This window comes from Corynebacterium sp. KPL2850 (assembly GCF_040225855.1).
In the GTDB taxonomy this organism is placed as follows: domain Bacteria; phylum Actinomycetota; class Actinomycetes; order Mycobacteriales; family Mycobacteriaceae; genus Corynebacterium.
The window spans coordinates 1-57,077 of sequence record NZ_JBEHFV010000010.1; the positions used below are offsets into that span (position 1 = coordinate 1).

Annotated in this window: 54 protein-coding genes (1 of these 54 running past the window's edge); 31 read left to right on the forward strand and 23 right to left on the reverse strand. The window is 59.3% G+C overall.

Going from position 1 to position 57,077, the window contains the following annotated elements:
* Positions 1-266: 266 nt before the first annotated feature.
* A complete protein-coding gene (locus ABRP93_RS04825) occupies positions 267-1,541 on the reverse strand; it encodes an SLC13 family permease (RefSeq protein WP_349887090.1) in 1,275 nt (424 codons plus the stop codon).
* Between the two features lie 352 nt (positions 1,542-1,893).
* Here ABRP93_RS04825 and ABRP93_RS04830 point away from each other — a divergent pair, with 352 nt between their 5' ends.
* The 3 genes from ABRP93_RS04830 to ABRP93_RS04840 are packed head-to-tail and all read left to right on the forward strand — an operon-like array spanning position 1,894 to position 6,033.
* Positions 1,894-2,655 (forward strand): LamB/YcsF family protein, encoded by a 762-nt coding sequence (locus tag ABRP93_RS04830; RefSeq protein WP_349887091.1) that lies wholly within the window; start codon positions 1,894-1,896, stop codon positions 2,653-2,655.
* Positions 2,655-4,256, forward strand: a complete 1,602-nt coding sequence (locus tag ABRP93_RS04835) for a 5-oxoprolinase subunit B/C family protein (protein WP_349887092.1) — start codon at positions 2,655-2,657, stop codon at positions 4,254-4,256. Before ABRP93_RS04830 ends, ABRP93_RS04835 begins: the two co-directional genes overlap by 1 nt.
* The gene (locus tag ABRP93_RS04840; protein ID WP_349887093.1) at positions 4,246-6,033 is read left to right on the forward strand and encodes an acetyl/propionyl/methylcrotonyl-CoA carboxylase subunit alpha; all 1,788 of its coding nucleotides are present in this window, start codon (positions 4,246-4,248) and stop codon (positions 6,031-6,033) included. Before ABRP93_RS04835 ends, ABRP93_RS04840 begins: the two co-directional genes overlap by 11 nt.
* Before the next feature lie 10 nt (positions 6,034-6,043).
* Here the strand turns inward: ABRP93_RS04840 and ABRP93_RS04845 are convergent, their stop codons facing one another.
* Entirely contained in the window at positions 6,044-7,177 is a 1,134-nt protein-coding gene (locus tag ABRP93_RS04845) for an ATP-binding protein (protein ID WP_349887095.1), read from the reverse strand.
* A gap of 144 nt (positions 7,178-7,321) precedes the next feature.
* Here ABRP93_RS04845 and ABRP93_RS04850 point away from each other — a divergent pair, with 144 nt between their 5' ends.
* Positions 7,322-7,939, forward strand: a complete 618-nt coding sequence (locus tag ABRP93_RS04850) for a GntR family transcriptional regulator (RefSeq protein ID WP_349887096.1) — start codon at positions 7,322-7,324, stop codon at positions 7,937-7,939.
* A gap of 20 nt (positions 7,940-7,959) precedes the next feature.
* On the opposite strand, the gene ABRP93_RS04855 is transcribed toward ABRP93_RS04850, so the two are convergent.
* The 3 genes from ABRP93_RS04855 to ABRP93_RS04865 form a co-directional block, all read right to left on the reverse strand.
* Complete coding sequence (locus tag ABRP93_RS04855; protein WP_349887097.1) at positions 7,960-8,739, reverse strand: putative hydro-lyase; 780 nt, start codon at positions 8,737-8,739, stop codon at positions 7,960-7,962.
* Positions 8,730-9,893 (reverse strand): NRAMP family divalent metal transporter, encoded by a 1,164-nt coding sequence (locus ABRP93_RS04860; protein WP_034659630.1) that lies wholly within the window; start codon positions 9,891-9,893, stop codon positions 8,730-8,732. The genes ABRP93_RS04855 and ABRP93_RS04860 overlap by 10 nt, the downstream gene beginning before the upstream one ends.
* Positions 9,894-10,089: 196 nt before the next feature.
* The gene (locus ABRP93_RS04865; RefSeq protein WP_284849745.1) at positions 10,090-10,488 is read right to left on the reverse strand and encodes an endonuclease domain-containing protein; all 399 of its coding nucleotides are present in this window, start codon (positions 10,486-10,488) and stop codon (positions 10,090-10,092) included.
* A 1,042-nt stretch (positions 10,489-11,530) separates the two neighbouring features.
* On the opposite strand from ABRP93_RS04865, the gene ABRP93_RS04870 reads away from it, so the two are divergent.
* Positions 11,531-12,574: a ribonuclease HI gene (locus ABRP93_RS04870; RefSeq protein ID WP_349887099.1), complete on the forward strand. Its 1,044-nt coding sequence runs from the start codon at positions 11,531-11,533 to the stop codon at positions 12,572-12,574.
* A 6-nt stretch (positions 12,575-12,580) separates the two neighbouring features.
* Here ABRP93_RS04870 and ABRP93_RS04875 read toward each other — a convergent pair whose 3' ends face one another.
* Positions 12,581-13,042 carry a YdcF family protein gene (locus ABRP93_RS04875; RefSeq protein ID WP_023025471.1) on the reverse strand — a complete coding sequence of 154 codons (462 nt, stop codon included), beginning with the start codon at positions 13,040-13,042 and terminating at the stop codon, positions 12,581-12,583.
* Between the two features lie 115 nt (positions 13,043-13,157).
* On the opposite strand from ABRP93_RS04875, the gene ABRP93_RS04880 reads away from it, so the two are divergent.
* Genes ABRP93_RS04880 through ABRP93_RS04890 form a run of 3 tightly spaced genes read left to right on the forward strand, consistent with a single transcriptional unit; the run spans position 13,158 to position 15,397 of the window.
* Positions 13,158-14,144, forward strand: a complete 987-nt coding sequence (locus tag ABRP93_RS04880; RefSeq protein WP_349887100.1) for a LacI family DNA-binding transcriptional regulator — start codon at positions 13,158-13,160, stop codon at positions 14,142-14,144.
* Between the two features lie 11 nt (positions 14,145-14,155).
* Complete coding sequence (locus ABRP93_RS04885; protein ID WP_349887102.1) at positions 14,156-15,064, forward strand: ribokinase; 909 nt, start codon at positions 14,156-14,158, stop codon at positions 15,062-15,064.
* A gap of 48 nt (positions 15,065-15,112) precedes the next feature.
* Positions 15,113-15,397, forward strand: a complete 285-nt coding sequence (locus ABRP93_RS04890) for a hypothetical protein (protein WP_349887103.1) — start codon at positions 15,113-15,115, stop codon at positions 15,395-15,397.
* Between the two features lie 51 nt (positions 15,398-15,448).
* Here the strand turns inward: ABRP93_RS04890 and purE are convergent, their stop codons facing one another.
* Positions 15,449-15,949: a 5-(carboxyamino)imidazole ribonucleotide mutase gene (gene purE / locus ABRP93_RS04895; protein ID WP_349887104.1), complete on the reverse strand. Its 501-nt coding sequence runs from the start codon at positions 15,947-15,949 to the stop codon at positions 15,449-15,451.
* A 24-nt stretch (positions 15,950-15,973) separates the two neighbouring features.
* Positions 15,974-17,182, reverse strand: coding sequence for a 5-(carboxyamino)imidazole ribonucleotide synthase (locus tag ABRP93_RS04900; RefSeq protein ID WP_349887105.1), 1,209 nt, complete (start codon positions 17,180-17,182; stop codon positions 15,974-15,976).
* On the opposite strand from ABRP93_RS04900, the gene budA reads away from it, so the two are divergent.
* Complete coding sequence (budA, locus tag ABRP93_RS04905) at positions 17,168-17,899, forward strand: acetolactate decarboxylase (protein ID WP_284770073.1); 732 nt, start codon at positions 17,168-17,170, stop codon at positions 17,897-17,899. The two genes, ABRP93_RS04900 and budA, sit on opposite strands and share 15 nt — an antisense overlap.
* Here the strand turns inward: budA and ABRP93_RS04910 are convergent.
* Together ABRP93_RS04910 and ABRP93_RS04915 are read right to left on the reverse strand one after the other, a co-directional pair.
* A complete protein-coding gene (locus ABRP93_RS04910) occupies positions 17,877-18,317 on the reverse strand; it encodes a YdbT family protein (protein WP_284770074.1) in 441 nt (146 codons plus the stop codon). The two genes, budA and ABRP93_RS04910, sit on opposite strands and share 23 nt — an antisense overlap.
* Positions 18,318-18,460: 143 nt before the next feature.
* Positions 18,461-19,330: a biotin--[acetyl-CoA-carboxylase] ligase gene (locus ABRP93_RS04915; protein WP_349887106.1), complete on the reverse strand. Its 870-nt coding sequence runs from the start codon at positions 19,328-19,330 to the stop codon at positions 18,461-18,463.
* Between the two features lie 43 nt (positions 19,331-19,373).
* Here ABRP93_RS04915 and ABRP93_RS04920 point away from each other — a divergent pair, with 43 nt between their 5' ends.
* The 6 genes from ABRP93_RS04920 (at position 19,374) to ABRP93_RS04945 (ending at position 25,441) form a co-directional block, all read left to right on the forward strand.
* Positions 19,374-20,366 carry an ABC transporter ATP-binding protein gene (locus ABRP93_RS04920; RefSeq protein ID WP_349887108.1) on the forward strand — a complete coding sequence of 331 codons (993 nt, stop codon included), beginning with the start codon at positions 19,374-19,376 and terminating at the stop codon, positions 20,364-20,366.
* Between the two features lie 101 nt (positions 20,367-20,467).
* A complete protein-coding gene (locus ABRP93_RS04925; protein ID WP_349887109.1) occupies positions 20,468-21,730 on the forward strand; it encodes an ABC transporter substrate-binding protein in 1,263 nt (420 codons plus the stop codon).
* A 195-nt stretch (positions 21,731-21,925) separates the two neighbouring features.
* Positions 21,926-22,933 (forward strand): carbohydrate ABC transporter permease, encoded by a 1,008-nt coding sequence (locus ABRP93_RS04930; protein WP_284608956.1) that lies wholly within the window; start codon positions 21,926-21,928, stop codon positions 22,931-22,933.
* On the forward strand, positions 22,933-23,754 hold the full coding sequence (locus ABRP93_RS04935) for a carbohydrate ABC transporter permease (protein WP_023016855.1): 822 nt from the start codon (positions 22,933-22,935) through the stop codon (positions 23,752-23,754). Before ABRP93_RS04930 ends, ABRP93_RS04935 begins: the two co-directional genes overlap by 1 nt.
* On the forward strand, positions 23,754-23,939 hold the full coding sequence (locus ABRP93_RS04940; protein ID WP_023028381.1) for a hypothetical protein: 186 nt from the start codon (positions 23,754-23,756) through the stop codon (positions 23,937-23,939). Before ABRP93_RS04935 ends, ABRP93_RS04940 begins: the two co-directional genes overlap by 1 nt.
* On the forward strand, positions 23,936-25,441 hold the full coding sequence (locus ABRP93_RS04945; protein WP_349887110.1) for an alpha-amylase family protein: 1,506 nt from the start codon (positions 23,936-23,938) through the stop codon (positions 25,439-25,441). The genes ABRP93_RS04940 and ABRP93_RS04945 overlap by 4 nt, the downstream gene beginning before the upstream one ends.
* A 268-nt stretch (positions 25,442-25,709) precedes the next feature.
* Here ABRP93_RS04945 and ABRP93_RS04950 read toward each other — a convergent pair whose 3' ends face one another.
* The 3 genes from ABRP93_RS04950 to ABRP93_RS04960 are packed head-to-tail and all read right to left on the reverse strand — an operon-like array spanning position 25,710 to position 28,155.
* Positions 25,710-26,288 (reverse strand): hypothetical protein, encoded by a 579-nt coding sequence (locus ABRP93_RS04950; RefSeq protein ID WP_034659616.1) that lies wholly within the window; start codon positions 26,286-26,288, stop codon positions 25,710-25,712.
* A 3-nt stretch (positions 26,289-26,291) separates the two neighbouring features.
* Complete coding sequence (locus ABRP93_RS04955) at positions 26,292-26,864, reverse strand: hypothetical protein (protein ID WP_023025440.1); 573 nt, start codon at positions 26,862-26,864, stop codon at positions 26,292-26,294.
* Positions 26,865-26,886: 22 nt separating this feature from the next.
* Positions 26,887-28,155, reverse strand: coding sequence for a hypothetical protein (locus tag ABRP93_RS04960; RefSeq protein ID WP_349887111.1), 1,269 nt, complete (start codon positions 28,153-28,155; stop codon positions 26,887-26,889).
* A gap of 340 nt (positions 28,156-28,495) precedes the next feature.
* Here ABRP93_RS04960 and ABRP93_RS04965 point away from each other — a divergent pair, with 340 nt between their 5' ends.
* From ABRP93_RS04965 to ABRP93_RS04985, 5 genes are read left to right on the forward strand one after another with little or no spacing between them, the layout of a single operon-like run.
* Positions 28,496-29,956 carry an acyl-CoA carboxylase subunit beta gene (locus ABRP93_RS04965; protein WP_349887112.1) on the forward strand — a complete coding sequence of 487 codons (1,461 nt, stop codon included), beginning with the start codon at positions 28,496-28,498 and terminating at the stop codon, positions 29,954-29,956.
* Between the two features lie 6 nt (positions 29,957-29,962).
* Entirely contained in the window at positions 29,963-30,172 is a 210-nt protein-coding gene (locus ABRP93_RS04970; RefSeq protein WP_349887114.1) for an acyl-CoA carboxylase subunit epsilon, read from the forward strand.
* A complete protein-coding gene (locus ABRP93_RS04975) occupies positions 30,172-30,759 on the forward strand; it encodes a Maf family protein (protein ID WP_349887115.1) in 588 nt (195 codons plus the stop codon). Before ABRP93_RS04970 ends, ABRP93_RS04975 begins: the two co-directional genes overlap by 1 nt.
* Before the next feature lie 30 nt (positions 30,760-30,789).
* Complete coding sequence (locus tag ABRP93_RS04980; RefSeq protein WP_349887117.1) at positions 30,790-31,206, forward strand: DUF3151 domain-containing protein; 417 nt, start codon at positions 30,790-30,792, stop codon at positions 31,204-31,206.
* 2 nt (positions 31,207-31,208) lie between these two features.
* A complete protein-coding gene (locus tag ABRP93_RS04985) occupies positions 31,209-31,937 on the forward strand; it encodes an LppP/LprE family lipoprotein (protein WP_023025428.1) in 729 nt (242 codons plus the stop codon).
* 109 nt (positions 31,938-32,046) lie between these two features.
* Here the strand turns inward: ABRP93_RS04985 and ABRP93_RS04990 are convergent, their stop codons facing one another.
* A complete protein-coding gene (locus tag ABRP93_RS04990) occupies positions 32,047-32,970 on the reverse strand; it encodes a DUF4282 domain-containing protein (RefSeq protein ID WP_349887118.1) in 924 nt (307 codons plus the stop codon).
* Between the two features lie 274 nt (positions 32,971-33,244).
* Here ABRP93_RS04990 and ABRP93_RS04995 point away from each other — a divergent pair, with 274 nt between their 5' ends.
* The 6 genes from ABRP93_RS04995 (at position 33,245) to ABRP93_RS05020 (ending at position 39,741) form a co-directional block, all read left to right on the forward strand.
* Positions 33,245-34,108 (forward strand): sulfurtransferase, encoded by an 864-nt coding sequence (locus ABRP93_RS04995; protein ID WP_349887119.1) that lies wholly within the window; start codon positions 33,245-33,247, stop codon positions 34,106-34,108.
* Positions 34,109-34,258: 150 nt separating this feature from the next.
* A complete protein-coding gene (locus tag ABRP93_RS05000) occupies positions 34,259-36,019 on the forward strand; it encodes an ATP-binding protein (protein ID WP_349887121.1) in 1,761 nt (586 codons plus the stop codon).
* 22 nt (positions 36,020-36,041) lie between these two features.
* Positions 36,042-36,500: a hypothetical protein gene (locus tag ABRP93_RS05005; protein ID WP_349887122.1), complete on the forward strand. Its 459-nt coding sequence runs from the start codon at positions 36,042-36,044 to the stop codon at positions 36,498-36,500.
* Between the two features lie 158 nt (positions 36,501-36,658).
* Positions 36,659-38,164, forward strand: a complete 1,506-nt coding sequence (locus ABRP93_RS05010) for an ATP-binding cassette domain-containing protein (RefSeq protein ID WP_349887123.1) — start codon at positions 36,659-36,661, stop codon at positions 38,162-38,164.
* Between the two features lie 87 nt (positions 38,165-38,251).
* Positions 38,252-38,620: a GntR family transcriptional regulator gene (locus tag ABRP93_RS05015; RefSeq protein WP_349887124.1), complete on the forward strand. Its 369-nt coding sequence runs from the start codon at positions 38,252-38,254 to the stop codon at positions 38,618-38,620.
* Positions 38,617-39,741, forward strand: coding sequence for a DUF1648 domain-containing protein (locus tag ABRP93_RS05020; RefSeq protein ID WP_349887125.1), 1,125 nt, complete (start codon positions 38,617-38,619; stop codon positions 39,739-39,741). Before ABRP93_RS05015 ends, ABRP93_RS05020 begins: the two co-directional genes overlap by 4 nt.
* Here the strand turns inward: ABRP93_RS05020 and ABRP93_RS05025 are convergent.
* Positions 39,738-41,024: a thymidine phosphorylase gene (locus tag ABRP93_RS05025; RefSeq protein ID WP_349887126.1), complete on the reverse strand. Its 1,287-nt coding sequence runs from the start codon at positions 41,022-41,024 to the stop codon at positions 39,738-39,740. The genes ABRP93_RS05020 and ABRP93_RS05025 overlap by 4 nt on opposite strands.
* A 203-nt stretch (positions 41,025-41,227) precedes the next feature.
* On the opposite strand from ABRP93_RS05025, the gene ABRP93_RS05030 reads away from it, so the two are divergent.
* Entirely contained in the window at positions 41,228-41,668 is a 441-nt protein-coding gene (locus tag ABRP93_RS05030; RefSeq protein ID WP_349887127.1) for a cytidine deaminase, read from the forward strand.
* A gap of 33 nt (positions 41,669-41,701) precedes the next feature.
* Positions 41,702-42,922, forward strand: a complete 1,221-nt coding sequence (locus tag ABRP93_RS05035) for a NupC/NupG family nucleoside CNT transporter (protein WP_349887128.1) — start codon at positions 41,702-41,704, stop codon at positions 42,920-42,922.
* Positions 42,923-43,016: 94 nt separating this feature from the next.
* Here ABRP93_RS05035 and ABRP93_RS05040 read toward each other — a convergent pair whose 3' ends face one another.
* From ABRP93_RS05040 to prpD, 4 genes are all read right to left on the reverse strand, one after another.
* On the reverse strand, positions 43,017-46,448 hold the full coding sequence (locus ABRP93_RS05040; RefSeq protein WP_349887129.1) for a pyruvate carboxylase: 3,432 nt from the start codon (positions 46,446-46,448) through the stop codon (positions 43,017-43,019).
* A gap of 483 nt (positions 46,449-46,931) precedes the next feature.
* Complete coding sequence (locus ABRP93_RS05045) at positions 46,932-48,092, reverse strand: bifunctional 2-methylcitrate synthase/citrate synthase (RefSeq protein ID WP_349852143.1); 1,161 nt, start codon at positions 48,090-48,092, stop codon at positions 46,932-46,934.
* 13 nt (positions 48,093-48,105) lie between these two features.
* The gene (prpB, locus tag ABRP93_RS05050) at positions 48,106-49,038 is read right to left on the reverse strand and encodes a methylisocitrate lyase (RefSeq protein ID WP_349887131.1); all 933 of its coding nucleotides are present in this window, start codon (positions 49,036-49,038) and stop codon (positions 48,106-48,108) included.
* Positions 49,038-50,549, reverse strand: a complete 1,512-nt coding sequence (gene prpD / locus ABRP93_RS05055) for a 2-methylcitrate dehydratase PrpD (RefSeq protein ID WP_349887132.1) — start codon at positions 50,547-50,549, stop codon at positions 49,038-49,040. The genes prpB and prpD overlap by 1 nt, the downstream gene beginning before the upstream one ends.
* A 165-nt stretch (positions 50,550-50,714) precedes the next feature.
* Here prpD and ABRP93_RS05060 point away from each other — a divergent pair, with 165 nt between their 5' ends.
* Positions 50,715-52,028, forward strand: a complete 1,314-nt coding sequence (locus ABRP93_RS05060; RefSeq protein WP_349887133.1) for a short-chain fatty acyl-CoA regulator family protein — start codon at positions 50,715-50,717, stop codon at positions 52,026-52,028.
* Positions 52,029-52,037: 9 nt separating this feature from the next.
* On the opposite strand, the gene ABRP93_RS05065 is transcribed toward ABRP93_RS05060, so the two are convergent.
* The 4 genes from ABRP93_RS05065 to upp all read right to left on the reverse strand — a co-directional run bounded on the left by ABRP93_RS05065 (position 52,038) and on the right by upp (position 55,857).
* Positions 52,038-53,465 (reverse strand): NAD(P)H-quinone dehydrogenase, encoded by a 1,428-nt coding sequence (locus ABRP93_RS05065; protein WP_005281545.1) that lies wholly within the window; start codon positions 53,463-53,465, stop codon positions 52,038-52,040.
* Positions 53,466-53,535: 70 nt separating this feature from the next.
* On the reverse strand, positions 53,536-54,726 hold the full coding sequence (locus ABRP93_RS05070; protein WP_349887134.1) for a M20 family metallopeptidase: 1,191 nt from the start codon (positions 54,724-54,726) through the stop codon (positions 53,536-53,538).
* 78 nt (positions 54,727-54,804) lie between these two features.
* Positions 54,805-55,167, reverse strand: coding sequence for a helix-turn-helix domain-containing protein (locus ABRP93_RS05075; RefSeq protein WP_349836592.1), 363 nt, complete (start codon positions 55,165-55,167; stop codon positions 54,805-54,807).
* A gap of 54 nt (positions 55,168-55,221) precedes the next feature.
* Positions 55,222-55,857 carry a uracil phosphoribosyltransferase gene (gene upp / locus ABRP93_RS05080; protein WP_349887136.1) on the reverse strand — a complete coding sequence of 212 codons (636 nt, stop codon included), beginning with the start codon at positions 55,855-55,857 and terminating at the stop codon, positions 55,222-55,224.
* Between the two features lie 57 nt (positions 55,858-55,914).
* Here upp and ABRP93_RS05085 point away from each other — a divergent pair, with 57 nt between their 5' ends.
* Together ABRP93_RS05085 and ABRP93_RS05090 are read left to right on the forward strand one after the other, a co-directional pair.
* Positions 55,915-56,193 (forward strand): chemotaxis protein, encoded by a 279-nt coding sequence (locus ABRP93_RS05085; protein WP_349887137.1) that lies wholly within the window; start codon positions 55,915-55,917, stop codon positions 56,191-56,193.
* Positions 56,194-57,077 carry the 5' portion of a C40 family peptidase gene (locus ABRP93_RS05090; RefSeq protein ID WP_349887139.1) on the forward strand. Its footprint extends 25 nt past the window's final position, so only the first 884 of its 909 coding nucleotides appear in the window; it begins with the start codon at positions 56,194-56,196; its stop codon lies off the right edge, out of view.

Here is a 57,077-nt window from a genome sequence, read left to right on the forward strand (position 1 = left end):
AATGGCCGTAGCCTTTCCCGCCCGCTTCGACAAATACCTATAAACCTAGCCCCACACACAAACAACTTGACACGCTCCTATGGGTGAATTCAACATAATAAATCGCAGCATACAGTAATACACATCACATATGTCGCTTTCATTCAAAATTCACTCACACGCTGGGCTTAAGCCGGAAATTTGTCCTATCTCTTACCGGATGAGGGGCACAAATGGAGCATCGCAAAGGGCTGTAAGTACTTAACCCGCGGCCAGAACTTTGTACTTTAAAAAGGTAAGAAGACCAGCAACCACGCCATAAGCGGACTGAAGGCGATGACGACGCCGGAATAAATCAGCATCTGTTTGAAAACGCGATCGCGCTGCCCGGGATGGACATTGGCAAGCACCATTGCGCCATTCGTAGAAAAGGGACTCACGTCTACGACGGTGGCGGAAATGGCGATAGCGGCTGCGGTACCAACAACCGGCAAGGTGCCGTCGGTCAAGAAAGGCGTGGCCATAGACATTGCAATTCCGATGGTGGCGATGGAGGAAGCAAGCGCTGAGACGATTCCCGAAAGGTAGCACATAAGCAATAACCCAAGGGCTGGCGCGCCAAGCGCGGTAATGGCCCTAGAAAGGGAATCAACGGTACCGGCGGCTTCAAGAACCTCGATATATGTCACCATGCCACCCACTAGGACGATCGTTCCCCAAGAGACATTATTAAGCGCTTTGACCGACTCGCCAGGTTTAATCACCGCCAGAATTGCTCCCAAGATGATGGAAAGCAGGCCAATATCAAGGTTGAAAATCCCAGCCCCTACGGCTAGTCCTGCCAGCGAAGCAAGGGTTAGCCATTGGAATGGTTGTACCTGTGTGGATGTACCCTCTTCTTGGTCACCTTCTGACCGGATTTCCATCGACGCATCCCACTGCTGCCCGATGAGTTTTCGCCCGCCCAAAAAGATATAAACCAAAAGGCCCATGAGGACATTAAAGAGCATGGCAATAATAAAGAGCAGGGTCTGCGATGCCTCGAGGCCTGCATTCTGGATGGTGCCGTTAACAAAGATGCCGTAGACACTCAGCGGTGAAAGCAATCCCGCCATCCCACCGTGGACGACCATCATGCCCATCATGAGCGGATTGATTCGATAGCGGCGAGCGAAAGGCAGCGCCAACGGGGAAATGACACCGATACAAAAGATGGCGCCGATAGACATGAAGGCACCAGTAATGACGAAGAAGATCCACGGCATGACCGCCCGGTTACCGCGCACCAACCGCATACACCAGTTCAGTAACAGGGAAATAGTGCCGTTGTGCTGTGCAAACCCAAAGAGATACGTCAATCCCATCAGGGCAAACATGAGGTCCACTGGGAAACCCGCGAAGATGGAATCGAGCGGATCTGCGCCATCCTCATTAAATGCAGGCAGCTTGTAACCAACGAGAAAAGCGCCGGCTAAGCCAAGTATTCCTAGGTTGATATTGCGCAGCGTCCCCAGCAGAAAGATGGCGATGAGAACGATGACAGTTACGGCTTGTAAAGACATAGCGGAAGTCTCACGTGCGGTATCGAATGCCACTGCTTATGGGTGGAGCATGGCGGGGAATGGCCAGGGGTGTAGGCCGCTTTCGAGGAAAAGTTTACACTCCTATTCCACAGGACGGGCAACTAGTCCCACTTATTGAGATACGAGGGTGTGGACCTCTCCGTCACCTCGCAAGCACCCCACCGACAACACAAGGACCCGAACGCTTTGGACACTCCCAGAAATCACCACCGAGGGGGCATTCAGATGGCTGGATACGCGCCCCCAAAAAAGTAACCGTCTTCACAAATGGCAGTGGCACGGGTTACACTTGGATCCACACTTATTGTTCAACAATTAAGGATGGTGTTGAATGGCTTCGCTCCACATTGATCTCAACGCGGACTTGGGTGAAACCACCGCCGGCAACCCGGTAGCCGATGATGCCGCGATGCTGGAGATGGTCTCCTCCGCCAATGTCGCCACCGGCTTCCACGCCGGTGATCCGCACTCCATTGCGCAGACCCTTAAATCCGCGGCGCGTGCGGGAGTAACGGTCGGAGCACACGTGGGTTATAACGATCCGGCCGGTTTTGGCCGCCGCTTCATCGACTACAACGCAGCGGAGCTCGCGGACGAGGTCACCTACCAAATTGGTGCGCTCGATGCGCTGGCGCGCGCCAATGGCACGCGGGTGTCTTATGTGAAGCCGCACGGCGCGATGTACAACACCATCGTCAAGGACGAGGCACAAGCCAAGGGAGTTATTGCAGGTATTAAGGCCTTCGGTGACCTCCCCGTGATGCTGCTGCCAGGCGGCCTCGCCGTCGATATTGCAGAATCACAAGGCCTCACCGTCATCCGCGAGGCCTTCGCGGATCGCAACTACAACCCCGATGGCACGCTGGTCTCACGCAAGCAGGACAATGCGGTGATGGGGGATGAAGGGGATGTCGTCAAGCGCGTGCTCGAAGTCGCCCACACCGGCTCCATTACCGCCATCGATGGCACCACGCTCGATGTCGATGCCCAGTCCGTGTGCACCCACGGTGACTCGCCGGGCTCCGTGAAACTGCTGCGCGGTGTGGTCGAGCGCCTCAGCGCGGAAGGAATCGACATTCGGAGCTTTATCTAATGCCGCATATTCACTTCGTTGGCACCCGCGCCCTCCTCATTGATTTGGACGGGCTTGAGCAGGTCATGGCGTGGCATGCGGCACTGTCCGCTAAACCGCTCAAGAATCAGGTGGATTGCATCGCCGCTGCCACCACGTTGCTCATTACCTTTGAGGCGCCGAATTCCGCGCGCGCGGCCGCAGAGTTTCTGACGGACTTCTCCCCTGCCGCCGCTACTGCTAAGGAAGCGCGCACGGTCGATATCGATGTGCTTTACGATGGCGACGATGTCGACGCCGCCGCCGAGCTCCTCGGCATGTCGCGCGAGGCCTTGATTGACTGGCATACCTCTACCGAATGGACCGCCGCCTTTGGTGGCTTTGCCCCCGGCTTTACTTACTGCGCGCCTTCCTATCCGGCCCAAGCCAAGGCCGTGCCACGCCGCTCCGATCCGCGCACAGCCGTTCCGGCTGGCGCCGTGGGCATCGCGGGTGAGTTCTCCGCGGTCTACCCGCGCGTTTCGCCAGGCGGCTGGCAGCTGCTCGGCACCACCAATACCCCGATGTGGGATTCGCACGCGAACCCACCCGCGCTGGTGCAGCCCGGTGACCGGGTGCGCTACCGCGCCGTGGACGAGCTGCCGGACTTGGTGGATCGCAGCGCGGAATCCAAGCGCTCGCCGGCCCGCCTGCCCCGCATGGAGGTCCTCGATGCCGGCCTGCTCACGCTCTATCAAGACTTAGGCCGCCCCGGCGTGGGCGACCTCGGCGTGACGCCCTCCGGTGCCGCCGATCACGCCGCCGCGGCGACCGCGAACGTTGCCGTGGGCAATCCGCGGGGCGCGACGGTGCTAGAAAATATCGGCGGCATTAAGCTGCGCGCGCTTACCGATACCGTCATCTGCGTTACCGGCGCCACTGCCCGCGTCCGCCTGGGTGAGATGCCCGTGCACCTCGCCCGCCCGGTGCTCGTAACCGCCGGCCAGACTGTGACGGTCGGTGCCGCAACGGTGGGTATGCGCAACTACGTGGCCATTCGCGGCGGCATCATTGCCGAATCCGAGCTCGGCTCCTCTGCCACCGACGTCCTCTCCGGCCTCGGCCCCGATCCCGTCACCACTGGCGATGTCATCGGCGTGCTGCCGCGCTCAACCGGCATGACGGATGCGCAATTGGTCAACCCCCTGCGCGTATCCGCTGACTCCGCCGGAAAAACGCGCGCGACGCTGCGCTGCGTGCTGGGCCCGCGCGATGACTGGTTTGGCGATAATATCTCCACCTTCCTGGATACCGAATGGGTCGTTTCCTCTGATTCCAACCGCGTTGGCCTGCGGCTTTCCGGGGCTAAAGACAGCGCAGGGGCTCCCGAAATCACCGTGCAGCGCGTCAAAGACGGCGAGCTGCCCTCTGAGGGAATGGTGGCCGGTTCCATCCAGATCCCGCCGAACGGCAAACCGGTGGTCTTCCTGCGCGATCACGCCGTCACCGGCGGCTACCCCGTCATCGCCACCGTGCTGGAAGAAGATATCGACATCGCCGCGCAGCTTCCGCCCGGCGCACGCGTGACCTTCCGCCTCGTGACACCCCAAGCTTTAAATACTGGAGAAGAAAATGCAGATTAAAACCGTCCTCATTGCTAACCGCGGCGAAATCGCCGTGCGCATCGCCCGCGTGGCCCGCGACTTGGGCATTAAGTCCATCGCCATTTATTCCGAGGCCGACGCCGGCGCCCTGCACACCCAGGTTGCCGATGAAGCCTATGCGCTGCCCGGCAATACCGCCGCCGATACTTACATGAATATCCCGGCGCTGCTGGATATCGCCGTGCGCGCCGGCGCCGATGCCATCCACCCGGGCTACGGTTTCCTCTCCGAAAACGCCGACTTTGCCCGCACCGTCACCGATGCCGGCATGATCTGGATCGGCCCCTCCCCGGAGTCCATCGAGCTGTTGGGCGATAAGATTGCCGCCCGCCGCGTGGCCGAAGAGGTCGGCGCGCCCCTGGCTCCGGGCACCTCCGATCCCATTGATGATTGGCAGGAGGCCCGCGCCTTTGCCGAGGAGCACGGCCTGCCGATTGCCATCAAGGCCGCCTATGGCGGCGGCGGGCGCGGCCTTAAGGTCGTGGATTCCATGGATGAGATCGAGGGCGCGTTCAACTCCGCCGGGCGCGAGGCCATGGAGGCTTTCGGCCGCGCCGAGTGCTACGTGGAGAAGTTCCTGACCCACCCACGCCACGTGGAGGCGCAGGTCCTGGCGGATACCCACGGCAACGTCCGCGTGCTGGGCACCCGCGATTGCTCCACCCAGCGCCGCTTCCAAAAGCTCATCGAAGAGGCCCCTGCGCCCGCGCTTTCCGATGCCCAGCGCACCGGCATCATCGAAGGCGCCCGCTCCATCTGTTCCCACGTGGGCTATACCGGCGCCGGCACCGTGGAATACATCGTTTCCGAGGACGGCACCATCTCCTTCTTGGAGGTCAATACCCGCGTCCAAGTCGAGCACCCCGTAACCGAGGTGGTGACCGGCACCGATATCATCGCCGAGCAATTCCGCATCGCCGCGGGCGAGCCCCTGTCCATCTCTGAGGATCCGGATTCCACCGGCCACGCCTTCGAGTTTCGCATCAATGCCGAAGATATCCTCAACGGTTTTGCCCCCTGCCCCGGTACCATCGTCTCCTTCGAGCCGCCCACCGGCCCCGGCATCCGCGTCGATTCGGCTGTCCGCTCGGGTTCCATTATTCCGCCGTACTATGACTCGCTCATTGCCAAGCTCATCGTGTGGGGCCCCACGCGCGAGGTAGCCCTCGCTCGTTCCCGCCAGGCGCTGCGCGAGTTCGACGTCTCCGGCGTGCGCACCGTGCTGCCCTTCCACCGCGACATGATGGACGAGTCCGCGCTTATTGGCACCGCGTCTTCCGCTGAGGCCGATGCCGGTGCCAGCGAAATCGGCGTCTTTACTGACTGGCTTGATCACAACTACCGGCCCTCTGCTGCCAACCAGGTAGACAAGGTCGAGGCCATCTATACCAAGCGCCGGACGGTCGCGGTAGAAATCGATGGCAAGCTCGTCAATATCGGCGTGCCCATGGACTTCCTCGCAGGCGCCGGTACCGGCTCGGGCGCCGTGGGTGACTCTGGTGCCACCGCCACCGCCCCCTCGACGGCCGGGGCGCAGTCCACCGACGATAACGCGGTCACCTCCCCCTTCGAGGCCAACCTCGTGGCCTGGAATGTATCCGATGGCGATAGCGTCTCCGAGGGCGATTCCATCGCCACGGTCGAGGCCATGAAGATGGAATCTGCCATCAAGGCCCCGCGCGGCGGCACCATCAAGATCCTCGCCGAGGAGGGCGACCGCCTGGATTCCGCGACGGTGATTGCGACCATCGACTAGCGCGTGCTGCCTACCTGGGTGCCTGGCCGCGCAGATACTCACCCAGGTAAGGCAAGAGGAAATGCACGGTTCCATAGCGGCGGCTGGCGATGAGATCGCGCTCTAAAAGCAGCTTGCGGGCCATGGAAATGGCATTGGGACTCTTGCCCAGGTGCGCCGCGATGGCACCGGTGGGAATATCAGCCCCGTGTTCGGCTTCCAGCTCCGCCATGGCATTGAGAAAAGCGCGCTGGGCGTCAGGAACATTCTTCAACGCAATCTTGTGCACCTGGTTTCCCATATGCGCTGGAATCTCGCGCGCAATCGAGGACACGTGGCGCTCTTCGATGGCATCCGCCCCATCGAGTACCGCGCGGGTCCACGCCAAAGCGCCAACCAACTGCAATAGGTACGGATACCCCTGTACCAATGCGGTCGCTTCTTCTAGAGCGCGCTCGTTGAAACCGCGCCCAGCCGCGGTGGCGGTGCTACGCAGGGTATCGGCTACGGTGGCATCATCAAGCAGCCCCAAATCCAGCCTTTGAGCGCGGCGCAAAAAGGTGGTGCCTTCGTGCTCCAATAGTTCTTCTACCCCGAAGGTCAATCCCGCGGCGGCGAAGGCAATGTCGTACTCGTCCCGAATGAGATCCTGGATGGCGGTGGCCAGCTGCGCAAGCTCGTCCACGGAAGCCGCTTGCACCTCATCGACCGTCAACAAGACGCCCGCATCATGCGCACGCGCGGCCTTCAGAAGGCTGCGCAGCCGCGAGACCAAGCTGGGCTGGGCCTGGTTATGGGGCAATTGCGTCGTTACAGATCCCACGCCCGCCACAGAGAATCCCGTGATCTTGCGGCCCGTCTTCTCCGTATAGTCCAGCTCCTCTATGGCTTCCGGAATCGTGGAATCGCGTAGCTGCGCTACCATCTGGGCATCCGCATAGGCGCGGATGACAACCCACCCCAGACGGCGCGCGGATTCTTCAAACTCATTGAGCAACACGGTTTTGCCCACCCCGCGCGTACCGCTGACAAGTAAGGCGCGCTGCATGGCGCCCACGCCGCCCACGAGCCCATAGTTAAACGAGCTGATTTCAAATTCGCGCCCGGCCAGCTGCACCGGCGACGCGCCAAAACTGGGGCGAAAAGGATTCTTATCCGGAATCACTATGCCAGACCTTCCATTTAGATCCTTTAGAACTATGGTTTCAGTTTAGATCCTTTAGAACTTCGCCGCCTCTTTAGAACTTTTAGATCTTTAAGTCATACGGAATGGCCGTTGACGCCTCACCCATTCAGTAAGGTGAGGGTCATGCTTTCCCAGTCCGTCGCCACCGCTTTGCGCCAAGAGATATCGGCCGGCAATTTTCAGCCCGGCGAGCAGCTCAGCGAGGTAAAGGTGGCCGAGCAATTCGGTTGCTCCCGCAATACCCTCCGCGAGGCCTTCACCACGCTTACCGCCGAGCGCCTGGTCGAGCGCATCCCCCACCGCGGCGTCTTCATCGCCACCCCGGATGCCGCCTATATCCGCGATTTATTCGCCGCCCGCGCCGCCATCGAGCCAGCTGCCGCGCGGTGGGGCGCGTTTGCCGATGCCCCCTCGCTCATCTCCCTCGCCTCCTCCGCCTTCGAGTGTGCAAGACGTGAAAAGCACCAGGAAGTCTCCTCCATTAACCAGCGCTTCCACCAAGCACTGGTAGCAGGGCTTGATTCCCCCACCTTGGATGAGCAGATGAGCAACCTGCTCGCGCGCATGCGGCTTACCTTCTTATTAGTCATTCCCCGCTACCCACGACTGCACGCCGATCACATTCAAAACAATGTGGATGTGGCCACGCTCATCGCGGACGGAAAACGCGAAGAGGCCACCACGCAGTTGCGCGATAGCCTCTTAGAAACCTGCGATACCATCTTGTCCTTCACGGACTAAGAAGGTGGCGGGGTCAATGCCTAAGGGATGAGATACTCCGCATCGCGAGTATTGGTCACCAGCATCTTGCCCGGCGCGTGGGAAATGGCCAGCTCTGGCTTTGATTCCATCACGATGGCCTGCGGAGTAACCCCACACGCCCAAAAGACGGGCAGGCAACCTTCTGGAATGTCCACCGCATCACCAAAGTCTGGGTGCGCTAAATCCGCAATGCCGATGGCCGCTGGGTCCCCCACGTGCACCGGCGCACCGTGCACGGACGGATAGCGGGAGGTAATGCGCACCGCATCGGAGACCTGCGATGCCGGAATCGGGCGCATCGATACCACCATCGGTCCGGAAAATATGCCCGCAGGAGTAGTGGGGATATTCGTCCGGTACATCGGCACATTGCGCTGTTGTTTGATATGCGCGATCTCTATGCCCGCATCCACCAGCGCCGTTTCAAAGGTAAACGAGCAGCCGATAAGGAAGCTGACCATGTCGGGGGTGTAATGGGAGGTGGCATCGGCAAGCGTGGCCGTGTGCTCACCATGCTCAAAGATGCGATAGGCCGGGATATCGGTGCGGATATCGCCGCCAGGTAGCAGATCCGAGGTGTACTGGCCCGCCTCAAGCACGCCGACGATGGGGCACGGCTTGGGGTTGCGCTGGGCAAAAAGGAGGAAGTCGAAGGCGTATTCGCTGGGCAGCGAGAGCAGGTTGGCCTGCATGTAGCCCTGCGCGTGCCCGGCGGTGGTGGTCATCTCGTGGGTGCGCGCAAACTCGCGTACCTCTTCTGGCGTCTGCATTATGCCCATATCGCTGTAATTCCTGAAACTGCTCGAAGCCCGATGAAAATGGTCAGCAACCAGGCCAGGCTGCCAAGGATAAGCAGCCACTTTGGGTACTCATAGCCCTGCAGCAGGTCCTTGCGGCGCCAGGCCACCCACATCACCAGCGCGAAGCCGATGGGAAGGATGAGCCCGTTAATCGCACCGGCGAAGATCAAGAGCTTTTGCGGTGCGGAGTTGATTAGTACAAAAATGATCGTACAAACCGTAATGAAGATAACGGTGAAGATATTGCGGGTCCGGGCCGGGGTTTCCTGGGTGGTCACGAAGGACACCGAGGTATAAGCGGCACCGATGACGGAAGATAGGCCTGCGGCAAACAGCACCATACCGAATGCGCGGAGGCCGAATTCACCAGCTGCATGATAGAAGGCATCGGCGGCAGTATTATTTTCCTTTAGCGTGACGCCCGTGGCCACCACGCCCAACACCGCCAAGAAGAGCAGCATGCGCATAATGCCGGTAACGATGATGCCGCTGACGGAAGTCCGCGTAATGTTCTTGACGTTTTCAACGCCAGATAAGCCCGCATCGATCAACCGGTGCGCGCCGGCAAAAGTGATATAGCCACCGACGGTGCCGCCGATGATGGTGGTAATGACGAAGAAATCGATTTCCCCCGGCGCGACGGTATTCTTAAGCGCCTCCCCTACCGGCGGCTGGCTGACGATGGCCACGTACAACATGAGCAGGATCATCACCGCGCCCAGGGCGGCCACGAGGCGGTCCAGCGCCATTCCAGCGCGGCGGGAGAGGAAGATAAACACCGCAATCGCCGCCGCAATGACGCCGCCGATGCGCGCATCGATGCCCAGCATCGCGTTCAAGCCCAAGCCTGCGCCGGCGATATTACCGATATTAAAAATCGCCCCGCCGAAAAAGACGAAGCCGGCGAGCACCCAACCTAGACCGGGCAGGACGGTATTGCCCAAGGTATTGGCGCGCATTCCCGTCACGCAGAGCACGCGCCACACATTGAGCTGGATGGCAATGTCCACCAAGATGGACAGCGCGATAGCGAAGGCAAAAGAAGCGCCCATCTGGACGGTAAAGACCGAAGTCTGGGTCAAAAAGCCCGGGCCAATGGCCGAGGTAGCCATGAGGAACATGGCTCCCGCCATGGCGCCAATGCCCTTGGGCGGGGTTTTCGCATCCGCCTCCGCCCCCGCCGGTGACGGGGCGGAAGCCTGTTTTTCAGCACTCACTAGTCTCACCTTTCGTGACGCCGGTCTCTCTTAATTATGATTCGCATCATCATAATTGCTATTACGGAGGTTGTTCAACAACATCTATAGCTAGGGGTACCACGGGGGTGATCTACGCTACTTTTCCCGTCTTTCGCCCCAGGTATTCAACTATTGTCTCTACGACCCTATTCGGGTCATTAACCAGCTCTTTTGGCCCAAACCTCAATACCGTAAATCGCTGGTTTTCGATTTCTCGTTGCCGGCGCATCTGTTCCTTGACCACTGTTTCCGGCGCTTTCCCATAAGTACCGTCGTACTTGGTATCCCCGTCGACCTCAATAATGAGCCACCCATCGATGCATAAGTCAGCCCGGTACTTTCCCAATACGCGAAATTGTGGGTACACAGTGGCCGAGGGAATCTTTTCAATAATTAACGCCCGCAACAGCGACTCGTACGGTGATTCAGAACCGGCATACGCATGCTCCACCACCATTTTCATGGGGAGAGGCCCCTTCATCCGAGCCATTACTGCCCGGGTTTCCTTTAGTTCTTCTACCGAAACTAGGCCCGCACGCAATGCGGAATCGACCGCAACAAGCCCCTCCGCAAACCCATGTAGCCTGGCGATATCCAAGCACGTCCGCGCCGGATTCGTCACCCGAACCCCAGACCTTTCCACCGATGTCTCCCCTATACGTGACATTCGGTAGTACTTTCGCGGCCAGTGCGTTTTCGGTGGGATACTTCCTGAAGGTGAAGCGAGTTCGACGACCTCATTTCTCCGCGGAATTACCCAAATTCCCCAAATACGCGCAGCCGACTTAGCCACCAATGACGCTCGGTGCGCACTTAGGCCGGCCGCTAAAGTAAGGGCAAGCTGTTGCTTATGCCATGGCCAGCTTTCCCACGTCGTTGTTTTCACTGCAATCCATGGAGCGACTCGCTTTAATTCGCCCGTGTACAGCGCGGGATAGTAAGGACTAGTTGAACCTGCGTAACGAAGATTAATTAACTCATGATTTAACATGCTCTTTATCTTCGCGGCTTCCTAGAGAAACTGCCGGGCGTGATGCTCCAAATGGTCACATTCTGAGCTCTCCGCCGGCAATCTGCACCGAACGGGTGACGGTCCACGGAGCGGACGGCCAGCATCTGTTGCGGAAGGCTAGGTAGTCGGCCGCTTTCAGTCAGGGGTTGGAGGGTCAGCCTCCTATGGTCAGCCTCCTATGGTCATCCTCCACTGCAATAACTGAGCAAACTAGCGCCTCAAATATCGCAAATCTTCTTCAAATGTTGCATGGGACCCTGCACTTTTGCGGAGCAACCTAAAGAGGCCTTTGAGCAACCGGTTGCGGAGCAACCTGAAGGGGCCTTTGCACAGCCCATTTCGGAGCTTCCTGAAGGGGCCTTTGCGCAGCTTCCTGAACAATCCGTTGCACAGCTCTTTTGTGGCACTGTTGCGAGACTGGCCGCAACGAGTCCTAGAACTATCGCGAACAGTCACGAATCGAGTCCACTACAGGCGCGTGCAGTTCACCGCTGGAATGGGGCGTGATTTACTAGAACCAATGGAACCCCTCGAACTCTCTGCACTCACCGGTACGCAATCGCGCACCTACGGCACCCGCAAAATCACCAAGAACATGGTGTCTGCTCCGGTCCATGTGGCAATCGCCCTGTGGGACGAACGCTGGGATTCAGCGCAGGACGGAACCATCGAGGGCTGGGTCATCGCGGTCAACACCCCGCAGGCACGCTTCGTGCGCAAAGGCCAGATTAAAAAGGGCGATATCGTCAAAGTTGCAGTAAGCGAGCTACAGCGCGCCCTGCGCGGGATCGATGGGAGCACTTGGATTGTCACTGGTCGCAGGCAAAATGCGCTGCGAGCGGCACTCGAGAAGCGCGGCTATACGGTGACGGGGAGCTTTGCGGGGGAGAATCGGGCATCGGCAAGCGCGAGCTCCGCACGCCGCAAACAAGCTGGCCTGACCGCACGAAAGGCGCGCAAGCTGGGCGAGGCCCCAAAACAGAAGGAAGCCAACAAGGTCGAAACGCCAGAGGCTAAATGGTGGCCGAACTTCTCGCACACAACGTCGTGGCCGGCGGGCGCGGTGGTGCGCATCGCTACCGATGCCTCCTCCGATACCGTATTCAAGGGCTCGATGTGTTTCGTGGCGGGAAACGGTGACTACCGCCTGCGGACCCGTGAGACGAAAGCCAGCACGGACGAACTGGAACTAGAAGCGCTTACGCTAGCCTTAAAGTACCTGCTCAAGGTAGGTGCGACGAAGGCCGTGATCGAATCCGACTCCGTTGCGGCATTGGATGCTGTCAACCACATTGTGCACAAGAAAGGCTCGAAGGCGGCACGGCCGGGACGCAGGTGGCGCGGTGTCTCGTCTGGTGCGCGGTCCCGATTCCAACAGGCCTGGGGCGACCTAGAAGGCACCTGCGAGGTGGATATCCGCCGTGTGCTCGGCCATGCCGGGGATCCACTCAATCGCGCCGCCGATCAGATTGCGTATATGGGGCTGCGCGCTATTGCCCACCCCATGAAGCAATCGCGGCCTACCTTGCAAAGCGGGATCAGTAAGGCGCTCAAGGCGCTATAGCCTCGGTTACCTCCGCAGTCGCCGCCACAGAATTCGCACTGCGGAATGCGGGGTCGCCGCGACCTCGCGCAGGTAATTGCGCGGCATCGACAGCCACGGCGTGCGCGCGGGGTGAACGTTAATTGCAATGCCCAAATGCCAGGCCCACAATGTGGTGCGCAGGGCATGGAAATCGTTGGTAACCACCTGCAATACGGCATCTGGTGCAAGGCTGTGCGCGTTTTCTAGGTTTTCATTTGTACTGGTAGCAGCCGGTTCCACAAGCACATGCCTAGGATCAACGCCTCGCTTGATGAGGTATTCGGCCATCGCGCCCGCTTCCCCGCGGCCAGAGACGATGACTGTCTGCCCAGAATAGAGTTCAAGCGTCTTATCCAAACGAGACCGCAGCATGGCGCCCGGATGACCGTGGGTAACACGGGAGCCTAAAACAAGGAGCGGATCGCGCGGGGAATTTTCCATGCTCATTAGCTTAGACCGGCGCGAATCCTTGACAGGCACAGGTACTGAACCGTAAATTGGAACACAAGTGTGCAATCGATTGCACAACCCGTCGAAGCTGCTCTACCCCCTAGGAGCCGAAATGGCCGCAACCACCCTCAAGAACGTAGCCGCCGCTGCTGGGGTGTCCATTTCCACCGCCTCGCGCGCGCTGGCAGGTAATCCAGCTATTTCCGCAGCCACCCGCACGCGCGTAGAACAGGCAGCCGTACAGCTCAATTATCGTCCAAATGCCCAGGCACGCGCGCTGCGCAACGCACGGTCCAATGCCATCGGCCTCGTCATACCAAGCCTGGATAACTCGTATTTTGCAGCCATGGCCGCCGCAATTGAGCAAGAAGCTAATGCTCACGGTGTCGCCACCATGATTACCAGCTGCGGCGAGGATCCTGCGCGTTTGGAACGGGCCCTCGATGCCCTCACGCAGCGGCAGGTCGATGGAATAATTACTGTTCCCCTCGATGGCGCAGAAGATGCCATCCGCCAGGCCTATTCCCATCGACCGTTGCTATTGATTGACCGAGCCCTGGGGGAATTTCCCGCCGTGATTTCTGATCCTAGACCGGGAATGCATAAGGCAATTGCGCAGCTCAAGGACAAAGGCCATACCTCGATTGGCTATCTTTCCGGCCCCCAAGAAACCTCTACCGGCAGGCAGCGCCTCGCTGTCTTTACACAAGCAACTCGCGACCTTGATATCCACATTCACCACGGCAGCTTCCGGCACCGAGAGGGATACAAGGGTGCGATCGAACTACTTAATGCAGGGGTTACGGCCATCATTGCCGCTGATTCGATGATGACTGCGGGCGCCTTAGAAGCCTGTCATAATTCCGGCAAGGCCATTGGAGAAGAAGTCGCACTCGTCGGTTTCGATGACTTCATTTACCTGCGCTTCCAGCCGGCACCCATATCCGTAGTGGACCAAAACGTCGATCATATGGGCAAGATAGCCACCGCAGAGCTCATTGCGGCCATCAAAAATAAGCGCCCGCCTCAAGGATCGATAACCGATACGCGATATATCCCCCGCATGTCCACCGCATTCACCGTAGAATCCGATTCATAGGAGGATTTCCAATGAGCAAACTCACCGTCGTCGGCTCGATTAATGCTGACCTTATTGTCCATGCCGAACGCCACCCCCACCCCGGCGAAACCTTGCTGGGCTCCGGTGGCGAGATCCTCGCTGGCGGCAAGGGCGCGAACCAAGCGGTCGCCGCTGCGCAATTGGGCGCCAATGTGGCTTTCGTCGGCGCGGTCGGTTCCGATCCCTACGCCGAGCCCGCCATGCACTACATGCACAGCTCCGGCATCGATCTCAGCGCGGTGGAACAGTCCGATACCACTACCGGCTTGGCGGTCATCACGGTCTCTGCCGATGGCGAAAACACCATCGTCATCTCCGCCGGCGCGAACGCTCTTGTCGATGCCCCCTTCGTCACCGCCCGCCAATCCACCATCGCCGATGCGGACGTGGTCTTGCTCCAGGGCGAAATCCCTGGCTCCGGTTTCAAAGCCGCCGTCGATGCTGCCCAAGGGCGCGTGGTCGTCAACCTCGCCCCGGTCATCGAGGTGGACCGCGACGCCCTCCTGCAGGCCGACCCCCTCATGGCCAACGAGCACGAGGCTGGCCTCATCCTTGAGCAACTGGGCCTTTCTTCCACCGGCACCCCGCGCGAGCTCGCCCACCGCCTGGTTTCCGCCGGCTTTAAATCAGTGGTGCTGACCCTCGGAGCCGAAGGCGCCTACGTGGCAACGCCCGAATCCAACACGGACATCCCCACCCCACAGATCACCGCAGTCGATACCACCGGCGCAGGCGACGCCTTTGCCGGAGCCTTTTGCACCAAGCTCCTTGAAGGCGCCACGCTTGTCGATGCCGCCACCTTCGCCGCCCGCGTCGGTGCCTTCGCCGCCACCAGCGCCGGCGCCCAGCCGTCCTATCCCACGACCTCTTCACAATTGCCAGAGGTAACGCAGAAATAGAAGCATCCAGTCTTAAAGTCACTGCAATGGAAGGTCACATCAGTCATCATGCATAAGAGCCTTGGAAAAAATAGTAAGAATAAAGGGAGAAGCAGTAAGAGCGAGCCTAAAAAATGGAAAGCCTTTTTAATCTCGCTATTGATATTTCTGCTTGTCCCCTTACCTTTTGCTCTTTACCTTGGCGGCACTGAATGGCTATTCAATGACAAGGATTCGGTGCCGAAAGAATTCTGGGTTTCTTATGTACTAGGTTTCGTCGTTTTTATTGGTGGATTGCTCTGGATGCAGATCAAAGAGTGGTTCCACGACGACTCCAAGAATTCTAAACGGTAGCTGGCTGGAGTCTCCCTCTCTTTTAGCCGATAAAGAAAGGGAAGCTCCTCCCTACTCCCCTAGCAGCTTCGAGCGGAGGTTCTTATCCTTCTGCTCGACTTCCTCTGCCATCTTTTCTTGGTAGGCGACCATCTTGTTTTGCAGGGCGGGGTCTCCGGTACCCAGGATTCGGGCGGCCAGCAGGCCGGCGTTCTTTGCGCCGCCGATGGAGACGGTGGCCACGGGAACGCCGCTAGGCATCTGCACGATAGAAAGCAGGGAGTCTAGGCCATCGAGGTCCTTGAGGGCGCGCGGGATGCCGATAACGGGCAGCGGCGTGGCCGCTGCAACCATGCCTGGCAGGTGGGCGGCGCCACCGGCGCAGGCGATGATGGCCTTAAGGCCGGAGGAGTGCGCTGCCTTGGCGTAGGCCAGCATCTTTTCCGGGGTGCGGTGGGCGCTGACCACGCCAACCTCAATGGGGATGCCGAAGTCCGCGAGGACTTCCGCTGCGGGTTTGACGGTGGGCCAATCCGAATCTGAGCCCATGATGATTCCTACCTGCGGTTCCATAATGTCCTTTCTAGGTTTTAAGAGTTATGCCCACGTTGCGTGCATCAGAAAGTGCGCGGCCTGCCGGGCGGCATCGCGGGTCTCATCGAATGATGTACCAGCGACATTGACGTGGCCGATCTTGCGTCCAGCGCGGTGGTCCTTGCCATACAGATGAATCTTGGCGTGTGGGTAGCGTTCCATAACCTCGCGCACGCGCTGCGGCATAGGCATCTTGGGGTCTTCATCCGCGCCGAGCACATTGGCCATAACGGTCACCGGGGCAAGGGCATCCACCGCTCCCAAAGGCAGGTCGAGTACGGCACGCAGGTGCTGTTCGAACTGCGAGGTCACGCAGCCATCCTGGGTCCAGTGGCCGGTGTTGTGCGGGCGCATGGCCAATTCATTGACGGAGATATCCTCGCCACCTTCACCGTTGAAGGCGAAAAGCTCTACGGCCAGCACGCCGGTCACGCCGAGGGATTCGGCAATGCTTAGCCCCAGCGCAGAGGCGCGTTCGGCCAACTCAGGCGAGAGATCGGGCGCGGGCGCGATGGCCTCGGCACAGATGCCGTTTGCCTGACGGGACTGGGTAATAGGCCAGACCTTGGCTTCACCGGACGGGCGGCGCGCCACCAAGATGGATAGCTCGCGGGTCAGATCCACTTTCTCTTCGGCCATGAGCGGCGTGCCGGCATCTAATAGCTCAGCGACGAGCTCATCAAGATCGGCATCCGAAGGAAACCACACGCCCTTCCCGTCATAGCCACCGCGGCGGGCCTTGAGGCAGACGCGCCCGTCTACGGCATCGAAAAAAGCGCGGGCATCGGCAACGGATTCGATGGCGCTAAACCGCGGAACGGGCGCCCCCAAAGCAGAAAGTTTTTCTCGCATGTCCAGCTTGTCCTGGGCATAGCGCAGGGCGCTGGGCTGGGGCTGGACGTTAAAGGAGGCATCGATAAGCGCAGCGGAATGCTCATTGGGCACATGCTCATGCTCGAAAGTAACCGCATCCGCGCCGCGGGCCGCCGCGAGCAGGTCCTCGTACTTGTGGTAATCGCCCACCACGATGTCCGGGGTGACCTGCGCGGTAGAAGAATCCGGACTACCAGCAAGAATCCGCAGATGAATATCGAGTTCCGCGGCGGCAGGTTGCATCATGCGCGCCAGCTGACCATCGCCACAGACAGTTACAATAGGTTTTGAGACACTCACGCCCACAATACTAGCTTGGATACCATGTTTACCCGTCATTCGATCTTCCAGAACTCCCTCATGAGCGCCCTCCTTGATGGCATTTATGACGGCGAGATGACCATCTCTGAGCTGCTAGGAAAGGGCAATTTTGGCATCGGGACTTTTAACGGCCTCGATGGTGAAATGATCATCTTGGACGGGACCTGCTACCAGCTGCGCGGCGATGGCTCCGCGCGGGTTGCGGACCTGGACCAGCAAACCCCTTATGCCGTGGCCACCAACTTTGTGCCGCGCATTCTTGTCGATGCCCCACGGGGCCTGCGCCGCGACGAACTTTCCGCCTTCATCGATGAGGTGGAACCTTCCGCGAACTACATGTACGCCGTCCGCATCACGGGCAGGTTTTCTGAGGTCACTACGCGCACCGTGGTCAAACAAACCAAACCCTATCCCCCAATGACGAAGGCGGTCGGCGGCGATAAAGAGCTGCACTTTAGCGATGTCGAGGGCGTCATCGGCGGCTTCCGCACTCCCGTGTACGAGCGCGGGATTTCGGTGCCTGGCTGCCACGTGCACTTTATCGACGCCGCGCGTAAGTCCGGCGGACATGTGCTGGATTACACCGTGGATGAGGCGAAAATCGAGCTCTGCCCCGGTTCCGATCTAGAACTGCGCCTGCCGCTGACCCAAGAATTCAGCAGCGCTAATCTCGCACCGGAGGATCTTGATAAGCAATTGCACTCCACCGAGGTTAAAACCAAGGGCGATCATTAATAATCTCTGCCACCTGCTTTGACTTGGCTACGGTGGGAAAATACATGGCCCTGTCCCAGCCATTGAGCGCAATGGAGATACCGCCGCGGCGCTTGCGGGCGCCGCGAATATCTTCCAGCGGAATTGAATCGATGTGGCGGCCTTCCCGCACGATGACGCGGCGATTGGTCACGATGAACCGCTTGCGGCGAGCCTTATAAAACGGAATGAGAAAGCGCCACGTGCTCAGCCCGGCCCACAAGACTACGAGGCCATTGCGCAACATCGGTTCTACTCCCTGGGCATCGCACCAGCCGATGGCAATCCACAGCACGCCAGTAATGAGGATGAGCTCCAGAAATGGGAAAACGAGCGCGCGAAATGGCGCGGATACGTCCGCGCGCTTGACCTCGCCCTGGCCCATCTTCATCAATCCCATAGCCATGGATAGTACCAGTGCGAGGCCGTGCTTCTCGGACTGCGCGGATTCCGCAGCACCTGCCGCGCGATACCTATCGCGTGGCGCCTGCTGCGCGTCGCCCGCCGCGCGATGCCTGTCGAGCGGCGCCTATCGCGCCGCGCTTATCGTGCCGGGCGCAGATGCGTCACGTCACCGGCGGAGTAGTACTCGCCCGCGACGTTAATGCGGCCGTCCTCGCCAATGCCCTCGACGCGGCCGATGACATCGCCAGTCGGGGTCTCCAGCCGCACCTCCTGGTCAATGGATGAGCACACCGCGCGGTAATCCCGCATAAGCTGCGAATCCTGGTTCTCCCACTGCGTAATACGGCGGCGCAGGTTTTTCAGCACGGTAATGGCCAGCTCGGTGCGGTCGGTATCGCGGCCTTCCAGAGCCAACGAGGTGGCCTTTTCAATGGGCAATTCCTCGCGGGTGAGCGTGACATTAATGCCCATGCCTACGACCACGCGCGCGGAAGGCGCCTGCCCGCCGACGGCCTTATTTACCTCGGCTTTATTGACTTCTGCTTTGTTGACCTCAGCCTTGTTCAACTCAGTCTTATTGAGTTCTACCTTATTGACCTCGGTCTTCGGAGCGGACTTGAAGGCTTGGCCCACCGGACCGGCCTCGGCAAGGATGCCGCAGAGTTTATTGCCGTCGATATGCACGTCATTCGGCCACTTGAGCACGGAGCCCTCGATGGAATCGGTCACGGCCAGGCCCGCAGCCAGCGGAAGCGTGCCCAAGTAATCGAGGGAATCGGGCAAGAGCAGTACGGAAAAGATCACTTGGGAGCCGGCCGGCGCCGTCCACGCCCGGCCGAGGCGGCCCTTGCCGGATAGCTGCTCATCGGCAAGCAGCACGGTGCCATCGGCGACATTGGTGGCCTGCATCAGATCAGTATTGGTGGAACCGGTCTGATCCACAAAATCGATGGTGGTGAAGTCCTCTGCCAGGGCGGTGCGGATGCGGTGCTTATCAAGTGCAGTCATAGATTCCAAGATACCGCCCGTCGGTGGTGCTAGTGTGTTGCGCATGGCAAAGGTCACTTTTGAAAAGGTAAATATAACCTACCCCGGCGCGGCGGCGCCCACCGTGAAGGAATTGGACCTAGAAATCGCGGACGGCGAGTTCCTCGTTTTGGTGGGTCCGTCTGGCTGCGGCAAGTCCACGACGCTGCGCGCGCTGGCGGGCCTTGAGCCAACGTCTAGTGGCCGGATTCTCATCGATAATGCGGATGTCACGGGCCTTGAACCGGGCGATCGCGATATCGCGATGGTTTTTCAAAATTACGCGCTCTACCCGCACCTTTCGGTGGAAGAAAACATGGGCTTTTCGCTCAAACTGGCCAAGCTCCCGAAGGCCGAAATCAAGCAAAAAGTCCAGGATGCAGCAGATATGCTGGGGTTGAGCGAGTTCCTCAAGCGCAAGCCCAAGGACCTATCGGGCGGTCAGCGCCAGCGCGTGGCCATGGGCCGTGCCATCGTGCGCAATCCTAAGGCCTTCCTCATGGATGAGCCGCTATCTAATCTGGATGCGAAGCTGCGCGTGCAGACTCGTACCGAGCTTGCGAGCCTGCAGCAACGGCTTGGGACCACCACGGTCTACGTCACCCACGATCAGGTAGAGGCCATGACGCTGGGGCACCGGGTAGCCGTGCTCAAAGATGGTGTATTGCAGCAGGTTGCCCCGCCGCGCGAGCTTTATGCGGAGCCAGCAAACGAATTCGTCGCCGGTTTTATTGGTTCGCCTGCGATGAATATCTTTGACCACAACGGCGAGCGCCTGGGCGTACGCCCGGAAAACATGCACCTCAATGAGGGTGCTGAGGGCCTGCGCGGCGTGGTCGACCTGGTTGAAGAATTGGGTTCCGAATCCTTTGTCTACGCCACGGTGGGTAGCGCACGGTTCGTGGCCCGCTGTGAAGGCACCCCGCCACAGCGCGGCGAGGAGGTTGTATTGACCTTTGATGAAAGCGCGGCACACCGCTTCGATCCAGAAACCGGGCAGCGCATCGCCACCTCATAAAGCACCCCCGTATAGAGGTGAATAATCAAAATCTATTCTGCGCGCGGTGTTTGTAAATTATTTTTAAGGAACACCCAAGCTTTCTGAAAGGTGAATTCCCCATGAAGAAGTACTTCATTCGCACCACAGTCGCCACCACGGCGGTACTGGCACTAGCCGGCTGCTCCACGTCTGATGATGGTGCAGATAACGCGGATGGCTCCGCATCCGGTTCCGGTTCCGGCGCTGACTCCCACGGCCCCATCACCTTTGCCATGGGCAAGAACGACACGGATAAGATCACTCCCATCATCGATAAGTGGAATGAAGAAAATCCGGATGAACAGGTCACACTCAAGGAGCTCGCGGGCGAGGCAGATGCCCAGCGCGAGACCCTCGTGCAGTCCCTCCAGGCCGGTAACGATGACTACGATGTCATGGCCCTCGACGTGGTCTGGACCGCGGAATTCGCCGCCAACCAGTGGCTCCAGCCGCTCAACGGTGACTTCGAGACCGATACTTCGGAGCTCTTGCCGGCCACCGTGGAATCGGCAACCTACAATGACGTGCTGTATGCGCTGCCGCAAAACACCAATGGCCAGCTCCTCTTCCGCAATACTGAGCTCGCGGACGCTACCCCGGAGAAATTCGCTGACCTCGAATCCGCCTGCAAGGCCCTGGAAGATGGCAAGAAGTGCCTGACCACCCAGCTCAAGCAGTACGAGGGCTTGGCTCTGAACACCGCCGGCTTCATGGAGGGCTGGGGCGGCTCGGTGCTTGACGATGACGGCAATGCCACCGTCGATTCCAAGGAAGCCCAGGAAGGCCTGCAGGCCATGGTGGATGCGTATGAAGACGAAATCATCTCCAAGGACTCCACCGCCGCCACCGAGGAAGAGACCAACATGGCCTTCACCGAGGGCAAGACCGCCTTCGCAGTAAACTGGCCCTACATGTACACCAATGCCGTAGATGCCGGCATCGACGTTGAGGTCCAGGCACCGCTGGGCAAGGACGGCGTCGGCGTATCCACCTTGGGTGGCTACAACAACGGCATCAACATCAATTCCAAGAACAAGGGCACCGCCCTGGACTTCATGAACTTCATCATCAATGAGGAAAACCAGAAGTCCTTTGCTGAGCAGTCCTTCCCGCCGGTTCTTTCCTCCATCTACGATGACCCGCAGCTGCAGGAGGAATTCCCCTACCTGCCAGCGCTAAAGGAATCCCTGGAAAACGCCGCACCGCGCCCGGTATCGCCGTTCTACTCCGCCATCTCTAAGGCCATTCAGGACAACGCTTATGCCGCGCTGACCGATGGCAAGTCCGTCGAGGATGCCACCTCCGATATGAAGGCGGCCATCGACTCTGCTTCGCAGGGTTAAAGATACGCTCCCTGCCCCTCGTATCCCACGAGCAGGGAGCATGCTGAAAACCGAGAAATACATAGCGAACCGCTAGTGCACAAATGGGTGAGGAAGGCGCATACGCCATAGCCTCACCCTTTGTGGTTTTCCCACCCTAGTTGGGGATAGAATCTAGCGCACCAGAAATTATCTGAACCAGAAAGGCGAATAACCGTGGTCACCACTTCGCCGACGCAACAGACGCACTCATCATCGAAGAAACCCAAGCGCACCCCTAGCTCCAGCAGGTTTGCCAATTTCGGGCGTCCCGCCGCGCTGATCGCACCGGCGCTCATCGTGCTGGGCATCATCATCGGCTATCCCATCGTGCGCGCGGTCATCCTGTCTTTCCAGGGAAACCGGCAGCTGAACCCCAAAACGGGCATCTTTGAAGAAGGCGGTTTTGCCGGCCTAGACAATTACCTGTACTGGATCAATAACCGCTGTGTTTCCGGTGCGGGTGAAATCACGACGTGCCCGCCCGGTGTTATCGCCACCGACTTTTGGCCCGCCGTTAAAATCACGCTGTTTTTCACCGTGGTCACCGTCGCCTTGGAGACCATCCTCGGCATGTTCATGGCCATCATCATGAACGGCGAGTACCGCGGCCGCGGCTTGGTGCGCGCCGCCGTGCTTATCCCTTGGGCCATTCCTACCGCCGTGACTGCCAAGCTGTGGCAGTTCATGTTCGCCCCAGAGGGCATCGTCAATTCCTTGCTTGGTACGAATATCGCCTGGACCACGGACCCGTTTTATGCGCGCTTTGCCGTCATCATCGCAGACGTGTGGAAGACCGCACCGTTTATGGCGCTGCTCATCCTGGCTGGCCTGCAGATGATCCCCAAGGACGTCTACGATGCCGCCCGCGTCGATGGCGCCAACCGCATCCAAACCTTCTTCCGCATCACCCTGCCGCTGGTGCGCCCAGCCCTGATGGTGGCCGTACTCTTCCGCACCCTGGATGCGCTGCGCATGTATGACCTTCCCGTCATCATGATTTCGAGCTCGTCTAACTCCCCTACCGCCACCATTTCCCAGCTGGTGGTGGAAGATATGCGCCAAGGTAATTTCAATTCCGCCTCGGCGCTGTCCACCCTTATCTTCTTGCTCATCTTCTTCGTCGCTTTCATCCTCATCCGTTTCCTCGGCGCGGATGTCTCCGGCAGAAAGGGTGCAAAATAATGCGTAAATTCGGACACTACGCGGGCATTATCTTCATCATGTTCTGGGGCCTTGCTCCCTTTTATTGGATGGTGGTCACCGCCCTGCGCAGCCAGGAATTCACCTTCGATACCACGCCTTGGCCAACGCATATCACGCTCGATAATTTCCGCGATGCCCTCGCGACGGATAAGGGCAATGATTTCCTCGGCGCGCTGGGCAATTCGCTATTCATCTCGCTCGCAACCACCGCGGTAGCCGTCTTGGTCGGCGTATTTACCGCGTATGCGCTCTCCCGCTATGACTTTCCCGGCAAGGGTATTGTCACCGGCATCATCCTGGCAGCCTCCATGTTCCCTGCCATCGCGCTGGTTACCCCGCTCTTCCAGCTCTTTGGCCGCTTGGAGTGGATCGGCACCTACCGCGCGATGATCATCCCGAATATCTCCTTCGCCCTGCCCCTGACTGTCTATACCCTGCTCAGCTTCTTCCGGCAGCTGCCATGGGAGCTCGAGGAGGCCGCCCGCGTGGATGGCGCTTCACGTGCCCAGGCCTTCCGGCTCATCCTCCTGCCGTTGGCCGCCCCGGCGCTCTTTACCACCGCGATCATTGCCTTTATCACCACGTGGAATGAATTCATGTTGGCCAAGCAGCTGTCCACGACGGGTACCGAGCCAGTCACGGTGGCCATCGCTCGTTTCTCTGGCCCCTCGGCCTTCGAGTACCCTTATGCCGCAACCATGGCGGCTGGTGCATTGGTGACCATTCCGCTTATCATCATGGTGCTCATTTTCCAGCACCGCATCGTCGCCGGGCTTACCGCAGGAGGTGTCAAGGCCTAATGCGCCGGTCCCTGCTGTGGGATTCGCTCCTCGGATTCCTCGGCTTCTTCGCGTGCCTTGCGGTTATCCAAGCCGTAGTGAACCTATTTGAAGACTCTCCCGCCGTATGGCCCGGCCTAGTGGCCGGCGCGCTGTGCGCACTGACCTACCTTGCCTGGCGGGCAAAAAGAAAGGATCTGCAATGAGCTGGTACCACAACGCCGTCTTCTATCAAGCCCTCGTGGGCTCCTTTAAGGACTCCGGCAATAACGAGGCCGAGAATAAGGGCATCGGTACGCTGCGCGGGGTCATCGACAAGCTGGATTACCTCCAGTGGTTGGGCGTGGACTGCCTCTGGCTCTCGCCGTTTTATGCCTCGCCGCTGCGCGATGACGGCTACGATATCGCCGATTATTATTCCATCCACCCCGATTACGGCACGATGGCGGACTTCGAGGAATTGGTTGAGGAATTGCACCGCCGCGATATGCGCATCATGACGGACCTAGCGCTCAACCACACCAGCTCTGATCACCCGTGGTTCCAGGCTTCGCGCTCCGATCCGGATGGCCCGTTCGGGGATTTCTACGTCTGGGGCGATGATCCCGAGCGCTACCCCGAAATTCGCGTCATCTTCACTGACGTCGAGACCTCCAACTGGACCTGGGACGAGGAGCGCCAGCAGTATTATTTCCACCGCTTCTACTCCCACCAGCCGGATCTCAATTACGATAACCCGGACGTGCAGGACGAGGTCTTTAATATTTTGTCCTTCTGGATGGACAAGGGCCTCGATGGCCTGCGCCTCGATGCCATCGCGTACCTCTTCGAGCGCGATGAGCTCGGCGGCGAATCCCTGCCGGAGACGGTGGAGTTCGTGGAAAAGATTCGCTCCTTTATGGATATCCACTATCCCGAGGCCGTCCTCATTGCGGAGGCCAACCAGCCGCCCAAGGAGACCATGGAGTACTACGGCTCCGGAAACCGCTTCCACATGGTCTTCAACTTCCCGGTCATGCCGCGGCTCTACCAGGCGCTCGCGCTTGGCGATGCCACCCCCGTCTACGACATCCTCGACCAACTACCGCCACTGCCCGAGGGGTGCCAGTGGGGTACCTTCCTGCGCAACCACGACGAGTTGACCTTGGAGATGGTCGACGATGACGTCCGCGAGCTGATGTATCAGACCTACCTGCCAGAAGAAGGCATGCGGGCGCACGTGGGCATCGCCAGGCGGCTCATGCCGTTGATGGGCGGGGACCGCCGCAAGGTGGAGCTGATGTTTTCGCTGCTGATGACCCTGCCGGGTGCGCCCTTTATTTATTATGGCGATGAAATTGGCATGCTCGATGACACCTCTTTGCCGGATCGCTATGCCGTTCGCACCCCTATGCAGTGGGACGATAGCGAAACCGCGGGCTTTAGCGCCCGCACCCCGGCGCGGCTGCCTATCGTCGGCGGCACGTCCGTGGAATCTCAGCTCAACGATGCCACTTCCCTGCTCCACAGCGTGCGCACCATGATTACGGAGCGCCACGCGCGCCCCGAGCTGGGCACGGCACCCTGCGAGCCGGTGGAAACCGGTAAGGAAAGCGTACTCGGTTACCAGCGCGGCGACCTGTTGTGCCTGCACAATTTCAGCGACCGCTCCGTTGACCTAGGCCCCGTTGAGCTTGGGCCATTCGGTTACGCGTGGTTGCCGGCCTAAAGCGGCCGCCTTCGGCCCTGCATAGCCACTGCACAGCCAGCCATGCCGGTGGATGGGCCCGGCTTTGCCATTTGTGCATCCTCCACTGCGATAACTGAGCAAACCCGGCCCTCAGATATCGCAAATCTTCCTCAAATGTTGCAGAGGACCCTGCACTTTGGAGGATGCACTTCAGAGGATGCACTTCTAATAAGGCACCGTAGCTGCCAAAAAGAGCCCAGCTCCACACCCCATTCACAGGGCGCGGCTGGGCTCATTTTCTAATGAATTAGCTCCAGTCCGGAGCGTCTTCTAGGCGCAGCTCGGAATAGCGAGCCTCAGGGACAGTGGCAGAATATGGTTTTCCTACCGTTTCCCATACTTGATCTCGGTTACAGTGCACATCCTGGCCATCGGTATCCAGCATGGTAAAGCCCCACACCAACTTGCCTTGGGAATTTGCAGGCAAGGTGTATGGCCCAACTACCTGGTTAATCTTCCAGTGTTGTTCGCTTACATAGTTGAATCCGTAGGTCTTAGTCAGGATCTTGGCCAAATCTCCCTCTCCTTGCACGGAGCCGGAAACCTCAACGGTTTCCGTCCGCGCTTTGGATACGGTGTGTTTGACCGGCACCGGCTCAGCATTGTGGTTTGCCACGCTGGCGGCATCGGTTTGCTTGAACCAGCGGCGCTTCGCGGTGACGTAGGCGGAATTCTCCCCCGGCGTTGCGCAATGCGTGCCGGGCTTATAGTCATCGTTCCAGCGCTGGGGCAGTTCAAAGTCTCCGCCGAAGTCAGAGGCATGGGCCACTGGAACGGCCACCAAGCTCAGCGCTGCGATCGCACTAGCGATGGACTTCACCTTCAAGGTTTAACCCCAATCGTTGTTATCGCGGGTGGAGACCGCTACGTGGCGTTCCTTGGGCAGAGTTGCGGTAAATTTACCGCCATTGGCCTGCCAGGTGTGGTCGGAACCGCACACGGTCTTTTGTCCTTCGAAGTCAGAGACAACCCAGCCAGCCTTCAGCACGGCAGTCTTACCCGGAGCGATATCGTATGGGCCGACCTGCTCGCCTACCTCGTAGGTCTGGCTGGAGGTGTAGCTGGAGGAGAAGGTGAAGTGAATCAGATCCAACAGCTTGAAGTCCACACCAGCAGAAACGTCCCAAGACTTGGTCTTGGTTTCCTTGATGGAACGGGTCACTGGAAGCGGCTCATCGTTGTAGTTGGAAACGGTCCAGGTGCCGGCGGAACCGTCGAAATAGGTGCGCTTAATATCAACGGTCTGGCCGGTATCGCCAGGATTGGCGCAGCGCTCACCAATCGTGGTGGGGTTTGCAGGACCCAGGTCGCGCTGCGGCAATGCGTTGGCGGCTGGGGCAGCGAATACGCCGGTGGCAACGGCCAAAGCCGCGGTGGTGGACGCAATCTTGGAAATGCGCATGAGATGTACTCCTAGCAGGTAGTTAGTAGATGGTTTGGGTGGGTACGGGCAGATCGCGGTATTCGTCAGGGGTGACGTCTACGGTGCGGGTACTGCCGTCTTTGGAAGTGATTTTGGCTTCGGCCCAGAAACCGCTCGGGGCGGTGGTCTGTTTATAGTCCGAGGTGAGGTCGTACTTGCCGGATTTTCCGCAGTGCACCTCGCGATAGTTGATACGGGTCATGGTGGTGCCGTACTCCACGCGAACGCGCTCTCCGGGTGCAAGGTTGACGTGTTTGAGTTCAGTACCGACCGGCATGTAGGCACGTTTGATGGCGCCGACGGACTCGAGCCAGCCCTGCGGGATATCGCCCCTATTGCCTCGCCAATTGGTATAGGGATCGTGCTGGGCACCGACTACGAAGTCCGTTACCGGTGCGAATTCATAGTCACCCTGAGACCAGTTGAGGAAGTCGGTAGAATAACCGGGCTTGCGGAAGGTTGGTTTTACCGCCGTGATATCCAGCGGGTACCAGGAGTTATCGTTGGCCTCGCACTTTTCGCCTTCCTTGGGCCACGCAGGATCGCGTTGGGGTTCGGCGGCTGGTTGCATGATCTCGTCTTTGTCAGGATCAGCAATCTTTTCCAAGCTGGGTCCGGAAACCGCGGTGTAGTTACCTTCGATTGGCTTAGAGTTAGTGCTGCCGGAACGAGACGGAATTTCCATTGCCAAGTCCGATACGGATCCATCGGCTTTGATGATATAGGCAAAGGCATAGCGCTCTGCTGGGGCTTTACCGCGGACGACGTTGGCGCCGGGAATGTTTTCGAGGCGGTCATCATTGCAGCCGACGAACATGGAAATAAAGTCCTTTTCCACCACGCCGTATTCCACGCGGAAGGATTCACCCGGCTTGAGTTTGACGGGCCCGAAGGTTTCTTTATCTCGCCAGCCATTGGCCATTTTTAGGCCAATATCGGATTTGGCGGTGGTGTCCCAACCAGAGGGCAACTTGGCCTTGGAGTTGGCATCAATTTCGTGGTTGGTGCCGGTTTCTACCTCGGCGGTGTACGGCACTTCTTGGTCGGTGGTGTTTTTGAATTGCAAGGTTCCGTCGCTCATGTAGCGACGGCCTGTTTCAGCAAACCGCCATTCGCGTTCGGTGTTATCTCCGGCGGCGCTGCAGCTTTTGTAGAGGTTGGTAATGGGATATGCCTGTGGCATCGGGGGAATATCGCGCGCATGTGCCGCGGGCGCGAGAAATGTCGCGATGGCAAGCGGCGCGACAAGTCGCAGTCCCTTTGAAATCACCAGAAGACCGTCCTTGTGGTTGTTTAAGGATACGAGAAATAATTCATGAAGACACAGCTGATATTAAGTTCTTTGTTATGGCTCCTCAACAGTTACGGCTATCTTTTCTTTTGACATTTATCGTCGACACGGTGGGAAAATGCCCCTTACCGGTAACGAACGCTGCACATCACATTTCACCCTTACCCCTATAAAGGGGAGCTAATATTTCCTAATGCCTGGCAGATACTCCGGTTGCGGTAATGCCGCACCGATAGCGCTCCGCCACCGACCCCCTGTGACGATGCCCAAACCGCACAATTTCCGCATCTTTGGCCTTCCACTAGTAAACTCAGCGCCTATGATTGACCTGAAGACCACCGCTGGCAAGATTGAGGACCTGGACAACAAGCTCGCCGAGTCCCGCGCGCCGTTGGGGGAAGGCGAGCCAGCCGCCCGCACTCGCGTGAATCAGCTGCTCGATGAGGGTTCCTTTGTAGAAACCGATGCACTAGCCCGCCACCGCTCCACCGACTTTGGCCGCGAGCACGATCGCCCGTACACCGATGGCATCGTGACCGGTTACGGCACGATCGATGGGCGTCGCGTGTGCATCTTTAGCCAGGATGCCAGCGTCTTTGACGGCACGATGGGTGAGGTTTATGCGGAAAAGCTCACCAAGGTCTATGACCTTGCGTTGAAAACGGGCGTGCCCATCGTCGGCATCTATGATTCCACCGGCCCGCGCGCGCAAGAGGGCATCGTCACGCTGGCTGGCTACGCCCGCATCCTCGCCCGCGCGACCGAGGCCTCCGGTCTGATCCCGCAGATCTCCGTTGTGGCCGGGGATACCAGCGGCATTGCGGCTTTTGCGCCCACGCTTGCCGATGTCCTCATTGTCACCCACGGCACCAGCCTGCACCAGGCAGCCGGCGACGTGGCCCAAGCAGAACCGGAAACCTTTGGTGGTGCCGCAGTCCACGCGCAGTCCGGCACCGCGCAGCTCAGCGCCCCGAGCGAGCAAGCAGCCCTCGCGCTGGTCCGCAACGTACTGGCTTACCTGCCGGCCAATAACCGCGCCGAGGCAACGCGCATCGATACGCGCGAGGTCGCCGAGTTCGATCTGGATTCCGTCATCCCGGATTCAGCAGCGGATGCCTATGACATGCGCGAGGTGGTCAACGCGGTCGTCGATAAGGGCTCCTTCTTTGAGCTTTCGGCCGAGGCCGCGCCGAATATCATCACCGGCTTTGCCTTCGTGGATGGCCGCGCTGTGGGCATCGTTGCCAACCAACCGCTGTCCCTCAATGGCGCGCTGGATTCAGCCGCGGTGGAAAAAGCGGCGCGCTTTGTGCGCCTGTGCGATGCCTTTAATACCCCGATAATCGAGTTCGTGGACTCGCCCGGTTTCGTTGCCACCCCGGAGGAAGAAAAGGCCGGTCTCCTGCGCCGGGCGGCGGGGTTTGCGTATGCGCAGGCGGAAGCGAGCGTCGGCAAGCTTACGGTGGTCACCCGCAAGGCCATTGGCCCAGCCTACGCGTTTATGGGGTCTAAGGATCTGGGCGCGGATTTGGTCTATGCCTGGCCGACCGCAGAAATCGCCGTCGCCGAGGCGGCCCAGACCGCGCTGGCTATTTACGGCGATGCGGACAAGCAGGAAGAGATGGACGAGCTCTTTTTGCACCCCTACGCCGCCGCCGAGCGCGGGCTGGCCGATAATGTCATCGAGCCTTCCGCTACCCGCCACTACCTGGTTGAAGGCCTGCGCCTGCTAGAGCGCAAGGTCGTGGCACAGGTACCAAAGAAGCACGGAACTGTTTAGGAAAAGATGTCTGAACCCGAAATCAAAGTCCTGAAGGGAAACCCCACGAATGAAGAGCGCGCCGCGCTATCGACGGTGCTCAAGCAGATGAAAAAGGACCACTCCGGTGCTTTTGGGGATCGCAACCACTGGGGCAGGCCCGATGAGCGCTTCGACCACTACGGCGCGCAGCGCGTCTTTAATCCTTCTGCCTTCCACACCGTGCGGTATTACTAATGCGCCTCATTTTGGCCTCGCAGTCCCCCTCGCGCGCCTCCATCCTGCGCGGGGCCGGCGTGGAACCGGTGCTCGAGCCCGCCGATATTGACGAGCGCGCCTTGGAAGCCCAATTGGCGGGGAACCCACCTGCCGATACCGTGGCAGCGCTGGCCACCGCCAAGGCCGAGAAGGTAGCCTCCCAGTACCCCAACGAGCCGGTTATCGGCGGCGATTCCATGCTGCTATTGGATGGCCAACTGCAGGGCAAGCCGCACACCATTGACGCCACCATCGAGCGTTGGCACCAACAAGCAGGCCGCACCGCGCAACTGCTTACCGGCCATTGCCTGATTTTTGGCACGCAGCGCCACGTGGAAACCTCCACCACGACCATCCGCTTCGCAGAGGCTTCTACCACCGATATCGAGGTCTATGCCCGCAGCGGTGAGCCCTTGGAGTGCGCGGGCGCATTTACCTTGGAGGCCATGGGCGGCTGGTTTATCGATAGCATCGACGGGGATCCCTCTTCTGTCATCGGGCTGTCCCTGCCGGTGGTGCGCCGCGCGCTCTATTCTTTTGGGCTTAACGTTTCTGACTTCTGGTAGGCACGCACGAGCATCGCTAGAGTGTGTTTTATGAAAATGAAAGACATGCTTGCCCCAGAGCCCATTAAGTTGCCCGACGATCCCGGCGCCAAGGACGCGGCCGCACCTGCCGCCGGAATCGTAGACCACCCGGATTCCCCGTTGCTGTGGGCCATGCTCGCGGAGCAGGAGCTCGACAAGCTAGAGGGCGCGGATCCCAACGAGTACATCACCGCTTATGCCTACGCCCGCACCGGTTACCACCGCAGCTTGGACCGCCTGCGCGGCAATGGCTGGAAGGGCTGGGGCCCGGTCCCCTTCTCCCACGAGCCGAACCAGGGTGTCCTGCGCGCAATTGCGGCCCTAGGACGTGCCGCCCAGGCTATCGGCGAGGACGATGAATACGACCGCATTCGTCAGATGCTTTCCGATGCCGACCCCGACAGCGTCTCTAAGCTCCTCGACTAAGTATGTTTGCTAGAAATATATCTCGCTACTTCGGTTCTAAGGCCGCGATAACGCTCCTCGCTGCGGCGCTGCCACTTAGCTTGGCGGCGTGTAGCTCGGATGACCAGGAATCTAATTCAGCTTCTTCCCAATCCGAGTTTTCTACCCACAGCCCAGAATCCTCGGGGCAGACCCACACGGTAACCGAAACGCCCACTAAAGAAGCCCCAGCACAGCCAAGCGATAATGAGGACAAGGATTCTTCCACCGATTCCGAATGCGCACACCTGCCAAATGATCCACGCGAAGCCTATGCATCTGGCACCGCGCCCGGACGAATGCCATCTGATAGTGGTGACGACTTCAACTTTTGGATCGCGGATATCGACAACTCATACGATCCCTGTGCGCCCATCAGTTGGATTACCTTCAACGGTGAGGTGGGAGACAAGAATGGCCCCAACAGTAACGCAGCATCGGTCGGCCATGCACTGGCCCTGTACGTCCATGGAGAGCCCGTGAATGAAGTCACCATGTTTGACTCGGTAGATGAGGTCAGCCGAGTCTCAGACGATGCGGTCGACTTCACGTGGGGAGAGCGCTCAATTACTACGTCCGCGGGGATCACCGCGCATCACACAGTGCGCCTCCAGGTTGATGGTGACTCGGTGGAACCAGTCTCTGGCGATATTGACCTTTTCAATAAGGCGTTGAATGAGCACATGACGTTCATGCTCGGTTCCTATGGCTAGGCCATAGGATTTGCCGTATTCCATCCGTATTCGCACACCACGCACTAATGACCCCGCGGATTGCCGCGGGGTCATTATTTATAGGAGTTTCAGGCACAATCCTTAGCGCCTAGTTTTTATCCAAAGACTGCCTATCCAATAAGTCTCCGGTGTTTTGCGCGGTGCGCACGTTTGCCACCATCGCTTCCAATGCGAGCCTTGTAATCACCATCCCAGCATAAAAAACCACAGTAGCTAGCAGGACGAGGACGATGAATCCGATAAAGCTGAGGAAGACATAACCATACTCGCCCTTCGAAATTCCATTTATACCGACGATGGTCCCAAGAATAAAAGCCACTAGAACGTGGAGAGCCCACCAAATTCCGCCCAATACCATAGCGTCGACGTAGATCGCCTTTACATGGGTCAGGGTCATGAAATCTTTAAATTCAAATTCCCAAATCCCGCCTAAGAGGCCTTTCTTATTCCCCAGGCCCCTCATAGCTGTACCGAACCCGCGCTTATTCTGACCAGCTGCTCGCCCATAGCTTTGAGGGACCTCAGTGCCCTGAGGGGGTTGACCATGATTTGGTTGAGAACCTGACTGCGGGTTGTACCCGCCTCCAGCCGATGCCTCATGTGATTGTTGTCCCGTGCTCTGTCCGGCGCCTGACCCTGCATCGTTTGCAGACCTTTGGTTATTTTCTGCCGAGTTTGCGGATGAGGGCTCCGAATCAGCAGCAGATTTGTGTCCCTGCGACGCGGACTCTGCACCTGCTGCGGACGATTGGGAAGCCTGCGGGCTGGGCTTATCCGAACCAGCATCTGCAGGCTGGTCGCTGCCTGTCGTTGAAGCCGCATTCTCAGCAGAAGAACCGGGGTTTTTGGTCTCCTGTGCACGAGGCTCCTGTCCACCATTTTTCTGCGCCTGCTCGTTCTGTGGTTTAGGAACGGAAGACTCAGGAGTTTCGGTGTTTTGACGGGGTTGTTCAGAAAAATCACGGGGCGTAGAGCTCTGAGGGGCGTCAGAATTGCGGTCATTTTCAGCCATTATCTGATCCTTTTAGTTGTAGTCAGGGTAGGTAGGAAAGTGTCCCACGACACTAATTCGTGGGGCCACTAAGCAGGTTACAGCGTCAACCTAAAATTTATCCATCTCCGACGCGGCTCGCCGCATCGCAACGTCGCGGCCGTTACCGGTCAATTCATTCCATGCGGGTTATGTAGGGAAAACCACTTTCACTATTCCAATGTGATAAATCGAGAAAATTCGAGTTAAAGTGGTGGGAGCAAAATTAAAGTTTTATGAGAAAGGTAGGCGGGCAGTGGCAGAAGTAGACCCCTATCCCCCATTTCAGCAATATGCGCACCCAGAGCGGCTTGTCTCCGCTCCGTGGCTGTCCGCGCGCCTGGGCATTAAAGGGTTACGCGTCATCGAGGTCGATGAAGACTCCCTTTTGTACGATATCGGACACATTCCCACGGCGACGCGGATTAATTTCCGTACTGAGCTGTTGAGCTCGCTCACGCGCGACTTCATCAACGGTGAGGAATTTACCCGCTTGATGCGGGAAAAAGGAATCCACGAGGACGATACCGTTGTCCTGTACGGCGATAAGTCCAATTGGTGGGCGGCCTACGCACTGTGGGTGTTTACCCTCTTCGGCCACAAGGACGTTCGCCTCCTCGATGGCGGGCGCGATGCATGGATGTCAGAAGAGCGCGATACCTCCTTCATGGTCCCAGAATTCCCCGAGTCCAACTATCCCGAGGTAGCCCGAGACGATTCCCTCCTGCGCGCCTTTGTCGCCGACGTGCGCGAGGCAACCGGCTCCCTGGTTGATACCCGGCCGCCAGAGGAATTCGCAGGTGAGGCGACGGAGTTCGACCCGAATGGAAACTCGCCTTATGGCACGACCATGTGCCACGGACACATCCCGGGTGCCATCAACTTGGAATGGGATCGCGCGACGTACCCCAATTCCTGCTTCCGCAACGTTGATGACCTGAAGGTCAACTACGGCATGCTAGAGCCTGAAACCCCCACCATTTTGTATTCCCACGTAGGCGCGCAGGCCGCATTTACATGGTTCGTGCTCACCTACCTTTTGGGCTTTAAAACGGCGCAGGTCTACGATGGTTCGTGGTCTGAGTGGGGCAACATGGTCAATATGCCGATTGAAAAGTAGATTTTCGTCCGGCCAATAATTACCCACATCGCGGCGATGTGGGTTTATTTTTGTTTAAACGTAACAATTATTGCCACACGGACGAATTAATATTTTGGTGTGCAACAATAGATCTCGTAGTGAACGAAGTGTATTCAGGAGGTTACTGCCGTGGCAGTAGAAACCAAGAAGATCTCCAAGGTTCTCGTAGCGAACCGAGGTGAGATCGCCGTGCGCGTTATTCGCGCTGCTCGCGATGCCGGGATCTCCTCAGTCGCCGTTTATGCCGAGCCGGACGCGCAGGCACCATTCGTCACGCTGGCCGATGAAGCATTTGCCCTCGGCGGTTCTACCTCTGCAGATTCTTATCTTGTCTTTGACAAGATTCTGGATGCCGCCCACAAATCCGGCGCGGATGCCATCCACCCCGGCTATGGTTTCTTGTCCGAGAATGCCGATTTTGCCCAGGCGGTTATCGATGCCGGACTAACCTGGATTGGCCCACCTCCCCAATCCATCCGCGCTTTGGGTGATAAGGTCACCGCCCGCCACATCGCCGAGCGGGCCGAAGCCCCCATGGCCCCCGGCACCAAGGACCCGGTAGCCAACGCAGACGAGGTCAAGGCCTTCGCGGATGAGCACGGCTTGCCCGTAGCCATCAAGGCGGCGTTCGGTGGCGGCGGCCGCGGCATGAAGGTGGCGCACACCGCTGAAGAGATTCCGGAGCTTTTTGAATCCGCTACCCGCGAGGCCACCACTGCCTTTGGCCGCGGCGAGTGCTTTGTCGAACGCTACCTCGATAAGGCCCGCCACGTTGAGGCCCAGGTCTTGGCGGATAAACACGGCAATGTTGTGGTCGTCGGCACGCGTGATTGTTCCCTGCAGCGCCGCTTCCAAAAGCTCGTAGAGGAGGCACCGGCGCCTTTCCTGAGCGAGGAGCAGCGCGCCTCCATCCACGAATCCGCCAAGCGCATTTGCCGTGAGGCTGACTACTGTGGTGCCGGCACCGTGGAGTATTTGGTCGGTGCCGATGGCCTGATTTCCTTCCTCGAAGTCAATACCCGCCTGCAGGTAGAGCACCCCGTTTCTGAGGAAACTACCGGGCTGGACCTCGTGCGCGAGCAATTCCGGATTGCACAGGGCGAAGAGCTTTCGCTAAGCGAGGACCCAACGCCGCGCGGGCACGCCTTTGAGTTCCGCATCAACGGCGAAGACGCCGCGGCCGGTTTCATGCCAGCCCCTGGCACCATCGTCAAGTACTCCGAGCCGGCCGGCCCGGGCGTGCGCGTGGATTCGGGCGTCGTCGAGGGCTCCGTCATCGGCGGGCAATTCGATTCCATGCTGGCCAAGCTGATTGTTTGGGGTCCGGACCGCGAAACCGCCCTGCGCCGTTCCGCCCGCGCCCTGTCTGAATACCAGGTTGAGGGCCTGCCCACCGTGCTCCCCTTTGACAGAGCCATCGTTGCCGATCCCGCTTTTACCGCGGAAAACGGTTCCTTCGACGTCTACACCAAGTGGATCGAGGAGGCTTGGGATAACCAGCTGCCGCCGCACGATGATTCCACCGATGCGGAAGCCGGCACGCCCGAGGCCTCCCAGGTTCACACCGTGGAAATCGATGGCCGCCGCATCGAGGTGGCCTTACCCGCCACCTTTGGCATTACCGGCGCGCGCAAGCGGAAAAAGCGCAAGGGTGCCGGCGCTAAGGCGGCAGTGTCCGGCGATGCCGTGACCGCACCGATGCAGGGCACGGTTATCAAGGTCAACGTGGAAGAGGGCCAAGAGGTAGAAGAGGGCGATATCGTCCTGGTCCTTGAGGCAATGAAGATGGAGAACCCCGTCAAGGCCCACAAGTCCGGCACCGTAACCGGGCTGGCGGTCGAGGTCGGCTCGTCCACCACCAAGGGCGCGCAGCTGCTGGAAATTAAGTAGCCGCGCCAGCTAGCCTGGAAGAATGACTGATTCTTCTCTCGGTGTTCGCTTGGCCAAGGAAGAGGACCGCGACTACCTTGCGGGCCTCTTCCCCTCCCATATCGCGGGCTGGTCCCCCATCGTTGATGGCGGCGTCATCGCCTTGCCCCTTGCCGCCAATGAGGACCCAACTGTAAAGCCCGTGGGGGCCGCGCTCCTGCGCTACTACCCCGCCGCCACCAAGGGCCCAGCCTTCCTTGGGGATCCGGGCGCTGACCCGCTTGACGATGCCACCTGGCTCACCCCCTTCGATCCCGAGGACATCCCCGAGCTCATCGTCGCCACGAATGGCACCGACGACGAGGCTTCCCGCGCCCACGACCTGCTCGTTGCTAACGCCATCGATCTCGCGGCCGAGCAAACCGCCCCCGGCATCGCGTCCGCCACGCCACTACCGGGCTTCGAAGAACTCGCCCCAGATAAGTTCTTCCGCCGCTTCTAATCTGGCGTCTGTCTCTTGCAGGCCTCCGGTTCCAGCAAGAGATGAATTTTAGCTAGTACCCTTGTGTTCTGCACCATAGCTGCTATTGTTGAGGGCTATGAAGATTTCCGCCTAGTACGACGTCCCTTGCACACTCGTTCTTTAAAGGTGGATTCTTCATGCCGATTTCTTTTTCCCAACTCAGCCTGTCGTGGCCAGACGGCACGCCCTGCTTTTCACAGCTTTCCGGAACAATCCCTGACTCGGTTACGGGGATGATTGGCGATAATGGCTCCGGAAAATCAACCCTTGCTAAGGTCCTGTCCCACCAAATCGCACCGTCCTCGGGCACATTCACGGCACCAGAGGTCACGTACCTAGACCAAGATCTTGGCTTGCGTGATTCCTTAACCATCGCCGAAGTATTCGGCGCGGCGGAAAAGATTGCCGCGCTCCACGCACTAGAAGCGGGAAATTACTCCGAGGAACTGCTGAAAACTATTGGCAACGACTGGGTTATAGAAGACAGGATTCATGCCTGCCTCCATAACGCAGGGGTTCCCTACCCGCTAGATCGCACCATCGGTACGCTGTCTGGAGGCGAAGCGGTCACCATCGCATTAAACGCCGCCTTTTTTAATCATCCAGACTTTGTCATCCTCGATGAGCCGACCAATAACTTGGACGCAGCAGGAAAATCCAAGGTCACCGAGCTTATTTCCAGCGCTTCTACGCCCATTCTTGTCATCTCCCATGACCTAGACCTGCTCTCCCATGTCGAGCACATTGCAGAACTCTACGCGGGACGTTTGCGGTTATTTTCCGGAAATTATCACGCTTACCGGGAGACGATAGAAACCGAACAGCGCGCTGCTGAAGCAGAAACGCGCGAGGCCAAGGCCGAACACCGCAAGCAGGTGCGCGAGCGCGAGGCGATGCAGGTGCGAATTTCCAGGGACAATCGCCGCGGCAAAGCCTTCTCCCACAACAACCGGAAACCCGGGATGGCAATGGGCAACGACAAGAATCGCTCCCAAAATACCGCGGCTAAGCGCTCAGCTCAGGCATCGGGTTCGGTAAAGGAAGCATTTGCTGCCTATCAAGCTGCGCAACATAAGATCCGCCCGGACGAACACGTACACCTTGACCTCCCAGGCACGCAGCTGCCTAACGGCACCCGCGTGCTCACCAGTAGCATCGTGGATATAACCGGCCCTGAGCATGTACGCCTTATGGGACCAAACGGCAGCGGGAAAACCACGTTCCTTAATGAGGTTGCGCGCGGTGACGTTGAGTACAGCGTGGACTGTGGATATTTGCGGCAGAAAATCACCCTGCCGGAAAATCGCACAATCTTAGAAATGGTCACGGAGGCCAACCCCACTGCTCACCCACAATTCATCCGCGATCAATTGGCACAGCTACTATTTCGCGATGACCAAGTGCACCGCCGCGCAGGCCTACTATCGGGCGGCGAACGCTTCCGCGCGGAATTTGCCCGGGTGTTGCTAGCCGAGCCCAGCCCGCAATTCCTCCTGCTTGATGAGCCCACCAATAACTTGGATATCACCACCATAAAGTGGCTCGTGCAGATTCTTGAGTCCTACGAGGGTGCGTACCTGCTGGTCAGCCACGATGAGGGTTTCTGCAAGCAGCTCAGCTTAACCTCGCAGGTGCATATCTAGGTGCCTCAGCCTCCATTCTGTATTACCTCCACTAATACAGATTGTGCTACTATTAGTTGCACAAAACTTATTGGGAGGAGATAGCTCATGCTCATCACGCTCAACCCTGACGCGGATGCGCCGGTCTTCCAGCAGATTCACGACGAAATCGTGCTGGCCATCGCCCGCGGGCAGCTTTTCGACGGCGACAAGCTCGATCCCGTGCGCCACGTCGCCGCGGATATTGGCATTAACCCGGCCACCGTAAAACACGCCTATGACTTACTCGTTGCTGATGGCCTCGTCGAAACCGCGGGCCGATCGGGGTCAGTAGTCAGGCCCGGCGCGCACACCGCGGCGCAAGAACAGCAGGTTCGGCAACGCCTGCGCCGCGTGGCAACCCTCGCCCGCGCCCAGGGCTTTTCCACCGATGAGCTCCACGGCTACCTCGATTCCACACTGAAGGAGCTATCATGATTCTCACCGTCCTCATGGCCGCCACCACACTGGCTATAACGTGGATAATGACCACAATCCCGGCGCTGGCGGCACAAGGTGCCCCGCTGGGCGTTCGCGTTCCCCAAAGCCACCTTTCTGATCCGGTTGTGATCGACGCAATTTCCGGTTTCAAAACTCGGACGTGGATCGTGGGCATCGCCGCGACGGTTATCTCGCTTTTCTACGTTAACCATTCATGGGTGGCGGCCTTGTCTTCTCTGCTGGTCATTATCGGTAGCACGTGGGCCTATCTCTCCCAGCGCCGCCACATCATCGCGGCTAAGAAGGACGGTGGCTGGTTCGACGGGGTAGAAACCGCGGTCACTGCCCGAGTAACGGGGCGAGGCGCCGAGGCTGTGCAGGATATTGATGTACCAACGCCGTCTTTTCCCTGGCTGACCATGTTAGGTTCCTTGTTGGTCATCATCGCCGGCGCGCTCATCGTCGCCGCCCATTGGTCCGATATCCCCGATCCCGTTCCAGTGCACTGGGATGGTTCTATGGAGCCGGATAGCTGGAGCGACAAATCCATCGGCAGCGTCTTTTTCATCACGTTTATCGCGCTGGGAATGTGGTTGCTTTTCGCCGGGATCTGCTGGCTTATCCAACGCACCGCGGTTCGGCCACGCTCGGAACGCTCCATCAAGGCGCGATTGCGGAATCAGGCAAACCTTGCGGCCTCCAATGAAGCGATGGGCATCCTGCTTCTTCTCATGTCCCTCGGGCTGTCATTTATACAGATCACCGGCCCCATACCGAGCTATCAGGACCTGGTTGGGCTCTCCTTTATCACCATGGTGGTGATGACCATTGGCGGCACCATAGCCATCGTGGCGATGATCCTGCACGCCCAATCACAGCTCGAGGATCAGCTGCGTGGGGTGAAATTTCCGGATGCAGACAAAGAATCCCCCGATAATGACGAGCATTATAAGTGGGGGATCCTGTACTACAATCCTGATGACCCAGCGGTCCTAGTGGACAAGCGCCTCGGCGTCGGAGTGTCCTTCAACTACGCCACGTGGCAGGCGAAGGTCTTCCTCGCCGTCATGGCGCTCATCATCATCGGGTCGATTGCGCTTCCCTTCATCCTGATTTAGCTAATGCGGTCCAGGATGATCTGGCGCTCCTTATCCAGCGGGGCGTCGGTAATCTTAAAGCCCTGCTGCAAGGTCTCAAGGGAGCGCTCGAATCGCTCTGGAGTCTCCGTGTGCAGGGTGAAAAGCTTCTGGCCCTTGGATACCTTTTCGCCCTTCACCGCGTGCAATTCGATGCCCGCGGTTGCCTGTACCGGGTCTTCCTTCCGGGCGCGGCCTGCGCCCAGGCGCCAGGAGCTCACGCCGACGGACAAGGCATCAAGCTCGGTGAGGTAACCATCGGATTCAGCAATGACATCGTGGGTATGCGTAGCCACTGGAAGCTTGGCGTCTGGGTCGCCGCCCTGCGCCTTAATCATTTGCTTCCACTTATCCATGGCGCGGCCATCCTTGAGCGCCTTTTCCACGTCGGCATCGTGCACGCCGGCTGCTTCCAGCATCTCGCGCGCAAGTGCCAGGGTCAGCTCGACGACATCGCTTGGCCCACCGCCGGCTAGAACCTCGACGGATTCTTCAACCTCGAGCGCGTTGCCCACCTTGCGGCCCAACGGGGTGGACATATCCGTTAGCAGTGCCGTTGTGGCGGTGCCGGCATCATTGCCCAAGTCCACCATGGTCTGCGCCAGCTCGCGGGCCAAGGTCTCATCCTTCATAAAGGCGCCAGAGCCCACCTTGACGTCGAGGACCAAAGACGAGGTACCTTCCGCGATTTTCTTCGACATGATGGAGGAAGCAATAAGCGGAATCGCCTCAACGGTGGAGGTGATATCGCGCAGGGCATAGATCTTCTTATCCGCGGGCGCGAGGCCAGAGCCTGCCGCGCAGATGATGCAGCCTGGGTCCTCCAGGATTTCCATCAATCGTTCATTGGAAATATCCGCCTGCCAGCCAGGGATGGCCTCCAGCTTGTCCAGGGTGCCACCGGTGTGGCCCAAGCCGCGGCCAGAAAGCTGCGGGACCGCGACGCCAAAGGCGGCAACGAGGGGTGCGAGCGGCAGCGTAATCTTATCGCCAACGCCACCGGTGGAGTGCTTGTCCGCGGTCTTCTTGGACAAGGACTCAAAGCTCATCGTCTCACCGGAGGCAATCATCGCCTTGGTCCACTGCGAGATTTCCTCGCGGTTCATGCCGTTGAGGAAGATCGCCATATTGAGTGCGGCCATCTGCTCATCGCCCACGACCCCACGCGTATAGGCATCGATGACCCAGTCGATTTCCTCCGGGCTAAACACCCCCTTATCGCGCTTGGTGCGAATAACATCTACCGCATCGAATTTCTCGGCCATGACGACTCCTCCTGTAATGATTTGAAAACCGAAACATACAAGCACGTAATGTGATTTACTGCACTATATATAGTGGTTGTACACTCCACCACGCCCAATTATTATTCCCTATAGAACAGATGTCAATGAGTGTTTTTCTTTTTGTTCTATTAGAGAATTAACGCAATCTCTCTTTGCCCCGTAGAAAGAAAGTCCATACCGCAATGAACGCCACCCCAGATTCGCCTCCTACCGATGCCGAATTGCTCAGCCTCGCAGAAGAAGCAGCCCACCACGCCTGGGCGCCCTACTCTTCTTTCCCAGTCGGCGCAGCCTTGCTGCTTGCCGATGGCCGCATTGTCACCGGCTGCAATGTCGAAAACGCCTCCAGCCCACTAGGCATTTGCGCCGAACGCAATGCCGCCGCCCACATGATCACCACCGCGGACGTGACGGCTACCGATGGCCACTTGCCCAGCATTCCGCAGATTAAAGCGGTCGCTATTATCGGCTTAAAGTCTGCACCTTGCTACCCTTGCGGTGCCTGCCGCCAAGTCCTGCGGGAGTTTAACTGCGAACGGGTCATCGTTTCCGTCGATGGAAAGCCCCGTAGCCATGACTTTGCCGAGATCCTCCCCCATTCCTTTGGCCCAGAGTCACTCTAACTAAAAAGTCCCTTCAAAGAACGGTCAGAAAATATGGAACGATTACAAGGATTGCTCGGCATCATTGCCATTCTTGCAGTGATCTACGTCCTGTCGAGCTCGCGTAAAAATATCAAGTGGCGCACCATTGGGGTGGGTCTAGTCCTGCAAGTAGTCTTCTGCTTCTTGGTCCTCGCGTGGGATCCTGGATTCAAAGCCCTCAAGGGCATCGCCAATGGGCTGACTAAGCTCACGGAGTTTACCAACGAGGGCACCCAATTCGTCTTCGGTGGCCTCTTCGGTGATGACTTCGTTTTCGCCCTCAACGTGCTGCCCGTGATCATCTTCTTGGGCGCCATCATCGCCGCCCTGTACTACCTCCGGGTTATCCAGTACTTCGTGGAATATGTCGGTTCCGCCATCAAGTGGCTCATGGGTACCTCCAAGGTGGAATCGGTCTGGGCCACCACCGTAATCTTCCTCGGGCAATCCGAGGCCCCGCTGGTGATTAAGCCCTACCTGCCCAAGCTCACCCGTTCCGAGCTTTATACTTGTATGGTCGGCGGCTTTGCCTCCGTGGCTGGATCCACGTTGATCGGCTACTCACTCTTGGGCGCGCCCCTGGAGTACTTGCTCGCCGCATCGCTCATGAATGCGCCGGGTTCCCTGCTCGTCGCCAAGGGCCTCATGCCAGAGACGGAAGAGACGAACCTCGACGCCACCGTTAAAGACGTCCGCGATACCGAATCCAAAAACATCATCGATGCCATCAGTAGTGGTGCCATGGCCGGCGGTAAAATCGCCATCTCGGTTGCCTGCTTGCTCATCGCCTTCATCGCCATGATCGTGATGCTCTCTTCCATCCTCGGTGGCATCGGTTCCCTCTTCGGCCAAGATAACTGGTCGCTCGAAGGCCTCTTCGGTATCATCTTCGCCCCAGTGGCCTGGCTTATCGGTACGCCGTGGAACGAGGCGCTTGAGGTGGGTAATTTCATCGGCCAAAAGACCATCCTCAACGAGTTCGTTGGCTACACCGCCTTTGGTGAAAGCGTCGATGAGCTCAGCGATAAGGCCATCTTGATCTCCTCCTTCGCCCTCGCTGGCTTTGCCAACCTGTCCTCCATCGGTATTCAGATTGGCTCCATCGGTGGCCTCATTCCGGAGCGCCGCGGCGAAGTGGCCAAGCTTGGCCCACGCGCGCTCTTCGGTGGATTCCTCACCAATATGCTCAACGCCGCCATCGTCGGCGTCATCGTGGCACCAATGGTTCTCTAGCCCGCGCGGTACTCTTCAAGCATAGAAATCCCCTCCTAGCTGGATATTCATCCAAGCCGGGAGGGGATTTACGCGTCTGTGCTAGGCGGCGCCGCTACTTGATGACGGCGATGAGGTCGCCGCCTTCCACCTTGGTGGCCTGGCCAATGGCCACGCGGTCCACCACACCATCCTTGGTGGCGGAAATGGAGGCTTCCATCTTCATGGCTTCGATGACCGCGACCTGGTCGCCTGCCTTAACCTCGTCGCCTGGCTCTGCCGTGGGGTTGACCACACCGGCGAACGGGGCCGCTACGTGGCCGTCATTGGACGGGTTCGCCTTCTCCACCGTGGCCACGGTGGATTCGGCGTTTTCATCGCGCACCTTCATCGGGCGGATTTGGCCGTTGACGTTGAGCACAACATTGCGCATGCCCTTCTCATCCGGCTCACCCACGGCATCGAGGCGCACCACGATCTGCTTAAGGTTGGAGCGATCGGTGGAATCTTCTGGGAAGAAGTGCACTACCTTTTCTTCGCCTTCGGTCAGGCCGTAGAAGAAGGTCGTATCCGTCAGAGCCTCGGTATTGCCATACTTGCGGCGGAACTCGTTGAATTCCTCGAACTGCTTGGGGAACAGCAGGCGGTTCAGGCTCGCGCGGCGCTCATCCGAGTTATCCGATTCCAGGTGCGGCTGCTCCTCTGCCGGGACATCGGTAATCTGCGCGCCGGTTTCGGCGCGGCCATCGAGGACCTTATCGCGCAGCTCCGGCCAGCCACCCGGAGGGGTGCCCAGCTGGCCGCGGAGGAACTGGTCCACGGAATCCGGGATATCGTACTTCGTCGGGTTCGCCGCAAAGTCTTCCGGAGAAACGCCGGTGCCCACGAGGTGGAGCGCCAAGTCACCCACCACCTTGGAGGACGGGGTGACCTTGGTGGGGCGGCCGAGCATCTCGTTGACGGCGGCGTAGTTATCCTCGATGACCTCGAAGCGATCCGCCAGGCCCAATGCGACGGCCTGCGCGCGCAGGTTCGACAGCTGACCGCCCGGAATCTCGTGCTTGTACACGCGGCCGGTCGGGCCAGGAATGCCGTTTTCAAACGGGGCGTATAGCTGGCGCACGGCTTCCCAGTACGGCTCCAAGTCCGAGACCGCTTGCAGGTCAATTCCGGTATCGCGCTTGGAGTTGGAGAACGCAGCGATGAGCGCGGACAGCGAAGGCTGCGACGTGGTGCCGGCCAGCGGCGCCGAGGCGCCATCGACGATATCGGCGCCGGCGCGCGCCGCCGCGAAGTAGGTAGCGATCTGGCCACCGGCGGTATCGTGCGTGTGGACGTGGACCGGCAGGTCGAATTCCTTGCGCAGCGCGGTCACCAGCGTGTGCGCGGCCTCTGGGCGCAGCAGGCCGGCCATGTCCTTAACGGCCAGGATGTGCGCGCCGGATTCTACGATCTGCTCGGCGAGCTTCAAGTAGTAATCCAAGGTGTAGAGGTCTTCCTTCGGCGAAGAAAGGTCACCGGAATACGCCATGGCCACCTCGGCCACGGTGGTATTCGTCTCGAGCACGGCGTCGATGGCGGGGCGCATCTGGGAGACATCGTTAAGCGCATCGAAAATGCGGAAGACATCCACACCAGACTTGGCCGCTTCCTGCACGAAGGAGCGGCACACCGAATCCGGGTACGGGGTATAGCCCACGGTATTGCGCCCGCGCAGGAGCATCTGAATGTTCTGGTTCGGCATCGCCTCGCGCAGCAGATCCAGGCGCACCCAGGGATCCTCGTGGAGGAAGCGCATGGCTACGTCGTAGGTAGCACCGCCCCATGCCTCCACGGAGAAGAGGTCTGGGGTCAAGCGCGCCACGGCCTCTGCCGCGGAAACCAACGCAGTACTGCGCACGCGGGTAGCAAGCAGGGACTGGTGGGCATCGCGGAACGTCGTATCCGTGACCATCAAAGGGTCTTGAGCGCGAATCTTTTCCGCGTACTTCTGTGGTCCGAGCTCCAAGAGGTCATCGCGGGAACCGCGCGGGAGCGGTTCTTCCGCATTAAACTTCGGCAGCTTATCAAACGGGCGCAGCGCGGTCGGCCTATCGCCATTGGGCTTATTCACGGTGATATCCGCGATGTAGTCCAGGATACGGCCGGACTCATCTACCGCCGGTGGCGCCTTGAGCAGATCCGGGTGCTCGGTAATGAATCCAGTATCGACGCGGGTATTGACGAAGTCAGATTCATTGAGCAACGCGCGCAGGAAGCCGATATTGGTGGCCACGCCGGAGACGTGGAACTCGTTCAGCGCGCGGCGAGCACGGTGCACAGCCTGCTCGAAGGTGGTGCCGCGGCAGGTCATCTTCACCAACAGGGAGTCGAAGTTGGGCGATACCTCAGCACCCACGGAGGTAGCGCCGTCCAAGCGTACACCAGCGCCGCCCGGCGAGCGATATGCGGTCAACGTACCCGTATCTGGGCGGAAGCCGTTATTCGGGTCTTCGGTAGTAATGCGGCACTGCAGGGCGGAGCCGGTAATGGTGATATTTTCTTGCGACAGGTTGATGTCTTCCAAGGAAGCACCGGCGGCGATATTCATCTGCGCCTTGACGATGTCCACACCGGTAACCTCCTCGGTCACGGTGTGCTCCACCTGCACGCGTGGGTTCATCTCAATAAAGACGTGGTTGCCGCGCTCGTCCACGAGGAATTCCACCGTGCCGGCGCCCTCATAGTTAATGTGCTCGCAGAAGTTCACGGCATCCTGGCAGATGCGATCGCGCAGCTCCGGATCCAGCGACGGCGCGGGAGCGATCTCTACGACCTTCTGGTGGCGGCGCTGCACGGAGCAATCGCGTTCAAAGAGGTGAATGACATTGCCCTGGGCATCCGCGAGCACCTGCACCTCAATGTGTTGCGGATTAATCACCGCGGTCTCGAGGTACACGCTGCCATCACCAAAGGCCGCCTCGGCCTCGCGCGAGGCTTCTGCTGCCCGTTCGCGCAGCTCAGATTCCGATTCCACGTAGCGCATACCGCGCCCTCCACCGCCAGAGACGGCCTTGACAAAGACTGGGAAGCTGAAGTCACCGGCGTCTGCCACCAGCTTATCGATGTCCGTGGTCGGCTCCGAGTCCTGCAGCGTCGGCAGCCCTGCTTCCTTCGCAGCGTTAACCGCAGCGGATTTATCACCGGTGAGATCCAGCGTGCCCGGGGTAGGACCAATGAACTTAATGCCATTGTCCTCGCAGGCGCGGGCCAAATCGGCGCGCTCGGACAAGAAGCCGTAACCCGGATAGATTGCGTCCGCCTCAGACTTCTTGGCAGCGCGGATGATTTCCTCGATATCGAGGTATGCCTTGACGGGCTGTCCCTCGTCACCAATGCGCACTGCCTCATCCGCAAAGGCGCGGTGGAAGGAGTTGCGATCTTCACGAGGATAGACGGCGACGGTCTTCGCCCCCGTTTCAAAGGCAGCGCGGAAGGCACGCACGGCGATTTCACCGCGGTTGGCTACCAAAATCTTGTCGAACGATGGAAGGGCGGAATTGGCCACTTGGGTGTTCCTTTCAACTTGGAAGACAATGCGTTGCAACGTCCCCACTGGGGTGATCCGTCTCTCAGTTTAGAGATAAGAATAGTTTTTATCATCCCTTTTTTGAACGGAATTTTCTACACTCACCTGCAACTTAAACCCCGCGAAAGCAATTTCTGCCAGTCAACCAGTAATAACAGGCCTAACAATTTTGCAAAGTCTGCAAATTTCATCTGGCAAATTTTTCGCAGCCGGTACCGCAGCCGCAGCTGGATCCGCAGCCGCAGTCGGGGCCGGAGCTGCAGCCGCTACATGCGCATCCTCCTATGCAATACCTGAGGCGAAAATGCAACATCTGAGGGCGCGGGTCGCTCAGTTATACCGTAGAAGGATGCACATATAGCGTAGGAGGATGCGCAAATGCTCCCCACGCAGGCATGGGGAGCGTGGACGGCTCACTACCCGGTTACACGGACCGCCCGAACCGCGCGGGAAGCCGAGTGTTTAGAAGGACTTCGGTGGAACGGAGCGCTGGTCTTCGCCGACGTAGGCGGACAGCGGGCGAATCAGCGAGTTGTTTTCGTTTTGTTCCACGATGTGCGCGGTCCAGCCGGTGATGCGGGCCATGACGAAGATCGGGGTGAAGAACTGAATATCGAACCCGAGGATGTGGTAGGCAGGGCCGGCCGGGAAGTCTAGGTTCGGCTTGATCTTGATCGAGGTGTTTTCCTCCATGGTCTTGGCCATGATGTCGTACATCTCGATCCACTTGGTCTGGTCGTGCTGCTCGGCCAGCTCCTTGAAGGCGGCCTCCATAGTGGGAACGCGGGAGTCACCGTTCTTGTACACGCGGTGACCAAAGCCCATGACCAGGTCCTTATTGGCCAGCTTGTTCTTGGTCCACTCCTCTGCCTTGGCAGGATCGTCTACCTCGAGGAAGTTCTTCATGACTGCTTCGTTAGCACCACCGTGCAGTGGTCCCTTGAGCGCACCAATGGCGGCGACGATGGCGGAGTAGGTATCAGACATCGTAGAGGTAACCACGCGTGCCGAGAAGGTGGAGGCATTGAAGGAGTGCTCGGCGTAAAGGATGAGGGACTTATCAAAGGCCTCGATATCGGCGCGGTTTAGCGCCGGGGAGCCTTCTTCGTCGCCGAAGACCATCCACAGGAAGTTTTCAGCAAAGCCCTTCTTGCGGGAAGGCTCAATGTAGCCTTCACCGCGGCGGCGACGGATGTCGAGCGCGATGATGGTGGGGATCTTCGCCATGAGTTCGAGCGCGGTACGGCGGACGTGCTCGGAGTCCCTGGTGTATTCCTCCGCATCCTGAGCGCCAATGAAGGAAATCGCCGTGCGCAGCACGTCCATGGGGTGGCAGCTTTGCGGCATGGACATGATGAGGTCAATGAGATGGCGGTCCAGGTGACGCAATGCCTTTTCACGCGCGGAGAAACGGATGAGGGATTCTTGGCCCGGCAGCTTGCCATTCCACAAGAGGTACGCAACCTCTTCGAAGGAACAGTAGCGGGCGAGTTCTTGCACCGGGTAGCCGCGGTAGGTCAAGGAGTTGGTCTCAGGAACAACCTTGGAAACGGCAGTTTCATCAACGACGACGCCGTAAAGGCCCTTGCGGATTTCTGGGGTTTCGTTTTTCTTATCGGACATGGTCACTGGCTCCTTAGCTTTCAAAAGTGGGTTGATAATTGTCTTTGGAATAGGTGAATACGGACTGGTCGAACTCGTTGTATTCTTGGTAGCGGACCAGCTCGTACAGGCGGGAGCGGTGCTGCATGCGCTCTAACCATTCGGTCTGGATGCCGGTATCTTGCAAGTCGCGCAGGAATTCTTCGGTAGCGCCCATGGCCACGCGGAAGCTGGAAACCGGCCAGATCACGGCGTTGTATCCCAAGCCGTCGAGGGTCTTCGCTGATTGCAGCTCGGTCTTGCCAAACTCCGTCATATTCGCCAAAAGCGGCGTATCCACGGCGGCGCGGAACTTTTCAAAGTCCGCGGGGGAATACAGCGCCTCAGTAAAAATGAGGTCCGCGCCGGCTTCGGCATAGGCCTTGGCACGGTCGATGGCGTCATCGATGCCATTGACGCCGGCAGCATCGGTACGGGCGCAGATGATGAAATTAGGATCGCGGCGCTCGTTGACGGCCGCGCTGATGCGGCGGACCATGACCTCCTTGTCCACCACCTCCTTGCCGTCGAGGTGCCCGCAACGCTTCGGGTTGACCTGGTCTTCCAAGTGGCAGCCGGCCAGCCCGGCATCTTCGAGGGCAGCGACGGTGCGGGCGGCGGACATGGGCTCGCCGAAGCCGGTATCGGCATCGACAAGCACGGGCAAGTCCGTAGCGCGCGCAATCTGCCCGGCGCGCTGGGCTACCTCGGTCAAGGTGGTCAGGCCGATATCGGGCAGGCCCAAATCATTGGCCAGCACCGCGCCGGATACGTAGACGCCGTCGAAGCCACCGATGTCCTGGATAAGGCGGGCGGTCAGCGGGTTAAACGCGCCCGGCAGCGTGGTGATCGATCCGGATTCGATGGATTTGCGGAAGTTCGCACGCTTTTCTGCGTTGGTGATTGTAGAACCAAATAGTCCAGCCATTAGAAGATCCCCTCCGGTTTCTCGGGCGCGGTGGCGAGGTGCTCATCGCTGACCCGCACGTTGAGTTCGGTTAGATCGGTTAGGTTTTCTAGGTCTTGCACGGCGGTGAGGAAGCGCTCTTGCTCGGCCTCGTCAACGACGCCATCGGCAAGCTTTTTGAACTTGGCAATGTATTGCTCGCGGGCAAAGGGGCGGGCGCCCAACGGGTGGGCGTCAGCCACGGCGCGCTCATCCTCGATGACGGTGCCGTCCTTGAAGGTGATAACGGCCTTGCCACCGAAGGCCTTTTCTTCCAAGTCGTTGGAGTGATAACGGCGCGTCCACTCTGGATCCTCGACGGTGGAAATCTTCTGCCACAGCTCGATGGTTTCCGGACGGTTGGAGCGCTCAGGGGAATAGGAGGTTTCGTGGTCCCAGACGCCATCTTCGAGTGCGACCGCGAAGATGTACATCACGGAGTGGTCCAGGGTTTCGCGGGAGGCGGAAGGATCCATCTTCTGCGGATCGTTCGCTCCGGTACCGATGACGTAATGGGTGTGGTGGGAGGTGTGCAGCACGATGGACTCGATATCCGCCGTCTTCAGGCCCTTATCCTCCAGCGTCTTTTTCAGTGCAAAGGCCATGTCGATGGGTGCCTGCGCCTGGTATTCCGCGGAGTGTTCCTTGGTGTAGGTATCCAGGATGGCGGTCTTGGCCTCACCGTTTTCCGGCAGCGGTACGGTGTAGGTGCGCTCTGGCGAATGCAGCATCCAGGCGATGAACCCGTCCTCGCCCTCCCAGATCGGCGCCGGGGCGCCCTCGCCGCGCATGGTGCGGTCGACGGCCTCGATGGCCATCTTGCCCGCGAAGGCCGGCGCGTAGGCCTTCCACGAAGAAATCAGGCCCTTTCGGGACTGGCGGGTTGCCGTGGTGGTGTGCAGCGCCTGGCCGACGGCCTGGTAAATCGTGTCCTTATCCAGGCCCAACATCGTGCCAAGCCCTGCGGCTACCGATGGCCCCAAGTGGGCCACGTGGTCGATCTTGTGCTCGTGCAGGCACATGCCTTTGACCAGGTTGACTTGGATTTCATAGCCGGTGGCGATGCCGCGGATAAGGTCGCGACCACTCAGCCCCTTGTGCTGCGCTGCGGCAAGAAGCGGCGGAATATTATCGCCGGGGTGGGAATATTCGGCGGCGAGGAAGGTGTCGTGGTAGTCCAACTCGCGGACCGCAGTGCCATTGGCCAGTGCAGCCCATTCCGCGGAATACGTGCCATCGATGCCGAAGATGGTGGAGCCGCCCTTGCCCACGGGGTGGGCTTCTGCCATCACTCGCGCGGACGTAACGGGGCCACGGGCAACCGAGGCCATAGCTACGGCGGCATTGTCGATGATGCGGTTGATGATCATCTCGGTGGTTTCTTCCGGAACCTCTACGGGGTCCGCGGCCACCTCGGCCACCTTGTACGCCAGGTGCTCCTCGTACGGGAAGTCCTCGGCGGATTTATGAGTGCGTACCTCATGGTTTTTCACTGGTTGCGTCCTCCTTCATCAAGAATGCGTTGCACATCACAGTAAATGCTTGCATATGGTGCACGCTATAGGTAACGTTTGTGGAAATTAGCGGACTTATTTTGTGAAATCTGCAAACCTTGTGATTTTCACAGCGCATGGGCCTTAAAGGAAGGACGGGGACGCATGACCAAGCACTATGCGGGGGCACGGATTCACGCTTTGCGCAAGCAACGCGGCCTCACCCAGGTGGCGATGGCGAAGAAGTTGGGGTTATCCACGAGCTACCTCAACCAGTTGGAAAACGACCAGCGCCCACTAACCGTGACCGTATTAATGCAGCTAGCCCAGCGCTTTACCGTGGATCCCAGCTACTTCGCCGAAGACCGCGATATCCATACAATTACCGAGCTCCGCCACATCTTCCCCGATGCCTCTGAAGAAGCCCTATCGGATCTCGCCTCCCGCTTTCCCGAGTTGATGCCGCGGTTTGTTGACGTTGCTTCGCGCGCCCCTGCCGCGGACCCCTCCCCCTTTGAAGTGGTGCGCGATTTCTTTTATGACGCGCATAACTACATCCACGAGCTCGATGTGCTCGCAGAAGAACTCGCCGGCCAGTTGGGCGATCGCGTCCTGCGCCGCGGCCGACTCGCCTCCCGTATGCACGAAGATCTTGGGGTTACCGTACGCTTTTCCCGGCCCGGCCCCCGGCGCAGCTTCGACCCAGACACGCGCGAACTCTCGCTACGCGATGGGCTATCTGAGGCGCAATTGGTCTTTGAAATGGCCCTGCAATACTGCCTGCTAGCCTACGGCGATATCTGTGACAACCTCGTCTCCGAACTGCCCGAAGGCGAATCCCAGGATCTGGCTACCCTGGGCCTTGCGCAGTATTTCGCGGCGGCTGTCACCATGCCCTACCAGCGCTTTCTCACGATGTCAGAAGATACCCGCTACGATATCGATCTGCTGTGCAACTACTTTGGAACCGGGTTTGAAACAACAGCGCAGCGCCTCGCCACGCTCCAGCGCCCAGGGCTGAAGGGCGTGCCCTTTTCCTTCATCCGCACCGACCGTGCGGGCAATATTTCCAAGCGGCAGTCCTCTACTGCCTTTCACTTCGCGCGCTCTGGCGGATCCTGCCCCTTGTGGGTGGTCCACCGCGCCTTTGAAACCCCGAACCGCATTACACGGCAGGTCGCGGCCATGCCGGATGGCCACGCCTACCTGTGGATCGGGCGTTTCGTGCAGGGAACGGCCAAGTCTTGGGGCACGCCGCGCAAGGAATTCGCGGTGGGCCTAGGCTGCGATATCACCCAGGCGGATCGCATCGTCTATGCCGATGCACTGAACCTGGACATTTCCGCCGCCACCCCGATTGGCCCAGGCTGTACCGCCTGCCCCCGCGAGTTCTGTCCACAGCGCGCCCTGCCGGAGGCAGATAGGCCGATCAAAATCGAGCTCAACCGCACTGCGGAGCAGGCCTACTCCACGTTCTAAGAACGAGGTTTACTCCAAGTCATCGTGGGCCACCAAGCGGCGGGCGGCCTCGGTGATGGTGCCGGACAGCGATGGGTAGACCGCAAAGGAATCGGCCAGCTGGTTCACCGTGAGCTGGTTGGTCACCGCCATAGCGATGGGCAGGATGAGCTCGGAGGCGGTCGGCGCGACGATGACACCACCGATCACGCGGCCGGAGGTAGCGCGGCAGAATAGCTTGACGAAACCGTGCTGTAGCGAGCGCATCTTCGCACGCGGGTTGGTATTCAGCGGCATGGTAATGGCGCGGGCGGCGACCTCACCGGCCTCGATCTCGGCCTGGGTAAAGCCGACCGCGGCGATCTCCGGGCGGGTAAAGACCGCGTTAGCCACGGTCTTCAGGCGCAGCGGCGAGACGCCTTCACCAAGCGCGTGGTACATCGCCACACGGCCCTGCATCGCGGCCACGGAGGCAAGCGGGAAAAGATCGGAGCAGTCACCGGCTGCGTAAATGCCGGCAATATTGGTGCGCGAGACGCGGTCTACCTGGATGTGACCAGACTTCGCGGTTTCCACGCCCACGTTTTCCAGCTTCAGATCCTTGGTATTCGGGACAGAACCAATGGACATGATGACGTGCGAGCCGTGGATCTCACGGCCGTCCTGCGTGGTAACCAACACGTTGCCGTCCTCGGTGCGGTTAACGGTTTCCACGCGGCAGTTCTTTTCCAGCTCCACGCCGCGCTCACTCAGCACGGTTTCGAGGACGTCGGCGGCATCGGCATCATCGTGCGGCAAAATGCGATCGCGCGAGGCCACCATCGTGACCTTGACGCCCAGCTCTGCAAAGGCGGATACGAACTCGGCACCGGTAACACCGGAACCCACCACAATGAGGTGCTCCGGCAGCTCAGTGAGGTTATAGACCTGCTGCCAGGTCAGGATGCGCTCGCCATCTGGCTGGGCACCGGGCAAAATACGCGGGGTGGCGCCGGTAGCCACCAAGACGAGGTCCGCATCGAGCGTTTCTTCGTGTCCATCCTCGTTGAAGACCGCAGTGACCTTGTGTCCGCCGAAGGCATCGGCCTGCTGATCCTCCGGGAAGTGCGCGCGCCCATCGATAACGCGCGCGCCCAGGGAATCCATGGTGTTGCGGATATCACCGGATTGCTTAGCCGCCAGGTCTTGCACGCGCTGGTTCAGCGCGCTGATGGAAAGCTGCGCCTTGCCGATGCCCTCGTTCAGCTCCATGTCATCCGCGCGGCGCAAGTCCGTTTTAATATTAGCGCCGGCAATAAAGGACTTGGAGGGAACACAGTCCAAGACCACGCTATTGCCGCCCATGCCTTGGTCTTCGATGATGGTGATTTCCGCGCCGTACTTGGCGCCAGCCAGCGCTGCCTCGTAGCCCGCCGGGCCACCGCCGATGATGACAATTCGCTTGGTCTGGTTCAACACGCAATTGCTCCTTTATAGGCTCCACTTTTAAAGTCGCCTACGAGTCTAACCCGTAGGTAACCCCAGCGCGTTAGTCCGCCTGCGCATTCTCCCCCATAAATTGCTCGACGACGGCCCCGAAAAGCTTAATGCCCACACCAATCGCCCGCTCATCCACGATGAGGTCGCCCATGTGTAGATCGTGCTGCTCCCCCTCCCCGGACCAGCACCCAAGGCGCGCCATGGAACCAGGTACCTTTTCCAAGTACCAGGAAAAGTCCTCGCCGCCGGAAGACTGCGGGGCCTGAACCACGGCTTGTGGGTCGATGGACTGTGCGGCAGAAGCAAGCATGGCGGTCGCCACGTCATCGTTAAGCACCGGCGGCACGCCACGGTTATAGGACAACTCGTGTTCTACCCCCACCGGCGCGAGGATCTGATCCACCAGCTCCGCGAAAAGTTCCTGCATCTGGCGCCAGATGGTGATATCAGCAGTGCGCATCGTGCCGGTCACCATGCCGGTTTCCGGAATAGCGTTGGGGGCGTAGCCGGAATTGACCTGGCCAAAGACCAACACCGTGCCGGTGCGCGGATCGACCCGGCGTGACAGCAGCGCCGGCAGCTCAGTTATGACCTTGCCCAGCGCATAGACCACGTCTGCGGATAGATGCGGGCGCGAGGTATGCCCGCCCGGGCCCTTGATCTTGAGCTCCACCACGTCCGTTGCCGAGGTAATGGCCCCAGCGCGGATGCCAATGCGCCCCACGCGCAGCTTCGGCTCGGCGTGGATGGCGAAGATGGAATGCACGCCTTCTAACGCGCCCCAAGAAATAACGTCGGTGGCCCCGCCGACCCACACTTCCTCCGCCGGTTGGAAGATGACGCGAACGCCCAGCTCCAGCTCATTAACCCGCTGAAAATCCGCCAGCGCGCAAGCCAGGCCGAGCGCCACGGTAGTGTGCACGTCGTGACCGCACGCGTGCATGGTCCCCGGCTTCTCAGAGGTAAACTCCAGCCCGGTCACCTCCGTGATGGGCAGGGCATCGATATCGGCGCGAAAGGCTAGGCGGCCAAGCTCCGTGTCTGGGCCGATGTCCACCATGAGACCAGTGTGCGGGAAGCGCTGCGGCTCAAGCCCGTAATCCGCAAGGATATTCGCGATGTAATTGGTGGTTTCCACCTCTTGGTTCGCAGTTTCCGGATTGCGGTGGATATGGCGCCGCCACGCGATGACCTCCGCACGGTGAGCATCGAACCACTCGTTAATAAACTCCGAGATCACGCGCACGCCTCCCTGTTGCTGGACTATCTCTTGGAGGCAGTCTACAACTAGACCATGCGGTTCAGTAAGTCAGGGTGGTTAGCCCCGCGCATTACTAAAGCGCCGCTGGTTGATGTAGTCCTGTGGAAAGGGTGCGACATCTTCTACCCCGAGCACCGCGGAATCCGCTAAGTGGCCCTCCACCACGTCCCCACCGGCCGGCAAGAGGACCGCCGGCGGGATTTCTAAAGCCAACGCCAGCTTGTACACCGTGGATAATTGCGGGTCCGCCATGGTGTGTATGCCATTTTCGTTGCGTTCCAGATTGGAGATCTGGCTGCGCGATACCCCCGAAATATCCGCTAGCACTTGCTGGGATACCCCGCGCCGCTCGCGCACGCGGCGCAGTTGTTGCGAAAATCCGTAGCCGTAGCTCGACCACATTAGTTGAATAAAACTCACGATCTTTTCCCCCTTTTGAAAGCCGCCTTCGGGCTTTCAGGGAGAAATACTAGCTTAAAGATCGATATTGCGCGGGCCGTAGAGGCGATCGCCGGCATCGCCAAGCCCCGGCACGATATAGGCATCCGCATTAAGTTCGGGGTCAATTGCGGCGGTGACGAGGCGGACGGGAAGGCCCGATTTCTCCAGCGCATCCACGCCATTTTGGGCCGAGACCATGCAGATGGCGGTGATATCGGTAGCGCCGCGGGCGGCTAAGAGGCGCAGGGCGTGCAGCAGGGATCCGCCGGTGGCCAGCATGGGGTCAACGACGAAGGCGGTGCGCCCGGTCAGGTCTTGCGGCAGGGCCTCCAAGTACGGCACGGGCTCGTGGGTTTCTTCATCGCGCGCCATGCCGATGAATCCGACCTGGGCATTCGGAATCATCGACAGGGCGGGATCCACCATGCCAAGCCCGGCGCGAATGATGGGCACGATGATGGGCGGATCCTGCAGGCGGGTGCCTTGTGCTGTGGCAACCGGGGTTTCGCAATCGAAGTTTTCTACCGCCAAATCGCGGGAGGCTTCATATACGAGCATGGTTCCCAGGTCATTGAGCGCGGCGCGAAAAGCGGAGTTATCGCTGCGCGCATCGCGCATCAGGGTCAGGCGGGAAGCGGCAAGCGGGTGGTCTACGACGTGGATATCCATGTCCACTACTTTAAACTTTTTGGGAACCACTTGGGCCATTGGCCAGTCCAATAGGGCATGAGACCTTTTCAGATAGATACCGCCCACGCCCGCCATTTAGCCCGTGACCTGCACGCGAACGCGCAGGGAGACAATCCACCCCACCCGGCATTACCCGAAGATTCGGCCTTTATTGGGTTCAATGAGGAGGTCCATGCCGCTTTAGACAATATTGGGGCGCGGATGACCATGCTGCGCCGCGATATGGACCACATCGCGCAGTCTTCCTTCCAGATGTCGCGCGAGGCGGAAGACTCCGATGCAGCGTTACGCGACTCCCTCGGGGCGGCGATCTAAGTGCTTGCTACCGCCATTAAAAATATCGCCGCGCTGCAACCTTCGCCGCTTCCCGATGTCCAACTTCCCCGCGTCCCAGATCTCTCCGCCGCCCAGCCACTGGCGGATATCGCGCACGGCGATGCCTCGCAGCTTATCGCCGCCGCGGACCTCCTCACCGGCGATAACGAGACCGTCTCCGCCGTACTTGGCCAAGCGCGCAGCCTTATCGCGGCGGCCGCCGGCGATATCTTCGGCATCGGAACGCGACTCATCCAGGCCGCTACGCCAGCCACGATGGGATTAATCTCCCTCGATCCCGCCTCTCGCGCCGCAGCACTTGCTTCTCTTCGCACCGTGATAGACGAGCATATTGGCTTGGCGATGGCCCGGGTCAACCGCCTGAAAGACGAGCTCACCAATGCCGCCTCGGCCCTGTTGCCCATCTCCCAGCGCCCGGTGGAATCCGCCGTGGGCCAGCCCCAGCAGCTAACAGCTGCCGCGGCGACGCACACGGCCGTGGCCCCTCCACCAGAACTGGACCCTGCTCCCACACCGAACCCGCCGGCGGGTACCGAAGCCGGCTCGGATGCGGGCCGAGCGGCCGTGGCCGCGGCCAAAAGCCAATTGGGCCAACCTTATACTTGGGGCGGAACCGGCAATGGTGGCTTTGACTGCTCGGGGCTTACCCAATGGGCCTATTCCCAGGCGGGGGTGGATATACCGCGCACGGCGGACCAGCAGGCCATCGGCAAGCAGGTCAGCGCCGATCAGCTCCAGCCCGGCGATCTGGTGGTCTGGGATGGCCATGTGGCGATGTATTCCGGCAATGGCGAGATCGTGGAGGCCGGCGACCCCGTGCAGACCAACCCGCTGCGCACGAATAATATGGGCATGCAATTTAA

Bases quoted from the DNA above. Each gene is read 5' to 3' on its own strand.
- ABRP93_RS04965 (WP_349887112.1), top strand. From the start codon at position 28,496: ATGATTGACCTGAAGACCACCGCTGGCAAGATTGAGGACCTGGACAAC.
- ABRP93_RS05030 (WP_349887127.1), top strand. From the start codon at position 41,228: ATGAACGCCACCCCAGATTCGCCTCCTACCGATGCCGAATTGCTCAGC.
- ABRP93_RS04940 (WP_023028381.1), top strand. From the start codon at position 23,754: ATGCGCCGGTCCCTGCTGTGGGATTCGCTCCTCGGATTCCTCGGCTTC.
- ABRP93_RS04875 (WP_023025471.1), bottom strand. From the start codon at position 13,042: ATGAGCATGGAAAATTCCCCGCGCGATCCGCTCCTTGTTTTAGGCTCC.
- ABRP93_RS04825 (WP_349887090.1), bottom strand. From the start codon at position 1,541: ATGTCTTTACAAGCCGTAACTGTCATCGTTCTCATCGCCATCTTTCTG.
- ABRP93_RS04910 (WP_284770074.1), bottom strand. From the start codon at position 18,317: ATGGGATTGATGAAGATGGGCCAGGGCGAGGTCAAGCGCGCGGACGTA.
- ABRP93_RS04945 (WP_349887110.1), top strand. From the start codon at position 23,936: ATGAGCTGGTACCACAACGCCGTCTTCTATCAAGCCCTCGTGGGCTCC.
- ABRP93_RS05020 (WP_349887125.1), top strand. From the start codon at position 38,617: ATGATTCTCACCGTCCTCATGGCCGCCACCACACTGGCTATAACGTGG.
- ABRP93_RS05015 (WP_349887124.1), top strand. From the start codon at position 38,252: ATGCTCATCACGCTCAACCCTGACGCGGATGCGCCGGTCTTCCAGCAG.
- ABRP93_RS04900 (WP_349887105.1), bottom strand. From the start codon at position 17,182: ATGACGGGTAAACATGGTATCCAAGCTAGTATTGTGGGCGTGAGTGTC.
- prpB (WP_349887131.1), bottom strand. From the start codon at position 49,038: ATGGCTGGACTATTTGGTTCTACAATCACCAACGCAGAAAAGCGTGCG.
- ABRP93_RS05085 (WP_349887137.1), top strand. From the start codon at position 55,915: ATGAGACCTTTTCAGATAGATACCGCCCACGCCCGCCATTTAGCCCGT.
- ABRP93_RS05025 (WP_349887126.1), bottom strand. From the start codon at position 41,024: ATGGCCGAGAAATTCGATGCGGTAGATGTTATTCGCACCAAGCGCGAT.
- ABRP93_RS05060 (WP_349887133.1), top strand. From the start codon at position 50,715: ATGACCAAGCACTATGCGGGGGCACGGATTCACGCTTTGCGCAAGCAA.
- ABRP93_RS04870 (WP_349887099.1), top strand. From the start codon at position 11,531: ATGGAACCCCTCGAACTCTCTGCACTCACCGGTACGCAATCGCGCACC.
- ABRP93_RS05035 (WP_349887128.1), top strand. From the start codon at position 41,702: ATGGAACGATTACAAGGATTGCTCGGCATCATTGCCATTCTTGCAGTG.
- ABRP93_RS04885 (WP_349887102.1), top strand. From the start codon at position 14,156: ATGAGCAAACTCACCGTCGTCGGCTCGATTAATGCTGACCTTATTGTC.
- ABRP93_RS04980 (WP_349887117.1), top strand. From the start codon at position 30,790: ATGAAAATGAAAGACATGCTTGCCCCAGAGCCCATTAAGTTGCCCGAC.
- ABRP93_RS04970 (WP_349887114.1), top strand. From the start codon at position 29,963: ATGTCTGAACCCGAAATCAAAGTCCTGAAGGGAAACCCCACGAATGAA.
- upp (WP_349887136.1), bottom strand. From the start codon at position 55,857: ATGGATATCCACGTCGTAGACCACCCGCTTGCCGCTTCCCGCCTGACC.
- ABRP93_RS05010 (WP_349887123.1), top strand. From the start codon at position 36,659: ATGCCGATTTCTTTTTCCCAACTCAGCCTGTCGTGGCCAGACGGCACG.
- ABRP93_RS05005 (WP_349887122.1), top strand. From the start codon at position 36,042: ATGACTGATTCTTCTCTCGGTGTTCGCTTGGCCAAGGAAGAGGACCGC.
- ABRP93_RS04880 (WP_349887100.1), top strand. From the start codon at position 13,158: ATGGCCGCAACCACCCTCAAGAACGTAGCCGCCGCTGCTGGGGTGTCC.
- ABRP93_RS05045 (WP_349852143.1), bottom strand. From the start codon at position 48,092: ATGTCCGATAAGAAAAACGAAACCCCAGAAATCCGCAAGGGCCTTTAC.
- ABRP93_RS04830 (WP_349887091.1), top strand. From the start codon at position 1,894: ATGGCTTCGCTCCACATTGATCTCAACGCGGACTTGGGTGAAACCACC.
- ABRP93_RS04840 (WP_349887093.1), top strand. From the start codon at position 4,246: ATGCAGATTAAAACCGTCCTCATTGCTAACCGCGGCGAAATCGCCGTG.
- ABRP93_RS04935 (WP_023016855.1), top strand. From the start codon at position 22,933: ATGCGTAAATTCGGACACTACGCGGGCATTATCTTCATCATGTTCTGG.
- purE (WP_349887104.1), bottom strand. From the start codon at position 15,949: ATGGAACCGCAGGTAGGAATCATCATGGGCTCAGATTCGGATTGGCCC.
- ABRP93_RS04865 (WP_284849745.1), bottom strand. From the start codon at position 10,488: ATGGCTCGGATGAAGGGGCCTCTCCCCATGAAAATGGTGGTGGAGCAT.
- ABRP93_RS04975 (WP_349887115.1), top strand. From the start codon at position 30,172: ATGCGCCTCATTTTGGCCTCGCAGTCCCCCTCGCGCGCCTCCATCCTG.
- ABRP93_RS04850 (WP_349887096.1), top strand. From the start codon at position 7,322: ATGCTTTCCCAGTCCGTCGCCACCGCTTTGCGCCAAGAGATATCGGCC.
- ABRP93_RS04855 (WP_349887097.1), bottom strand. From the start codon at position 8,739: ATGGGCATAATGCAGACGCCAGAAGAGGTACGCGAGTTTGCGCGCACC.
- ABRP93_RS04990 (WP_349887118.1), bottom strand. From the start codon at position 32,970: ATGGCTGAAAATGACCGCAATTCTGACGCCCCTCAGAGCTCTACGCCC.
- ABRP93_RS04985 (WP_023025428.1), top strand. From the start codon at position 31,209: ATGTTTGCTAGAAATATATCTCGCTACTTCGGTTCTAAGGCCGCGATA.
- ABRP93_RS04915 (WP_349887106.1), bottom strand. From the start codon at position 19,330: ATGACTGCACTTGATAAGCACCGCATCCGCACCGCCCTGGCAGAGGAC.
- budA (WP_284770073.1), top strand. From the start codon at position 17,168: ATGTTTACCCGTCATTCGATCTTCCAGAACTCCCTCATGAGCGCCCTC.
- ABRP93_RS04925 (WP_349887109.1), top strand. From the start codon at position 20,468: ATGAAGAAGTACTTCATTCGCACCACAGTCGCCACCACGGCGGTACTG.
- ABRP93_RS04860 (WP_034659630.1), bottom strand. From the start codon at position 9,893: ATGGCGGGAGCCATGTTCCTCATGGCTACCTCGGCCATTGGCCCGGGC.
- ABRP93_RS04890 (WP_349887103.1), top strand. From the start codon at position 15,113: ATGCATAAGAGCCTTGGAAAAAATAGTAAGAATAAAGGGAGAAGCAGT.
- ABRP93_RS04920 (WP_349887108.1), top strand. From the start codon at position 19,374: ATGGCAAAGGTCACTTTTGAAAAGGTAAATATAACCTACCCCGGCGCG.
- ABRP93_RS04955 (WP_023025440.1), bottom strand. From the start codon at position 26,864: ATGCGCATTTCCAAGATTGCGTCCACCACCGCGGCTTTGGCCGTTGCC.
- ABRP93_RS04835 (WP_349887092.1), top strand. From the start codon at position 2,655: ATGCCGCATATTCACTTCGTTGGCACCCGCGCCCTCCTCATTGATTTG.